Origin of the sequence: Synechococcus sp. 'PEA 65AY6A-5F PE A', assembly GCF_047462575.1 — a bacterium.
Lineage (GTDB): Bacteria > Cyanobacteriota > Cyanobacteriia > Thermostichales > Thermostichaceae > Thermostichus.
Window position 1 is genome coordinate 1 of the sequence record NZ_JAOALE010000017.1, and the last position, 55,932, is coordinate 55,932.

Sequence of the window (55,932 nt, forward strand, 5' to 3'; positions counted from 1 at the left end):
CCAGATTGTGAGACTCAGGGGCATTGAACCCCTTCGTCTCACCTCCTATCCCCCATCCCGCCAAGCTGCGCTGTGGCGGGAGTACCCCGGAGGTTCTGATGGAGCCGCCGAATCTCCCCGCGTCAGGATTACCGGTGAGAACTCTGTTCCGCTTGGGCGAGCAGCAGCGGCGCCTACCGTTGGGGTCTACGGCCCGCTAACCCAGGTGGGTCTCCCCAGTCGTTGGCTGGAGCACTCCGGGCCGAGTCATGCGAGGCCGAGTCAGTTCCCCTATGCCCCACGGTACTGGGCAGCTTCAAAGACCAAAACCTTGAACCTGCGTCTTTAGGGCCTACGGCCCGCCAAAGGCGAACCGCGCAGCGGTAGGACGGGGCTTTGGACCCATTTTTTGGGGTAACAAGCTGGAGAAACGGTTCTCAGGCCCGCGCTTTGGGAGTGACCTCTAGGATGGTGGGACGGGATCCCGTTTGGGCCGCCTCTTGAACATGGCTCGCCTTGGCCGTCCCATTGCTGCTAGGGCGGCTTTGCGAGGTGCGCTCCTTTTGGGATCCTGCCGACGGGACAGCTCCCTCAGCCTTCCTGGCCGTGGTGCTGGCTTTTGCCTGCGCCTTGCCGGTTGAGCGACCCTTCCCTTTGGCGGAGGAACCTTCTTTTTCCGCCAGCAACTCCAGCGCCATCTCCAGCGTCACGGCTTCCGGGGAGAGATCTTTGGGCAGTGAGGCGTTTACCTTGCCGTGCTTGACATACAGACCATAGGGGCCGTCGTGCAAGGTGACCGGCTCGCCATCCTCAGGATGGGATCCCAGCTCGCGCAGGGGCTTGGCCGAGCCGCGCCCACGGCCTTTTTTGGGCTGGGCCAGCAGCTCTAGCGCCCGCTCTAGGCTGATGGTCAGCACATCCTCATCGGCAGGCAGCGAGCGGAAATCCCCGTCGCAGACCACGTAGGGGCCGAAGCGGCCAATGCCGGCCTGCACCTTTTTCCCCGATTCCGGGTGCTCCCCCAACGTGCGGGGCAGGCTGAGCAGCCCCAGGGCAATCTCAGGGGTGACCTGCTCCGGCTTCAGCCCTTTGGGCAGGGAGGTGCGCTTGGGCTTTTTGTTCTCCTCCGACACCTCTCCCAACTGCACATAGGGGCCGTAGGGGCCCTGGGGAATTACGTAGACCGGCTCTTGGGTTTCCGGGTGGAAGGCGATGGGCTTGGGACCTTCCTGCTTGCGCCGGATGAGCTCCTCGATGTGTTCGGCGCTGAGATCGGCGGGGGGAATATCCTCCGGCAGGTTGGCGCGCACCTCTCCTGATTCAGTCTCTACCGACACATAGGGGCCGTAGGGGCCGATGCCGATCTTGACGGGCAGGTTCTCCAGGTAAATGGAGCGGGCCAGGCCGGAGTCGATTTCCAACTCGCGCGCCTTCACCTGGCCTTCTAGGCCCTGCTCGCCCAGGAAGAAATGGCGCAAGTAGGGCAACCAGTCTGCCTGGCCAGAAGCGATGTCATCGAGGGTTTGCTCCATCTCGGCAGTGAAGCGGGTGTTCACCAGGTTGGGAAAGTATTTTTCCAGCAGCTCGGTCACCGCAAAGGCGGTGTAGGTGGGCACGAGGGCGTTCCCCATCGACCTGACGTAGCCGCGGCTCATGATGGTGTTCAGGATGGTGGCGTAGGTGCTGGGGCGGCCAATGCCCTCGCTTTCCAACACCTTGACCAAGGATGCTTCCGTATAGCGAGGCGGCGGCTGGGTTTCGTGGCCCACCGGCTCCAACTGCAGGCAGCTCAAGGGATCCCCCTGCCGCAACAGGGGCAGATGCACTTCCCGATCTTCCAAAGCCGCCTCTGGGTCGTCGGATCCCTCCACATAGGCGCGGAAGAAGCCGGGAAAGTCAATGCGCTTGCCGCTGGCCCGAAACACCGCATCGTCCACCGCGATGAGCACGATGGTGTGGGTCTGCCGCGCCTCGGCCATTTGGCTGGCGACAGTGCGCTTCCAGATCAGGTCGTAGAGGGCCAGCTCCTGCCCTGTGAGGGGGGTTTGGCTGGGCAGGCGAAACTCCGAGCCGGCGGGACGAATGGCCTCGTGGGCTTCTTGCGCCCCTTTGGTTTTGGTGGTGTACTGCCGAGGTTCGGGGCTGAGGTACTCCTTGCCGTACATCGACTCCACGCAGGCGCGGGCGGCGCGGATGGCCTGTTCCGACAGGTGTACCGAGTCGGTGCGCATGTAGGTGATGTAGCCCTCTTCGTAGAGCTTTTGGGCGATGCGCATCGTCTGCTGAGCCGACAGGCGCAGCTTGCGGTTGGCCTCCTGTTGCAGCGTGGAAGTGGTGAAGGGAGGGGCAGGCTTGCGGGTGGAGGGGCGTTCTTCGACCGAGCTGACGACCCAAGCTTTCCCCAGCAGGCGATCCCGTAGGGCCTCGGCCTGGGCTTGATCCAACAGCACCACATCCCGTCCGGCTATGAGCTGCCCGGTGCTGGGATCGAAGTCTTGCCCGCTGGCCAGACGTTTGCCGCCCAGGCTCACCAGCTCTGCCGGGAAAGAGGCCGCTTGGCTTGCTGTCCTCGGTTGCAAATCCGCTTTCAGATCCCAGTAGGTGGCTTTTTTAAAGGCGCGACGCTCCCGCTCCCGATCCACCAAGAGCTTCACCGCCACCGACTGCACCCGACCTGCCGAGAGTTTGGGGGCAATTTTTTTCCACAGCAGCGGCGACAGAGTGTAACCCACCAGGCGATCCAAGATGCGGCGCGTCTCTTGGGCCCGCACCAGTTGCTCGTCCACCTCACGGCAATTTTGCAGCGCCTCCTGAATGGCCTCGCGGGTGATCTCGTGGAACACCATGCGGCGGGTGGGCACCTTGGGCTGCAGCACCTGTTGCAGGTGCCAACTGATACTTTCCCCCTCCCGGTCTTCGTCAGTGGCCAGAATTAGCTCGTCGGCTTTCTTAAGCGCCTCCTTCAGCTGTTTGACTACCTTTCTTTTGTCCTTGGGGATCACGTAGAGAGGCTCGAAGTTGGCGTGGACATTGACCCCGAGACGGCTCCACTCTTCTCCCTTCACCTCTTCGGGAATGTCAGAGGCCGACTCCGGCAGATCGCGTACATGTCCCATCGAGGCTTGCACCTCATAGCCGGCGGGCAAGAAGCCGCGGATGGTACGGGCTTTGGTGGGAGATTCGACAATGACCAGCTTGGGCATGATGATGTTGACTAGAAGGAATCGACTGAAGGTGGTGAGCCTCCCGACCCAGGGGTGCGGCGGATCGGCGCCCACAATCGGGTCTACCTATGGATCTATCGCTACTTCTTCTGGAGCCTAGCAAGTCTGCTTGTGCTTGGCTAGCGATCCTGGGCGGTTGACCTGGGCAGTCTGCTCCTATTCGACCTCTTAGCACAACCATGAAGCTGCATCACTTTTCCATTCGCACCGCCGATATTTTTCGCTCCATCGCCTTTTACGAGGGTCTGGGCTTTGTGGTGGAAGAACGGTTTACCGCTGGGATCACCTTAGCCTGCTGGATGCTCAGCCCCTGGGGTCGCCTGGAGCTGATGCAGGTGCCGCAGCCCCATCCTGCGCCGGATCCTTTCGGGGATCCCCACTATGTGGGCTACTACCATCCCTCTTTGGAGATCGGCCCTGAATGGGGATCCCTGGCCGACTATCTACAGCATCTGGAGGCACAGGTGCCCCTTACCTTGCTGTTGCCGCCGCAGTGCCAGCAAATTGGCGGCCAAGTCTATGAGGTGGCGTTCATCGCCGATCCCGATGGCCTGCCGATCGAACTCATCCGCCCCCAGGGATGCCCAGGATCAGAATAAGGTTTGCCCCGACGCAGGGATCCAGGAGATATCTCCTCAATTGACGGAACGGGTGGAGGCGGTCGCTCTCTCTAGCTGGGCTGGCCCTTAAGGATCCCAGCGCTAGAGGCGTTCCTTGATGGGCCAGCCAAAGTGGCAGGGGCAGAACCAGCGCCCAGTCCGGCGCCTGCGCCGAGAAGCGGATCAGATCATGGGGCCCAAGGGTCAAGACAATCCCAAAGTAACGCCTAGAAAGGTAGCTCCTCCTCTGCGGGGGCTAGGGGGGACTGGGTTGCCGGCGGGCCGTAGGCTTCACCCAGATCCGGGGATCCCTCTGCTTCCAGGCTCTCGAGAGCGGACAGTTCTGCCGTCGCCTCCTCGGGCGAGGCCAGGATCCCTTGCAAATCTATCAGGCTGCCGTTGAAATGGTCGGCAAAGCGGCGGGCCACCTCCGCCAGCTCGTGGGCAAGGTGGTAGGAGGGAGGCTTTGCCGCTTGCGCTGGCGGGATGGAGTTCTCGCCAGGGGTCTCTGGCTCAGCAGGAGGAGGTTGCCCGACTCTACCGTAGCTTTGGGATCCCGCCTTGGGAGATGGCGATAAGTCTTTGGGGAGGTTGTCGCCCCTGGGGGTTCGGCTCTGCAACTTTGCAGGGGCGAGGGGTGGAGCCTTTTCGCGACCTGAGGTTTCGCCAGCACTCCCCTCACGATGGCGGGACGAAGGTCCCTGCTGCACCACCAAATTTAGCCGCACCGGGCGCTGCAGCAGGTTGTGGAGCGCAGAGCAGAGCTCGGCTTCTTTGCTGCGCACCTTGTCCACTAAGCCCTTATTGGGAAAAGCAAGGGTAATCTCTAAGGTCTCCGTCCCGTCAGAGCCAACGAGAGACTCCTGCTGCAAATAGCCGGATGCCAATAGGCCTCTGGTGATGGGGCGAAGGTTTTCAAGAAACTCCTCCCACCGGGGCCGCAGCAGCTTGAGGGGATGCGGATCTTTCGCTTTTTCCGGGCTGGCCGGCTTCTCCCGACTTGGCTTTGCCGTTTGCGACGGCGGGAGGGATCCCCCTGTTGCAGCAGGGGAAGGGGCTGGGGTCTCTGGAAGGGTTGTCGTAGGAGCTGTCAGCTCCTCGCTGGCTGGGACGGTGGGGCTAGGGGTCTTTCCGACCGTTGGCGGGCCGACGGCTGGGAGCGGCTCTCCGCCTTTGGCCTCTATTGACGGCAGCGGGACGGCACTCTGGCGAAGCTGGCCCAGCAGATCCAGCAGGGCGATCTCCAACCAAAGCTGGGGTTGCCCGCTCTGGCGAATTTGCGGCTCGCACTGGCGCAGGTGGCTCTGGGCCGCCAGCAGCATCTCCACCGAGTAGCGAGGAGCCCGCTGCTGCAGAGCTGCCCAGGTGGGATCCGTTACGGCCGCCAACTGCCGCTGTTGGGGGGCCGTCTTGGCCAGCAGCAGATCCCGGTAAAAAACCACCAGGCTCTGCAGCACCACCAGGGGCTCTCTGCCCCGCTCCAGCAATTGTCGCGTCTGGGCCAGCACCGCCTGCACATCCTGAGCCAGCAACGCATCGGTCAAATCCAAAAGCTGCCGCTCCGGGATCCCGCCCACCAAGTCCCATACGGCTTCTGGGGTGATGGATCCCTCCAGCAAGCTGAGCTGATCCAACAGGCGCTCGGCGTCCCGCAGCCCGCCCTGGGCCAGTTGGGCCACCAGGTGCAAGGCTTCTGGTGCAATGGGGATCCCTTCCTGGGCGGCGATCTGGCCCAGGTGGGCCACCATGTCGTCGAGGGGGATGCGGCGGAAGTCAAACCGCTGACAGCGGGAAACGATGGTGGGCAGAACCCGCTGTGGGTCGGTGGTGGCCAGCACAAACACCACGCGAGGAGGCGGCTCTTCCAGCGTCTTCAGCAACGCGTTGAAGGCGGCATTGCTGAGCATGTGGCACTCGTCGATGACATAGACCTTGTAGCGGCTATTTACCGGCGCAAATTGGGCCCGCTCGATCAGCTCGCGGATGTTGTCCACGCCGGTGTTGCTGGCCGCGTCGATCTCAATCACGTCCAAAGAAGAGCCGGCGGTGATGGCGCGGCACTGGCTGCATACCTGACAGGGATCCGGCGTTGGCCCCTGCTCGCAATTTAAAGACTTGGCCAAGATGCGGGCGCTGGAGGTTTTTCCGGTGCCCCGCGGCCCACAGAACAAGTAGGCCGGCGCCACCCGCCCCAGCCGGATGGCATTGGCCAAAGTCTGCACGACTGCCCCTTGGCCCACCACCTCGGCAAAGCGCTGCGGGCGGTATTTCAAATGAAGGGGTTCGTACTTGCCAGCAACGGCCATTTTTTCGAGCTCTCCAGTCGCCTTGCAAGCGCGCCCCCGCCGAAACCGCTCTTGCTGGGCAATGCTGAGGCATCCCAGGGGGGCTCCCCTATTCTGGCTTCTCCCTTTGTCCCTCAAGAGCGATACTGGGCCTGGGAGGAGATGTCGCTCCCTGGGCGGGCAGAGCTTTGGGATCCCGGCGGCGCAGCGGAGGGATCTGCGGCAATTGCACCTTCCAGCCGGGGGCATCCAGTTGATCCACGTGCTGCAGCCGGTAGCTGAGCTGGTACAGTTCCCTCTTGAGCCGGCGATTTTCTGCCTGCATGGCGGCGATGCGCTCGCGGATGGGCTGCAGGCGGGCCTGAAGTTTGCGCCGGTAGAGCTCCGGCAGCTCCTGGAGCATCTGCTCCAACACCTGCCTTTTCTTGGTAGAGCTGCTCGATCTCGGCCTCGTAGCTGCGAATTTGCCGCTGTTGCTTTTCTTGGCGCAGCTCCAACAGGTCGATCTGGCTCTGCAGCAGGCGGTTGCGCTCCCGCAAAAGCTGGATCTCCCGCTCCCGCGCCGCCAGCGCTGAGGTCCACAAAGACTCTCTCCCGCTGCCACAAAGTGCTTCCTGCATCGCCTCTTTCTCGATCCATCCAGACATAGCTGCAAAGAAAGGGATCCCTCCCCCGTCACTCTATCCGGCTCGGCGGGGTGGGGCAAATGGCCCCTCCTTCTCTGGGGTGAGCCCCCAGGGCTTGCCTAACCTGGGCTTCCAGCTGCGCCAGGGATCCGGAATTGTCCAGCACTACATGGGCGCGACGGGCCTTTTCTTCTAGGGGCCACTGGCTGGCCAGGCGCGCCTCGATTTCTGCCGCCGTCAGCAGATCCCGCTGCGCCAGCCGCTGCCGCTGCTGCTCCGGGGTACAGGTCACCACCCAGATCTCGCTGGCCCAGTTTTCCATGTGGGCCTCAAACAGGAGCGGGATCATCAGGCAAACGGTGGGATGGCCTTCCCCGTGAGGACATTGGCAACTGGGTCGAGCCTCAGTCGCTTCCTCAGGCGGCGCAGATGCCCCGTGGGCCTCGAGAAACTCCCGCAGCCGCGCTTTGACAAAAGGATGGATCTGGGCTTCCAGCCAGGCCCGCTCGGCGGCATCGGCAAAGACAATCCGCCCCAACTGGCGGCGATCCAGCGCTCCAGAGGGATCCTGGATGGCCCGGCCGTAGCGCTGCAGCACCCGCTCGCGGATGGGGGATCCCACCGCTAGGGCTTGCCGCGCCATCTGATCTGCATCGGCCACCGGGATCCCGTGCCGTTCCAAGATGCGGGCCACCGTGGATTTGCCTGTGGCTATGCCGCCCGTCAGGCCGATGATTCTCATGGGAGCTGGGTGATTTCAAATGAGTTGGAGACAGGCCCAAGCGCTCCGCGCCGGCCCTCACCCCCAGCCCCTCTCCCAGAGGGAGAGGGGAGATCCCCTTCAAGGCGAGGCCCTTTGGGCAGAGGGTGGGGAAAGGCAAGGTTCTGTTAAGAGACTATACTCAAAGCCTTCCACCAAGGCCCGGCAGGAGGCTTCGATGATGTTGGTGGAAACTCCCACCGTGGTCCAACGGCGGTGGCCGTCGCTAAACTCCACCAGCACCCGCGTCTTGGCCGAGGTGCCGGCCCGCCCGTCCAAGATGCGCACCTTGTAGTCGGCCAGGTGAATGGCCTCCAGTTGCGGGTAAAACTCCAGCAAGGCTTTGCGCAGCGCCCCATCCAAAGCCGCCACCGGCCCATTGCCTTCCGCTGCCGTCACCCGCGTCTGCCCCCGCACCGCAATCTTCACCGCCGCCAAGGACTGCACCTCCGTTGCCTCGCCGCTGGGATCCCAGTCTTTGCTGCTCCAGTCGGAGCGGGTGGTGGCGCTGACATGGAAGCTGAGCACCTCAAACGGATGCGAGCGCTGCCCCAACAGCTCCCGCACCAAGAGCTCAAAGCTGGCCTCAGCGGCCTCAAACTGGTAGCCCTGCAGCTCCAAGGTCTTCAGCCGCTCTAGGATCAAGCGGGCCTGGGGATCCGACTTGTCCAGCCGGATCCCGAACTCGGCCACCTTGCTGAGGATATTGCTCAGCCCCGCCTGTTCCGAGACGACGATGCGCCGGCAGTTGCCCACCTGCTCCGGGGCGATGTGCTCGTAGGTGAGGGGGTTTTTTTGGACGGCGCTGACGTGGATCCCGCCCTTGTGGGCAAAGGCCGACCGGCCCACAAACGGCGCGTGGTCATCTGGGGCCAGGTTGACCACCTCGCTGATGGCGCGGGAGATCTCTGTCAGGTGTTGCAGCTTCCCCTCCGGCAGACAGCGGTAGCCCAGCTTCAGTTGCAAGTTGGGGATAACGCTGCACAGGTCGGCATTGCCACAGCGCTCCCCGTAGCCGTTGATGGTGCCCTGCACCATGCGCGCCCCCGACTGTACTGCCGCCAGGGCATTGGCCACAGCAGTGCCAGAGTCGTTGTGGGTGTGGATCCCCAAGGGCAAATGCCCCAGGTGATGGGATTCGGCCAAGACGGCTGCCGTGATGGCGGCGATCTCGTGGGGCAGGGATCCGCCGTTGGTATCGCAGAGAACCAGCCACTCCGCCCCTGCCTCGGCAGCCGCCACGAGGGTTTGCAGGGCGTAGTCGGGGTTGTGGCGGTAGGCGTCGAACCAGTGCTCGGCATCGTAGATCACCCGCCGCCCTTGGGAGCGCAAATAGGCGATGGTGTCGCGGATCATGGCCAGGTTTTCCTGCAGCGTGGTGCCCAGCCCCTCCGTAACATGCAGATCCCAAGACTTGCCAAAAACCGTCACGTAGCGGGTTCCCGCCGCCAAGATGGCCTGCAGCAGGGGGTCATCGGCTGCCCGCCGCCCCGGCTTGCGGGTGGAGCAAAAGGCCACCAGCTCCGCCTGCTCCAGCGGCTCTTCCCGCAGTTGCCAGAAAAATTGTCCATCTTTGGGATTGGCCCCCGGCCAGCCCCCCTCAATAAAGGGGATCCCCAGCCGATCCAGCAGCTTGGCAATCTGCACCTTATCTGGCACCGACAGCGACAGCCCCTCCCGCTGCGCCCCATCCCGCAGCGTGGTGTCGTAGAGGGTGATGGCGACCGGAGAATCTGCTTCAGTCTTCATACCGCATCAACTTTTTGTAAAAGGCGGTGGTGAAATCCGGCGGCTGCCCCCGCTGCACCAGCGCTACCAGGTCGATGAGGTAGTCCACAAACTCGTAGTTGGCGATGGAGAGCTGGTAAGTGAGCTCGGCATCCTGATCGAAGACCACCTGCACCACGGTCAGATCTGCGGGCAACAGCGACGTGTGCCAACTGGCCAGGAAACGCACGGGCTTGTCTCCCTCGATGGCCCTCTGTCCTTCCAGGCTGCCTTTTTTGTAAAGGCCCACGGCCAGGGGCAGGTACTGCCGGCGGGCAACCGCGTAATAGGGCTGATAGATGGACACTTCCGACGGGCCGGCGGGTTCGAGCTGCAGAGCCATGGCGTGTCAAGGGAAGAAAACGGTTAAGGACGGCAACAACCCCAACTGCAATCCAGCCTACCGCCTCGACGACTTGCTGGTCTAAGGGTTAGGGGCTCTAGGAGGGATCCGGCACCTTCTTTGGGAGAAAAGCGTTGGAAAGTCGAGAAGCTCTGCGGAAGAATAGGAGAAGTAAAGAGGGGATCCCCCCAAGCGACTCCCTCTTCGGCATGTCCTGGACCCATGGACACCAACCAAGACAGGAACATCCCTTCCCCCGCCCCAGCTCTGGCGACGGAGTGGGATCCCGTGCTGCAGCAAAAGTTTGAGCAGCTTGCCCAGATCTTGGCCAAGATGGGGCGGGTCTTGGTGGCCTACTCAGGCGGGGTGGATAGCAGCCTGGTGGCCAAGCTGGCCTGGGATCAGTTGGGGGAGGGGGCCCTGGCCGTCACTGCCGCCTCCCCTGCCCTTTTGCCCGAAGATCTGGAGGAGGCCATCTGGCAAGCCCAATCCATCGGCATCCGCCACCAGATCGTCGAGACCCAGGAGCTGCAGGATCCCCGCTACGCCGCCAACCCCGCTAACCGCTGCTACTTCTGCAAAAGCCACTTGCATGACCTGCTGTGCCGGCTGGCGCAAGCCCAAGGATACGACTACGTGGTGGATGGCCTCAACGCCGACGATCTGGCCGACTACCGGCCGGGAGTGCAGGCAGCTCGAGAGCGGGGCGTGCGTTCCCCCCTGGCGGAGGTGGGGATGAGCAAGCTGGAGGTGCGGCAACTGTCTCGCCATCTGGGCCTGCCCTGGTGGGATAAGCCGGCTCAGCCCTGCCTCAGCTCCCGCTTTCCCTATGGCGAGGCCATCACTGCCGAGAAGCTGCGCCGAGTGGGGGCGGCAGAGCGCTATTTGCGCAGCTTGGGCTGGCACCAGGTGCGGGTGCGCTCCGAGAAAGATACTGCTCGCATCGAACTGCCCCCTCACCAGATCCGAGAGTTTGTGCAAAAAACCGATCTGGAAGCGCTGGTCAGGGCTCTGCAATCCTTCGGCTACCTCTACGTCAGTCTCGATTTGGAGGGCTACCGCAGCGGCAAGCTCAACCGCGCCCTCAACCCGCCCCCGCCGACAACGGGCTGAGCCAGCCCGGGGGCTTGGGCTGAAGTTTTGCGCAGGTTTGGGGGAGTATGAAAGGGTTTTGGTGGCTCTGGCTTTGCTTGGGGGTGTTTGGCCTGGCAACGGCTGCTCCTGCCTCAGCCCAGAAAGACCAGGTGGCAGCCGCTCAGCCTGGGGATACGAGTGCCCCCGATACCCTTGCGGATCGCACGTTACGGCTGCGCTCCGACCGCCAAACCTTCGACCAACGGGCGCAGGTTTTCCAGGCGGAAGGAAATGTGGAGATGCGGCTGGGCCGCTCTGTGCTGCGGGCAGACCGCCTGCGCATCGAGCTGCAACAGCGGCGAGCCGTGGCCGAGGGCAATGTCTCGGTGGAGCTGCATCGGCAGCGCATCCAGGGATCCCGCCTGGAATACGACTTTGAGCGGGAGCAGGGAGTTTTGGAAGAGGCCTTCGGGCAGGTGGATATCGGCCAGTTGCAGGCCGCCGGATCCCCGGCAGCGGCCCTCTCGCCGCAGCGGCTGGTGCGCTTTCGCGCCGTCCGCATCCGCTTCGCTGCCAACAACTGGGAAGGAGAGCAAGTGCAGTTGACCAACGACCCGCTAGATCCGCCAGAGCTGGAGATCCGCAGCCCGCGAGTGACCTCCGCCCTGCAGCCGGATGGTTCCAGCCTGCTGATGGCCGAGGCGGGGCAACTGGTTTTCGACCAGGTCTTTTTTTTGCCCCTGCCCATTCGGCTGCGTCTTGACTCCTTCAACCGTCAGCCTCCGGTCAGCCTTTTTTACGATGACTTCGACCGGGAAGAACTGCGGCGCGGCCTGATCCTGCAAGCCAACATCGAGCTGCTGCAGGATCCCAACCTCAGCTTGGTGCTCTCCCCCCAACTGTATCCGCAGCGCCTCTGGGGGAGCCTCCAAGGGATCCGCGATGGGGTTGGGCTGCGGACGGATTTTCGTTGGCGGCAACCGGAAGCCAATGCCCAAACCTCGCTGTTTGCCGAGCTGCGCGGGATCGTCTTCGAGGAATTTGCTCGGCGCTTGCGGGCGCAGGTCGAACACCGCGTTACCACCGGCGACGGCGGCCAAGTCACCTACACCTATGCTTATCGGGAGCGTTTTTTCAGCGGGCGGCTGGGGTTTCAGATCGTGGAAAATCGCTTCGGTGTCAGCTACAACTCGCCCACCCTCCTTCTCGGCGACACCGGCTTGAATTTCAGCTACCGCATAGCCGCCGACTCCATCGACGCCCTAGGACAACTCGGCGACATCGACACCGATCCCGATCTAGCCCTGGCCAAGACCACCGACCGCATCCAGCTCACCCGACTGCAACTGGGGGCAACCGTGAGCCGCTCCTTTCCCATTTGGCGGCCCCCCAAGACGGCAGCAGATCCCCCACCCCGCTTTTCCGCTTTGCCCATCGAACAGGGAATCTGGCTCAACACCGGCCTCAGCAGCAGCCAGTCGTTCTACTCCAATGGCCGTGCCCAAAGCTATACTGCCGGCAGCATTGGCCTCGACGCGGTAATCGGGGCTTTCGTGGCCGATACCTTCGACTACACCAACCTGAGGGTGACCTACTCCAATGGCTTTTTGGCGGGGGCCTCGCCGTTTTTGTTCGACCGCATCACCACGCGGGAGCAGCTTGTTCTGGGCTTTTTACAGCAACTGTACGGCCCGCTGCGGGTGGGGGCCGAAACCACACTGGATCTCCAATCCGGCCAGCAGGTGGATACCACCTATCGCCTGGGTTACGACCGCCGCACCTATGGATTTAGCTTGCAATACAATCCGGTGCGTCAGTCGGGGGCGCTGGAGCTGCGGGTGGAGGGCCTGAACTGGGATCCCCGCCAGTCCTCGCCGAAGCCGACGACCGGAGCGAGCCTCCACGAGCCGTGATCCCCAAACTCCCAAGGGGACTCAAAATGTAATCTTAACTACTGCTCTGCGGAGATTCTCTGTGAGAAATTGCCTCGCCGCAGGGAGAAATTTCAATCCAAATCCCTCCTGATTTGAAGGGCCATTCTGAAAAATCAAAACGGTAAGATAAAATACAGAAATTACTTTTCCAGGATTCATTTTTGCTGGTTGGGATCGCCGTATCAAAGGCTACTGCAGCGATCCCCAGGCGGTGTTAGGGTAGATAGTAGGCTGAGCAGAGTGGGCTGGTGATCTAATTATGCAAACACTTGATGCGATCCCCGACAAAAAACGAGTAGAGCGAATAACCTGTAGCTACATCAACGCGACCAGCTCCGTTCAGGTGGTTCGCATCACAAATATCGAGAACTGGTACTTTGAGCGGGTGGTCTTCCCAGGGCAGCGGCTGCTGTTTGAGGCAGTGCTGGGAGCCAAACTGGAGATCCACACGGGCATGATGGCCAGCTCCATCCTGACGGATATCATCCCTTGCGAAAAGCTGCGCGTGCGAGAGACGGAGCCGGTGACGGTGGGCGCCTAGATGCCCCGAGGCCAGCGGTGTGGACTAGGTCTCGCGACCTTGCTCCTTTCTCTCCTCTCTTTCCGGGCTAGGGGAAGGTTGGGGTGAGGGGCGAGGCTTGGGCGGCAGTGGGATCTCAAGGAAACGGGCGCTCAACCGCACCGGGCTGATCTCGCGCCGTTGCGGCGGCCACGGGATCCCCAGCCAACGGGCCGTGAGCTCCAGCAGGCTGGGGGGCGGTGTGGGAGTAGGGGTGGGCGTTGGTGGTGGGGTGGGGTACAGATCCAAGCGCGGCGGACGGGGGGTGCTGACCCGAAAAGCATCGGGGGGAGGTTGGGTCAGCGGCACATTGGGATCCCCGCACCCCAGCAGGCCCAGCCCCAGCAGGATGTACAGCGTTGCGGTGCCTCTGCTTCTCATGAACAAGCTGCCGAGCATCGACACCAGACTATCACCGGGATCCCAGGGCTCTGAGCTGGGTTTGCAGATCTGCTTCCAGGGCAGATAGCTCGCGAGCTATGGCTGCGTAGCGGTTGGCAGTCAAGTTTTTGGCGATAAATTGCTCCAGCAGTTGCTGATCCCGGGCAACCATCTGGTTAAAGTACTGCTCTACGGGAACCCGTGGGTCTTCGATCAAGGCTCTGCACATCTGCAAAGCCGTGATCAACTGGGCCCGCACCTGCAAAAAGAGCGACTGGATATACCGCTGCTCGGCCTCGCTCAGTTGGCGAAAATCTCGCCAATACTGGCCCCCCTCCAGCGATTGTTGGAGCTCTTGCACCCAGCGGTTGTACTCTTTTACCTTGCGGGCGAGATCGCTGGCAAACTCCATGATCTTGGGAGGGCTATTTAGGAGGTGGGCCTCCTGCCAGCGCTGGCGAATGCGGCGCAGGCTCTGCTGCAGCTCCAAGCTGGCCCAGAGGAGCCCCAGCAAAACCACCGCCAGCAACACGACGGCCACTGTATACAGTAGCCAATAGCCGGGATCCCGCATCCCCAAAAAGATCACCAGGGCAACCACCAACAGGCAGAGGGCCAGCATAACCCAGAAGCGCAGTTGTTGTTGTTGCAGACGCAGGTACCCTTCCCTCAGGCCAAATGCTTCACAGCAAGCCTCCAGATCCGCATCCATGATCTGGCGAAACTCCTCTAGAGAGATTGGTTCGGCAGTGATCATCGAAGACCCTCGCAACGCAATCTGGGTTGAAGTCCAGGCCGTTAGGATTTGCCCTGCCAATTCCGCGCGGCTTCCGTACTCTCCTCCAGCGGCTCCAGCACCTCGCTGGCTGGAACCACCATCAACCCATAGCCCCCTTCGCGACAAAAATCGACGATCTCCTGAGTATCAAAGCGCTCGGCCAGCGGCTTGGGCAGCCCCTGCTGGGCCAGCCTCTGGGCATATTTTTTCGCCCCAAAGGCGCTCTCAAACGCAATGACAATGTCCTGCCCCCCGATCTGGCGTGTGCAGATCCCCTCTTGGCCATTGGCTTGGTAAAGCAGCACGATGACCTGGGAAGGCAAGTCTTCCGGGCTAGCCCAAGCCAACTCCTTCTCAGCCTGGGATCCGCCGCCGAGCAACACATCCCGCGCCTCGTTGAGCCGTGCCAGTTGCGCCTCCAGCAAGGGCCTTTGCCGTTCGTCCTCCAGCTCCAAGAGGGCGGCACTGAGGGTTTGATATTCTCGAAACCACTTCCTCCGGATCTCCCGTTCGCTGGCATCCGGCGGCAGGTTGAGAACTTGGAGGGCCTCGGCGGTGTCCATCGACAGCCTCTGCTCGGATTGAGAGGAACGTCACTGTCCACAGTCTAGACTAACCGCTCTGGGAGCTTTGAGAGGGGGACTCTTCCAGGGATCCCCGCTCCTTGGCGCTGTCAGCCGGTCGTTGGGTAGGAAGCCGAACTGCTGAGCAATTCCCCTTGCACCACGTTCGAGATGCCGCCAGCGGGGTGGGCAGATATCGGGCTTGGCCAACTGGATAGGCAAATCGGGCAGAGCAGCAAAGGATGGTGTGGCACAGCAAGTGGGGGTTGCCTGCCAGCAGCTACTGCAAGTTGTGAAAGAATCGCCGCTCTCCCCCTGCGTGGGAGCAAGCCGGCAGGGCTGCGGACAACGTCAAGGTTAATTCTCAGTTAAGAAAAAAGCCGTTGCGGGGTGTAATCCCGCTGCATCTATGAGAAGATGGTAAAGCTGTGCTTTTTGTTCGCACGGCTTCGGTAGTCTATCTGGCCAATTAGGGGATAGTATGCTGCACACACTATCTGGCCAATTAGGGGATAGGTCTCTGGCTCTGATCGGGATCCACTGCATCCTAGAGCTTTACGACTGCCCGGCCAAACTTCTGGATGATGTTTCCCTGGTGCAACAGGCCTTGCGGGAGGCAGCAAGACGCTCCAACTCCACCCTCTTGGGCGAGCTTTGCCATCCGTTTGAGCCACAGGGGATCACGGCTCTGGCCCTTTTGGGAGAATCCCATATCTCCATTCACACTTGGCCCGAAGCGGGCTATGCAGCAGTGGATGTGTTCACCTGTGGTCGCCACACGCGGCCCGAAGCAGCCTGTGAATACTTGATCCAGGTGTTTCAAGCGCGGCGGTATTCGCTGCGCAAGCTACCTCGCCGAACCACGGATGCGGCACCCATTGAAGAGATGGCGGATTTTCCCGAAGCGCTAAGCTGTGAAACGGCCGGACGAAGGCGCTGAGATCCCGCCACTTTTTGTCAGGTGTCCTATGAACACCCCAAAGAGCTTCTTCTGGGCGCAGGAGTACTTCACCCCCTGGGACTACACTGCCCGTGCCATCACGCGCATTCTGGCCTACCGAAAAACCCGTTTTCAGGAGATGCTGATCGCCGAGACGGGAGCCTATGGCAAGGGCCTGATGCTGGATGGCCACTGGCAGTCCACCACGGCGGACGAATTCCTGTACCACGAGGCTCTGGTTCATCCGGCCCTGGTGCAGGTCGTCCAGGCGGGTGGGATCCCGCGGCGAGTGTTGATATTGGGTGGTGCGGAAGGGGCGACGCTGCGGGAGGTGCTGCGCTGGCGCTCGGTGGAGCAAGTGGTGATGGTGGATATCGACGGGGAGGTGGTGGAAGCCTGTCGAGAGCATCTGCCGGAAATGCACCAAGGATCCTTTGCGGATCCGCGGGCAGAGGTGGTGATCGCCGACGCCTTGGACTTTCTTGGCCAGACGGAGCCGATCTGGGACGCGATCCTTTCCGATCTGTCGGATCCCGTTGAGGCCGGCCCGGCCTACCGCCTCTTTACCCAGGAGTTTTTCCGCCAGGTTCGCTCCAAGTTGCAGACCGCTGGGGCTTTTGTCATCCAAGCTGGGCCGACGGGTCCAGTGGAGTTGTGGCAGCACACTCGCATCGTTCACACCTTGAAAACGGTGTTTGCTGCTGTGCAGCCCTACGCTATCTACGCCCCCACCTACGGCGGGCCGCTGGGGTTTGCCCTGGCAGCCCAGGATCCCATCTCTTCCAGGCCGGAGCCCGAACAGGTCGACCAGATCCTGGCCCAACACCTGGATCCCGACCGCGGAGCGCTGCGCTTCATCGATGGCATCACCCTCCTGGGACTCTACCAGGTTCCCGCCCACCTGCGCCGTGCCATTGCTGCTGAGACCACCGTCTACACCCTGGCCAACCCTCCTCAGGTCGAGTAATCTGGCGGCCCAATCCGCGATTAAAAGTGGGATCCCAGGGTATTTGTCTTCGGTGCCATAACTTGGTAGATTCGTGAGCAGCCGAATTTTGCTTCCCCGATGAAAGTCCTGGTTATTGGTGGTGACGGATACTGCGGCTGGGCAACGGCCCTACACCTGTCCAACAGGGGCTATGAGGTGGCCATTCTCGATTCCTACGTGCGCCGCCTCTGGGATCTGCAGCTAGGGGTTTCTACCCTGACGCCCATTGCCCAGCTCGAGCAGCGGGTGGATCGCTGGAAGGGGCTGACCGGCAAGGATATTCCCATTTTCGTTTGCGACGTCACCAACTACGAGGCCCTCATTTCTTGCATGCGTCGCTTTGAGCCGGAGGCCATCGTCCACTTTGGCGAGCAGCGCTCTGCTCCCTACTCGATGATTAGCCGCGAACATGCGGTGATGACCCAGGTCAACAACGTGGTGGGCACCCTGAACATCCTCTACGCCATCAAGGAGGAGTTTCCCGACTGCCACCTGGTGAAGCTGGGCACCATGGGCGAGTATGGCACCCCCAACATCGACATCGAGGAGGGGTACATCACCATCGAGCACAACGGCCGCAAGGATACCCTGCCCTATCCCAAACAGCCGGGTTCCATGTATCACCTCTCCAAGGTGCACGACAGCCACAACATCCACTTCGCCTGCCGCGTCTGGGGCCTGCGGGCTACCGACCTCAATCAAGGGGTGGTGTACGGCGTGTTAACAGAAGAAACCGGCATGGATGAGGTGCTGATCAACCGCCTCGACTACGATGGCGTGTTCGGCACGGCCCTGAACCGCTTTTGCGTTCAAGCCGCAGTGGGCCACCCCCTGACGGTGTACGGCAAGGGGGGCCAAACCCGTGGCTTCCTGGATATCCGCGATACGGTGCGCTGTGTGGAGCTGGCCATCGCCAATCCTCCTGAGCCAGGTCAGTTCCGGGTGATGAACCAGTTCACCGAGCAATTTAGCGTGGAGCAACTGGCGCTGATGGTGCAAAAGGCCGGAGCCGCCATGGGCCTGAAGGTGGAAATCAACTACTTGGAAAACCCCCGTGTCGAGCTGGAGGAGCACTACTACAACGCCAAAAATACCAAGCTCCTAGACCTGGGCCTACAACCCCACTACCTATCTGACTCGCTTTTGGACTCGCTGCTCAACTTCGCCCTCAAGTACAAAGACCGCGTGGATGTGCGGCAGATCCTGCCCAAGGTGAAGTGGAAGGGCTAGCTCTCCAGGCAAGCTTGGGCCAGGCTCAGCCAGCCGCGGGCCAGATTCTCCAGGTCATAGCCCCCTTCTAACCCGAAGACGGTCTTGCGGGTCACCTCCTCCAGGCAGAGGTGGGCCATGCGGCCAAAGTCTTCCGGCTCCAGCAGCATACTGGCCAAGGGATCCCCTTTGGCACAGTCAAAGCCGGCGCTCACCAGCAGCAAATCCGGTTGGAAGGCCCGCAAAAACGGCAAGACCTTCTCATCGAGAGCTTTTTTGTAGACCGACCAGTCTGACCTGGCAGGCAGAGGCACGTTGCAGAGGTTGCCGTGGATCCCGGTTTCCTCGGCCAAGCCCGTGCCAGGGTAGAGGGGAAACTGATGGATAGAGGCATAGGCCAGTTGGGGGTGACGCTCCACCACCGCCTGCGTGCCGTTGCCGTGGTGCACATCCCAATCGAAAATGGCTACCCGCCTCACCCCCGGCTGATCCAGGGCCCAGAGGGCGGCAATGGCGGCGTTACTGAAGAGACAAAACCCCATTGCCCGTTCCGGCTCCGCGTGATGCCCCGGCGGGCGACACAGCACCAAAGCAGGCTGAGCCGCGGCCAAAGCCGAGGCCGAAGCAGCAATCCAGGCTCCAACTGCCTGCCGCGCCGCCTCAAAGCTCGCTGGGGAAACGGCGGTATCGGCATCGAGGCGACCCCCTCCTGCCGCAGCCAACTCGGCCACCCGTTGAATGTGCCAGCGCGGGTGTACCCGCTCCAGTTGTGCAAGATCGGCCAAGGGGGGATCCCGCCATTCCAGATGCTCGGCGAAAGAGGCACCGCGCAGCGCCTTGACAATGGCCTGCAGGCGAGCCGGACGCTCGGGGTGAAACGGCCCGGCGTCGTGGCGGAGAAAAGTCTCAGAATAGTAAACGGGCAACATACCAGGGCAAGGTAGCGTTCTTGCAGTCTAGCCTAAGCCCATCTTCCCTCTACCCGTAGAAGGCTTCCGACATGGATCCCGCATAGGGATCAACGCCAAAAGAAGCTTGTTGCAGCTTTTGATTGACCACCTCCCGCACTACCGAGCGGAGCAATTCCAGCTCAGAAGGGTTGAGCTGATCGCGGCTGGGACACTCATCGGCAGCCAGCCACATATAAACAGCAGGAACCCGGTTTAAGATCTGCTGCATCAGCGCTTCCCGCTCCCTGGCATCGTGGAAAACCTGCTGATGGGGGTGCTCAGTACAGAGGACATTTTCCAGTTCTCCCAAAGCCAGGTACTCAACGATATTAACCAACATCTTTTCCATTTGTCCCTCCTAAAAATCCCCGTCGCTCTTAAAACAGGCATTAAACAAAAAGTGTAACTTTCTCCTTTCCTCCTTCGCCGCTCTTTGCCTCGGACTCTTGCCTACAGGCCGGATAGCTGAGCCGGCGGCAGATCCAGTCCACCAGCGGGAAGAGGTTGTGGATTTGTCTGCTAAGATCTCCCCTGTGGCCAATCCTTAGCCCCCTCTATTTGCCCCGTTTGCCCTCCCCTCTGCCGCTGAAAGCAGCCAACAATCAGCAGCCGGAAAATCTCTTCGCTGGTATCCGGTACCAACGAAAAATTATCGGCTTTTTGAGAAGGACAGGGTAGGCCATTTAACAAAGACTATAGAAACTCAACCGCAAGAGAGAAGAAGATCTTACCCAGCTACTCCTCCTCCAATACGCTAACACGTAACTATGTAGGAAGTTATGGGACTATTAAGAAGTTTACACATTTCTTGACGATCGGCTAACACTTTCGTTTGGCAAAGACACCCACTTGAAGAGCTAAGCGGAGCAACTCTTCGCCTGGCTACAAGCTCTGAAAAGCTGCCAAGATCTAAGGATCTAAAACTATGTCTAGCCTGCTATTGGCAAATCGACTCGCTGAGCCTGGATCCAGAAAGATTCCAGGTCGTAATAGTCTCTTTCCTCCTGCATGAACACATGGACGATGAGATCGGCATAGTCGATCAGTATCCAAGAGCCTGACTCTTGACCTTCGATGCGGCGCGGACTCTGTTGCCACTCCTCCCAAACCTTTTCCTCGATTGCTCGGGCAATGGCCCGTACTTGCGTAAGCGAGTAGCCACTGATCAAAAGGAAGTAATCCGCCAACGTGGAAATTTGGGATACATCCAGCAGGACAATGTCGCCGCCTTTTTTTTCTTCTGCTGCGCGAGCTGCGCTCAACGCCATGCGATAGATGGGATCCCTGGCACGGACAGGCATGGACTGTAGCAACTAAAACCCTCCTGAAACGACTGAATTGACTGGAGACACAATCTCCTCCGAACCTTTTTTACCCAAAGGATGCAGCAGAAAATGATTCCGAGTCATGAGTGTGCGTGGATGGATCACCTGATACCGGTTTAGCAGAAATCTCAGGCTGAGATCGCAAACCCCCACCACAGCTTTAGATAAATCTACAAAAGCTAGTCGTCGCAGATGTTCTAGCTCCGGACTGTTGCCGCGGTTGGGTTCCAGAGCATCGGCTACAAAAACCACACAACTGAGCGGATCCATGCCGGGCCGTCCCAGGGTGTGGTTGGCGATGGCTGCCAAGATCTCCGCATCCTGCACCTGAAATCGCTCCCGTGCCAGCAGGGATCCCACCTCGGCATGGAGAAGGTGGGGCTCGGCCCGCTCGATCTCGTCCAACTCCCGCTCCTGAGCGACGCTCTGCAGCAGTTGCTCCGGGGGGAAGGACTTGGCCAAGTCGTGCATCAGCCCTGCCCAAGCAGCTTTTTGCTCATCCAGCCCATAGTGAGCTGCCAGTTGCCGGGCCATCGCCTCTACCCCCAAGATGTGGCGAAGGCGAGGGGGGGGCACCTGCTCCTGGAGCCAGGCCAACACCTCTTCCCGCCGTAAGACCGGGCTAGTCATTTTGCAACTTCAGCACCGCCATAAACGCCTCTTGGGGCACCTCGACGGTTCCCACCGCCTTCATGCGCTTTTTCCCCTCCTTTTGTTTTTCCAACAGCTTGCGCTTGCGGGTCACATCCCCCCCATAGCACTTGGCCAGGACATTTTTGCGCAGGGCAGGAATAGTTTCGCGGGCTATCACCCGAGAGCCAATTGCTGCTTGAATGGGCACCTCAAACTGGTGGCGTGGGATCAGCTCGCGCAGCTTGGCTACCAAAGACCGGCCCACATAAAAGGCTTTGTCCCGATGCACAATGGTGGACAGAGAATCCACCACGTCGCCGTTGATGAGGATGTCCAAGCGCACCAGGTCGTCGGCGCGGTAACCCACCATTTGGTAATCCATACTGGCGTAGCCGCGGGTGCGAGATTTCAGTTGATCGAAAAAGTCGGTGACCACTTCTGCCAGCGGTAGCTCATACACGAGCGTAGTTCGACCCTGCGCCAGGTATTTCATGTCCTTAAAGGTGCCGCGTTTGGTCTCGCACAGCTCCATCACGGTACCGACAAATTCCTCAGGAAGAATCACCTCTACCCTCACAATCGGCTCCTCAATGCTGGTGCGCTCGTTGGGGGGAGGCAGCTTGCTGGGATTGTCTACCCGAATCACAGAGCCATCGTTGAGGGTAACCTGATACACCACCGTCGGAGCGGTGATCACCAAATCCAGGTTGTATTCCCGCTCCAGGCGTTCCTGCACCACCTCCATGTGCAGCAGGCCCAAGAAACCACAGCGGAAGCCAAAGCCCATCGCAGGGGAAACTTCCGGCTCAAAGTAGAGGGCGGCATCGTTGAGCTTCAGTTTTTCCAGAGCTTCTTTGAGTTCGGCGTATTGATCGGAGTTGCTGGGGAAGAGGCCGCAGAAGACCATCGGCTTGGCTTCTTTGTAGCCGGGCAGAGGCTCAGAGGCCTTGCGATGGACAAGTGTGATGGTATCCCCGACACGGGCGTGCTCGACACTTTTAATGGCGGCGGCAATGTAGCCCACTTCCCCAGCATGGAGAGACGCAACGGACTCTTGATGAGGGCGCATCACCCCCAGCTCGGTAATTTCGTATTCCCGACCGGAGGCCATGAAGCAGATCTTATCTCCCGTCTTCACCTCCCCATCCATGATGCGCACATAGACAATCACGCCGCGGTAGGAGTCGTAGTAGCTATCGAAAATTAGGGCCCGCAAGGGATCCGCCACTGTATCCCGCGGCGGGGGCACCCGCTGCACAATGGCCTCTAGGATCTCTGGGATGCCGATGCCCATTTTGGCAGAGGCCAAGATCGCTCCGCTGCAATCGAGGCCGATGACCTGCTCGATCTCGGCGATCACCCGCTCCGGCTCCGCCCCCGGCAGGTCGATTTTGTTAATGACCGGGATGATCTCCAGGTTGTTCTCCAGGGCCAGATAGACGTTGGCCAGGGTCTGCGCCTCCACACCTTGAGAGGCATCCACCACCAGCAGCGCCCCTTCGCAGGCGGCCAGGGAGCGGGAGACTTCGTAGGTAAAGTCCACATGCCCCGGCGTATCGATGAGGTTGAGGACATAGTCTTGGCCGTCTTGGGCGCGGTAGTTCATGCGGGCCGCCTGCAGCTTGATGGTGATGCCCCGCTCCCGTTCCAGTTCCATGTTGTCCAACAGTTGCGGCTTCATCTCGCGGGCTGAAACGGTGCCGGTCGCCTCCAGCAGCCGGTCGGCCAGGGTGGATTTACCGTGGTCGATGTGGGCGATGATGGAAAAGTTGCGAATGCGGGAGACGGGAACGTCGGTCATAAAAACCTGGTTGGGGCAAAGATTTTTTACAATGCTAGCCTCTTTGGCCCTCTGCCTGGGCCAAGGTTGCCCAGAAGTTAAAGTGGCTGGGACAGCTTTTCCCGGCAACGCCGACGATGGCCGGTGTAACAGATGGGTCGCTTGCGTGGCAGCAATTTTACCAAGCAGACTTTCTCTCAAGGCGGAGAAACCCGAAGGACCTCAGGTGGGTTGTGACAACTCCGCCGGGGAGCTGTGGGGCCAGCTCGAGAGTAGAGGGATCAGCCCTACTTATCCAGCTTCTCGATGTAGGGGCGAATGTCGTTGAGGTCGATGTAGCGATCGGTGGCATTGCGCAGCTCGCGGGCGATCATTCCTTCAGTGGAGACGACTGTAATCAAAGTGTTTTTGGAGCGCAACAGCTCAACGGCCCGCTCAAAATCGCCATCGCCGCTAAACAAGATGATCCTGTCGTATTGCCCAACCGTGTTGAACATATCGATGACGATCTCGATATCCAGGTTGGCCTTCTGGGAGTAGCGGCCAGAGTCTTCGTCTCGATACTCTTTAAGGATCTTGGTGCGCACCGTAAAACCCAAGCTGATCAGAGCATCTCGAAAGGCCCTTTGATCGTTGGGATCCTTGATGCCGGTGTACCAAAATGCGTTGACTAGCTCGACGTTGGGCTGTGACCTGACAAAATAATCCAAGACTCGGCGCGGGTCGAAAAACCAGCCATTTTTTTGTTGAGCATAAAACATATTGTTCCCATCGATAAAGATGGAAACCCGCGTGACGGGATGGCGAAACATAAAGATTTTTCTCGGAATAAAGGTGGACTGGTCAGGAAAAGAGGGTGAAAACGAGAGTGTCGATTATCCTAAGGTAAGGGTGGCCACGGCAGGCCAGCGCCTGCTGATACCAATCACCCATCATAGCGAAAACAGGGATCTTTTTCCCTAGCCATTAGCCCAGGCGCCTTTGGAGATCAGGGTGGGTTCCGGCTGCCGCAGGGCATAGCTGGATCCAGGGCGGTCGGCTTGGCTAACGTACAGCTCTGCCAATTGTCGGGCCAGGTTGCGGATGCGCCCAATGTAGAGGGTGCGCTCGGCTACGGCAATGACGCCGCGGGCATCGAGCAGGTTGAAGGTGTGGGAGCACTTGAGCACATAGTCGTAGGCGGGCAGGAGCAGCGACACCGCCAGCCGATCGGGAAGCACCTGTTTTTGCAGCTTCTGCTGTGTGGTTTCGATCAGGCGCTTGGCTTCAGCTTCGTAGAGGCGGAACAGCTCCAGCAGCATCTCGGGATCCGAATACTCGAAGTTGTAGTAGGACTGCTCCACCTCGTTTTGGAAATAGATTTGCCCATAGGTAATCCGGCCTAGGGAAGGGTGCTCACCCCAGCAGAGGTCGAAAACCGAGTCCACCCCCTGTAGGTACATGGCCAGGCGCTCTAGGCCGTAGGTAATCTCCACAGAAACGGGGCGACAATCCAGCCCGCCCACTTGCTGGAAGTAGGTGAATTGGGTTATTTCCATGCCATCTAGCCACACTTCCCAGCCCACACCCCAAGCCCCCAAGGTGGGAGATTCCCAGTCATCTTCCACAAAGCGAACATCGTGTTCTGCCGGGTTCACGCCCAAAGCTTGCAGGCTATTTAGGTACACATCTTGAATGTCATCGGGGGAGGGCTTGATCAACACTTGGTATTGAAAATAGTGCTGCAGGCGATTGGGGTTTTGACCGTAGCGTCCATCGGTGGGGCGGCGACAGGGTTCGACATAGGCCACTCGCCAGGGATCCGGCCCTAAGGCGCGCAAAAACGTGTGGGGGCTCATGGTGCCGGCGCCTTTTTCCAGGTCGTAGGGTTGCAGGATGAGGCAGCCTTGCTCCCCCCAAAACTGCTGCAGGCGAAAGATCAAGTCCTGAAAGGTGTGGGCTGACATACCAAGGGCTGAGCAGGGATACCTTATCCTACCAATCTCCCCCCCTCAGTCGATCAGCTCTTCTTGATCGGCATCCGCTGGGTCTGAGTGGTTCCACTCGATGGGCGGCATTTGGTCGAAGGCTTGTTTGAGGGCGCTCTCCCACAGTTTGCGCATCTTGGCCAGGTAGGGATCCCTGGTGCGCAGGCGCAGACGGTGGGTGACCTTGAACTGATCCGCTTGCACCATCACCAAATCGATGGGGGGGCCGACGGAGATGTTGGATTTCATGGTGGAGTCAATGGAGAGGAGAGCGCATTTGGCCGCATCTGCTAGCGAGGTTTCGTAGGAGAGGATGCGATCCAGGATGGGTTTGCCGTATTTGGTTTCCCCCATCTGCAAAAAAGGGGTTTCCGGGGTGGCCTGGATGCAGTTGCCCTGGCTGTAGATCAAAAAGAGGGCCGGCTCTTCGCCTCGGATCTGTCCCCCCAGCAACAGGCTGCACTGGGCGTCGATACCGTCCTTTTCCAGCCAGGGTCGGTCTTGCTCCTGGATGTACCGAATTTTGGATCCCAGGTAGCGGGCCACGTCGTAGAGATGGGGGAAGGTGTGGAGATTGGAACTTTCCGGTTGGCGCAGATCCCGCTGCACTTCGGTCAAAACGCCCTGGGTGATGGACAGGTTGCCGGAGGTGCAGATCAAGATCACCCGCTCTTCGGGCACGGAAAAATCGAACAGCTTTTGGTAGGTGGAGACGTAGTCCACCCCGGCGTGGGTGCGGGAATCTGCCGCCATCACCAAGCCAAAGCGGGTGATGATGCCAAGGCAGTAGGTCATGCGAACGATGCGGCTCGGCTCTCTGATTGTAGAGGGATTGTAGAGGCGATTGTAGAGGTTCAGGGGAAAGCAAATCCGATTTTGTGGCGGATTTCCTCCCGCAGGCGGGCGGTGATCGAGGCTTCGTCCAAATCGGCCAAAATCTGGGCTATGGCGGCTTTGGGGCCCTCTGGCCCCCAACTGGCTCCCTGGGCCAGGTAGTGGCGGGCGGACTCGCCGATGGCATAGCAGGAAAACCCGGCCAACACCGCCTGCGTCAGGGCCACGGAACCGTAGGCCCCCAGAGAGAATCCTCCCAGCAAGGTTTTCAGGGATCCCAGGCCCAACAGCGCCACCCACTCGCCGGCGCCCAGGCTGAGCATGCTGAGGATGATCTTCTGCAGCAGTTGTGTGGCTCCTGCAGTGCTCATGGGCCAGCCGTACAGGCGGGCCAGGCGCAGGATCAGGGTGACATCGATGGCCAGCCCTCCCAAGGTATCGAGCAGGGTGATGGGGTTGAGGGCAACCGCCAGCGCTTTGGTGCGGGCGGCTGAGGCGATGAGGTCTTGGGCTTGCTGGGCACGGGTTTGCAGCTTGCGCTCGATCACCTGCTGGTTAACCCGATCGGCAAACAGGAGGGCATTCAAGGCCAGCAGCGAACGCCCCTCCCGATGCAGGACTTCCAGGATTTTCAGGCGCAGCTCATCCACCTGCGGGGATCCCACTTCCATCTGGGCAGCAAAGCTCCCATCCGGCCTTTGCACCAGGCGGGGTACGCGAGGGGAGGCCGCCACCATGACGATCTCGTCGGGGGAAAGGAGCTGCCGCACCCGTTCGTTGCGGATCTTGTCGTAGATGGCCTGGCGATCCGCCTCCGGGTACTGGTCGATCTTGTTGAACACCAGCAGCATGGGCTTGCCCGCCTCCCGCAGGGCCGCCAGGGCCTCAAACTCCACCCGCGTCAGATCCCCGCAGACCACAAAGAGGATCAGATCGGCCCGCTGCGCCACCTCCTGGGCCAGCCGTGCCCGCTCCTCGCCGTCCACTTCATCCAGGCCGGGCGTGTCGATCAGCTCCAGACGGGATCCCTGCCAGTGACTAACCTGAACCGACTGCACCGAGGCAGGGGGCAGACGGGATCCCTGCAGGGCTGCTGCAGAGAAGGGGGATTGGGGGCGGGTTTCCCAACTGATGTTCCAAGCTGCCGCTTGCTGGGTGCGGGTAATGCCGTGGGTGGGCCCCGTCTGGAAGATCGGCTCCCCCAGCAAAGCATTGAGCAGAGAAGATTTGCCCCGCCCCACCAGGCCAAAGGCAGCGATGTGGATCACCTCGGTTTCCAGCTTGTCCAGCAGCGTCTGCAGGCTCTCCAGCTCCCCTTCCAAACCCGCCATCTCCTGGGGGCTTAGATCCAGTTGAGCCACCCACTGGCGCAGGCTGCGCTTGGCTTGCTGGTAGTTGAGGTCATCTTCTAGGGTGTTGCGGCGAGCCATGGCAGTGACGCTCAATAGCAGTGGAGAACAGCCCGGCAGGGGCGGGTGTCAACCCTCAACGACAACGATGACGATAAGCAGAAACGCTAATCTCAAAGAAAGGCAGTTGGCCTTGCCGGGATCTGCAACTTTAAAAATAACGTTGAGAACTGGGAGTTTGCGACAGGAGGTTTTTCATGCCGAGGGCCATCTGGAACGGGGTGGTTGTGGCGGAGACCGACCGCTACGAAACCGTGGAAGGCAACATCTATTTTCCGCCGGAATCCCTGCGCTGGGAATACTTCCAGCCCAGCTCCACCCACACCACCTGCCCCTGGAAAGGACAAGCCAGCTACTACACCCTGGTGGTCAACGGCCAGGAGAACAAAGACGCCGCCTGGTACTACCCGGATCCCAAGCCGGCTGCAGCCAACATCCGCGGCTACGTGGCCTTCTGGAAGGGCGTCGAGGTAGAACTCTAGCCGAGCCGAGTTGCCAACTGAGTATGATGGAGAAGAATTGGAGGGGCAATGCGATGCTGACCGATGGCCAGATTCCACGCAGCCCAACCCGCTGGGCAAGCAGGTGGTGTTGGGCCGGCTTGAGCCTCCTGTTGCTCGGTTGTGGCCCGGCAGGGTTTCGCACGCCGCGCCCCACGCTGGCCGGCAGCGGCCTCAACAGTATCTTCCCCGATGGGGAGCCTTCCTTCAGCGGGGATGGTCGCTACCTGGTGTTTTCCTCCGCCCGCGGCGGCAGCCAGGATATTTTTCTCTACGACACGGTGGAACAGCGGCTGGTGGACTTGCCCGGCCTGAATTCCAGCGACGTGGCCGCCACCTCGCCCGACATTAGCGCCGACGGCCGCTACATCGTTTACGTGTCCAATGCGCTGGGCAAATCGGAGATTTTTCTCTACGACCGCCAAACCCGCCGCGTTGAGAATATCAGCAGCCGGGTACCGGGAGATGTGCGCAACCCCACCATCAGCGGCGATGGCCGCTTTATCGCCTTTGAGAGCAACGGTCGCGGCCAGTGGAACATCGAGATCTTCGACCGTGGCCCGGCAGCGGCCACACGGCCCTCTGCCCCCAGCTCTTCTAATGCCGGCAGCAATCCCTAAGGGGATTCAGGAATAGCCAACCTGGACTTGTCGCATGCTCGCTGCCTTCGCCCAACGACTGGAGCCGCTGCACTCCAATGTCTTTGACCAGCTAGACCAGGCCAAGTGGGAGGCGCGCCGGTCGGGCTTGGATGTCATCGACCTTTCTTTGGGCTCCTCAGACCTGCCCCCGCCCCCGGAAGCGCTGGCAGCCATTCAGAGGGCCCTGGCAGATCCCTCCACCTATGGCTACACCCTGTTCCACGATACGGCCGAGTTTCGCGCCGCCTGCGCCCAATGGTATCTCAGGAAGTTCGGCCTGGAGATCGACCCAGAAACTGAGGTGCTGCCGCTGATCGGATCCCAGCAGGGAACGGCTCTCCTACCGCTGGCCCTGCTCAATCCCGGGGATGTTGCTTTGATCACCGACCCGGGCTACCCCTCCCATGGGGGCGGGATCCATCTGGCGGGCGGGATCCCCTACTATCTGCCCCTGCGGGCGGAAAACCGCTTCCTGCCCCAGTGGGATGAGATCCCGGCGGAGATCTGCTGTCGGGCGCGGCTGTTGGTGCTGAGCTATCCCCACAACCCCACCACCGCCACCGTCACCCCAGAGTTTTGGCAGGAGACGCTGCAATTTTGTCAGCAGCACGATATCTTCCTGGCCCATGACTTTCCCTATGTGGACTGGCGTTTCGACGGCCAGGTGGCTCCCTCGGCGCTGCTGGCGGATCCCGGCAAGACCCGCACCATCGAGTTCTTTTCCCTCTCCAAGTCTTACCACATGGGGGGGTTCCGGGTGGCCTATGCCATCGGCAGCCGCGAGCTGATCCGAGCTTTGCGCCTGGTGAAGTCCACCATCGACTTCCACCCCTACCAGGGCATCCTGCGGGGGGCGGCGGCGGCCTTGGCAGCTCCCGACAGCTTTTTGGATCACTGGCGGCAAGTGTACCGCGAGCGACGGGATATAGCTGTGGCGGCTCTACACCGCATCGGTTGGCCTGTGCCTTTGCCGGAGGCCACCATGTACCTGTGGGCGCCTTTGCCGGAGTCGTACCGCGGTTCCTCGGCCCAGTTTTGTCTAGACTTGGTGCGGGCCACCGGCGTTGCCCTGTCTCCAGGCTCTGGCTTTGGCCCCAGTGGGGAAGGCTATGTCCGCTTTGCTTTGGTGGTCGAGGGATCCCGTCTGGAGGAGGCAGTGGGACGGATCGAGGCGTTTTTGTCCCGGTGCATTTCCTAAATCCCAAACATCAATCCCAAACATCGAGCATCCAGCTCTCGGTTGGTTGTGCTCGCCCACCCTCGGGCAATCTAAGTCAGGATAAGAGTAAGACTGTTATCCAAGTTGAGTGGGCATGGAGAAGGAAACGCTCGACAGTTTTTTGTCCATCCGTGGGGTGATGGGGGTGGCGCTCTTGAGTCGGGCAGGTCGCCCTTTCTTCTACCGCTCTTTTCAGGATTTGGATAGCCGACAGCAGCAAGCCCTTACCGAAGGGCTGTTTCAAGTTTTGCAGACCATGCCCCCAGGACTTGACTATTTTGACTTTCAGTTTGCCAAGCAGCGGGTTTTCGTTTACCCCCTTGGGCCGGAATGGGCGCTGCTGGTGGCGGTGAATGACGAGCTGGTGATGCCGGTTTACACCTTGGCCGTGAACCGCCTGCGAGCCGAGCTGCAACGGGATACGCCGAAGGGCCTGGCCACCTTGCGCCTGTTGACCAGCCAGGCGGAGACGGGTCGGAACCTTACCCAACCCAGCTCCACCCTAGCAGAAGGCAAGCCCACACCAAGGGAGGAGGCGACCCAGCCGGCAGCGACAGGCAGCCGCATGGAGATGGATGTCTTCGTGCAATCTCTCAATCGTCTTTGCCAGATCACAAGCGGCTATTTGGGCAAGGCGGTGATCGTCAACTATTGGAAGGCGACGCGGCAGGAAGTGGTGGAACGCCAGGGATCCTCAGCCGAGTGGCTCCATCAGTTCGAGATCGAGCGCAGCGGACAAATCCACTACAAGGGCACCCTCAAGGAGCTGGACGAATCTCAACAAAAGGTGCTGCGGGACTGGGTGCTAGCTTTTTTCCGCCGCTGCGAAGAGGTGATCCACGATTTTCGCAATTTAATCAAATCGGCGGAATTGCGCTTTTGACATGCTCCCTAAGGCCACAACACCCCCGCCCCGCAAAGGCTGGGCGGCTCTTGGCCGCGGAAAATCCAGGCTAAGCTATGACCATAGCCACCGTGGATCACGCTAGGTGCAGACGGGATCCCTGACCGAGGGTAGCTCCTCTGGTCACTGCGAACCGGTGCAGCGAGGATCTGCTTTGCTACCGCGATGCCACCGGATCCCTCGCTACCATCTGCTTACGGCACGCTAAGCGAAGGAGTTGCCATGCTGAGAATCGTCACCCAGCTAGCTGAGGCTGAAGCCGAGCTTAGACGGATCTCGGAGCGCACTCAGGCTGACCAGAACTTGCACCGCGAGGCAACCGTGCGGGAGATCCTACAAGCGGTACGCCGCCAGGGGGATCGCGCTCTCCTGGCCTACACGGCGGAGTTCGACCAGGTGGAGCTGAGCGTAGCCGAGCTAAAGGTGTCGGGGGCTGAGCTGGAGGCAGCCTACCAGGCGGTATCTCCGCAACTGCTATCGGCCCTGCGCTTGGCCAAACAGCGCATCGAAGCCTTTCACCGGCAGCGGGTGCCCAGCAGTTGGGTGAGCTTTCCCGGCCCCGAGATCGTCTTGGGCAAGCAGTACCGCCCGGTGGATCGCGCTGGCCTCTACATTCCAGGAGGGCGGGCCGCCTATCCCAGCACGGTGTTGATGAACGCCATTCCGGCCAAGGTGGCGGGGGTGCCCGAGATTGTCATGGTGACCCCGCCGGGATCCGACGGGCTGGGGGGCAAGGGGATCAGCCCAGCTATTTTGGTGGCCGCCCAAGAAGTGGGCATCCACACCATCTATCGCGTCGGCGGGGCCCAGGCTATTGGGGCCTTGGCCTATGGCACCGAGACCATCCCCAAGGTGGACGTGATCACCGGCCCCGGCAACATCTATGTGACGCTGGCCAAGAAGCTGGTCTACGGCACGGTGGGGATCGACTCGCTGGCGGGGCCTTCCGAGGTGTTGATCATCGCCGACGAGAGCGCCAATCCCCTCTACGTGGCTGCCGATCTGCTGGCCCAAGCGGAGCACGATCCCTTAGCAGCCGCGATCCTCCTGACCCCCGATCCCAAGCTGGCCCAACAGGTGCAGCAGGCTGTAACCACCCAGATGGAAGCCCACCCCAACCGTCTGCTGGTGGAGAAGGCGGTGGCCAACTACGGCCTGATCGCGGTGGTGCCGGATCTGGCCACAGCGGTCAACTTGTCCAACCAGTTTGCGCCGGAACACCTGGAGCTGCAGGTGGCGGATCCCTGGGCTCTGCTGGATCCCATTCGCCACGCGGGGGCGATCTTCCTGGGACACTACACCCCAGAAGCGGTGGGAGACTACCTGGCCGGCCCCAACCACACCTTGCCCACAGCGGGGGCGGCCCGCTACGCCTCAGCGCTGGGAGTGGAGACCTTCCTGAAGCACTCCAGCCTAATCCAGTACGGCTCGGCAGCCCTGCAGGAGGTGGCCGGCGCGATCCAAGCTCTGGCGCAAGCCGAGGGGCTGCCCGCCCATGGCCAGTCGGTACAGGTACGGCTGGCGGAGGAGCACTAACCTAGCCTAGACAGGGCTTGAACCGCAGTGAAGACGGAAGGTGGAGCAGATGGGGAGCCGGCTCAGGCAAAACTGGCTGGGGCAACTGGGGGGAGCCCTTGTGGCGGTTTGGATCGTCTGGGCGGAGGGGAGCGCCGCCTGGCCGAAGGACATAAAAGACATAATGTCGGCTGCCCCCGAAGCAATCTCTTCTCCTGCCTTGCCCATCCCGTGGGAGTGGGTATACGACTTGCAGGAGCAGGCGCGGCAACGGCAGTGTACGCTGGTGGGCCTGTTGCGCAGCCGGCCCCTGCCGGCCCCGGATCCCCAGTGGCAGGTGTACACTCGTCTGGATTTGGTTGCCACGCCTCAGACCAGTCGGTTGACCAGTGTGTTGTTTGCCAAGAACACTCGTACCCAAGCCTTGCAAGTGATCTATCAAGCTGCGGCGTCTGTGTACGACCCCGTTGAGCCATTGGATTTTGCCATGATCCTGCCTCTGGCCTGGCAGGACAACACCCTGCTGGCGCGGGAGTACGCAGGCTGGTTCCAGACCGACTTGAGCTGGGATCGGGCGGTGATCTGGCCCTTGCCCGCCGACTCGAACAGGATCCCACCGGTACAGGTTTGGGAGCCACCGCCGGCCCTGGGGTATGCCGAGCTGCTGGACTGGGATCCCCAGGCGCGAGGGCGGGTGCTGTTTGCCGTGGCCGATAGCCTGGAGGAGGTGCCGCGGCTGGTGAGCGTTGGCCCTGGTCAAGACTTGCTGTTGCGAGGGACGGCACCGCTGCCAACCTCCGAGCCTCCTCTCCCGCAAAAGGGCTGGACCAGCGCTACCCTCGCAGGGTCGGTACCCATTTGTCATGCCAACAACTTTGGGCTAAACATCAGGTAGTTCCTCCCCAGGGTTTTGGAGCTGCCGCCGATCTTTGGGGTGCTTAGGAGCCGAGGGGAGGATCTAGAGCAGCCCCTAGCGGGAGAGGGAGTAAGCATGCCTAGACCCCAAGTACGACGCGGCTGGCCTCTAGAGGCCTTTGTGGGCGATGTTATTGTCTGTACGCTGGAGGGATCCCATCTGGATCAGGTGACGGAGATCCGGATCAGCCCGGCGGGCAAGGGGATCCGGGTTAGCTTCGGGGATCCCTTGGGGCGCTCCCAAGAGCCGGTGCAGGCCACTGCCGAGGCGCTGACTGTGACTTTTGAGATCGATCCCAGCACCTACCCCGGCGAAAAGCGCATCGAGCTGATCTCGCCGGCAGGGCCCAGCGATCCCCTGCCGTTTTTGGTGATGATGTAGAGGCGCGCAGAGGGGAAGTGAGTCATGGCGTTGGCAACTGCCTCGACCGACTTGGGCGCGCTGCTGCTGGGAGTGGGCCTGTTGCTCCTGGTGGGAGGCTGGGCCTGGCGGCTGCGGCGACAGCAGCGAGCTGCTCCCCCAGACTCGACAACTGTTTTGCCGGCAACGGCGATTGACCTCTCTGCCCTTACGGCGGAACAGGCGGCCCAACTGCAGCCCTTCGAGCAGGCGGTGGGAGATCGGCCGCGGGATCCCATTGCCTGGTACAACCGCGCCACCACCCTCGACCAAATGGGGCAGGCCCAAGCCGCCCTGGCCAGCTACGACCGGGCCCTGCAGCTGAAGCCGGATTTTCCCGAAGCCTGGAACAACCGCGGCTCTCTGCTGGACGATCTCGGCCGTCACCAGGAGGCGCTAGCCAGCTACGAGCGGGCTTTGCAACTGAGGCCGGATTTTTTCGAGGCCCGCTTTAACCAGGCCAACACGCTGCGGCAACTGGGCCGCTACCAAGAAGCGCTACGCGCCTACGAGCAGGTTCTCACCTTCCGCCCCGACAGCGGGGAAGCCTGGCATCTGCACGGGCTGACCTTGGCCTCCTTAGAGCGGTGGCAGGAGGCGGTGAACAGCTACGACAAGGCCCTGGCCATCAATTCCAGCGATCCCCGGGTTTGGCAAAGTCGCGGGCTGGCCCTGGTGCACCTGGAGCGCTACGCCGAGGCTCTGGCCAGCTATGAACGGGCTCTGCAACTGGGATTGGAGTCGGCCTCTCTCTGGGCCGGCCACGCCCTCGCCCACCACCGCCTGGGCAACTGGATGGAAGCTCTCAACAGCTACGACCGCGCCCTGCAGCAGGATCCCCGGCGTTCTCAGATCTGGGTGCAGCGCGGCCTGGTGCTGATGGACTTGAACCTCTACGGGCTGGCCATCCAGAGTTTTGACCGAGCCCTGCAGATGGATCCCGACGATGCCGAGGCCCACTACGCCAAAGCCTGCTGCTGCGCCTGGGAAGGCCAGGTGCCCCAGGCCCTGCAAGCCTTGGAGCAAGCCCTGCGCCTGCAGCCGGAACGCTACCGCCCCTTGCTCGCCTCTGAGCCCTATTTCGACCTCATTCGCGAGGAGCCGAGTTTTGCATCCTTTTTGGCAGCCCTTGCCGGCACGGATCCCCCCAAGAACCCCCCGCCGCTGTCACGAACAGCCTCTTGACGTTCTCACCTCCCAGAAGGAGAGGAGAGGCTGGAATGCACAGGCTGTTTCACCGCCAACCTGACCCAATCACCAATAACCACGAGAGCACGCCAACAACAGAAATCCGGCAATTTCGTTGGGTCTTACGGGAAAATTGCGCTCTTTTGCCGATGAAACCCGCCGATTTTCCGTAGAGATGCTGTTGCTTGGGTCAAGAAACCTGGTCAAACTAAGAACGTTCCAGCTCTTGGCAAATCTCAACAGTGTCCGGTTGTGCTTCTAACGCCATCCCTGTAGCCCTGTAGCACCTGCTTGCGCAGGGTCTGGCTGGGCAAAAGCGTCTCTTGACTGGATGGGTGTTGGTTATGGGTGGGATCCTCAACCTTTGAATGGTTTTCGAGTTCCTTGAGTGCTGGTTCTACAGTTATTTTCGGCAAATCGGTAAAGTGGTTGTCTATGATAACGGCCCCTCGCCTGACCTCTCCCAAGAACTCCGTCTCCCTGAGGCGACCGGCGGCCCCCCCTCCATTGCCTTTGGCCAAGACCGGATTCCCAGCCGCATGTGGATCTATGGCATCTAGTGAGGATGTTAAAGCCCGAACTGCCGAACTGTTGCGGCTGTACCACCAGAATCGCGATCCAGCCCTGCGCAACCGGCTGGTGGAAATGAACTTGGGCTTGGTGCGCAAAGAGGCCCACCACTGGCGCAACCAATGCAATGAGGGGTACGACGACCTGGTGCAAGTTGGCTGTTTGGGTTTGATTCAAGCTATCGAACGCTTTGACATCAGCCGAGGCCTGGCTTTTAGCTCCTTTGCCCTGCCCTACATTCGCGGAGAAATTCAACACTACCTGCGGGACAAAAGCCCCACCATGCGGATCCCACGCCGCTGGACGACCCTGCAAAGACAAGCCAAGAAGGTGATTGCCCGTCTGCGGCAAGAGTTGGGCCGTTCTCCCTCTGAGGCCGAGGTGAGGGAAGCCCTGCAACTGACGGAGCAGGAATGGCGAGAGCTGGAGCTGGCCCAACAAAACAGCCTTTTGCTCAGCCTAGATGCTCCCGTACAAGTTGAAGAAGACAGCGTTGCTTTGGGGGATACCATTCCCGATCAGCGCTACCGCAGCTTTCAACTGGCCGAAGAAGATCGCATTCGCCTGCAAAATGCCTTGGCCAAGCTGGAGGAGCGCACCCGCCAGATTTTGGAATTTGTCTTCTTCTACGACTTCACCCAAAAAGAGACGGCAGAGCGGCTGGGAATTAGCGCCGTTACCGTTTCCCGACAGGTTAAAAAGGGCCTGGAGCGCTTGGCTAAGCTGCTGAGTCAGGACATTTTTTAGGGCGTTGCCGAGAAGGAAGATCCCTGGGCTTCGCGACAGTCTCCAGCGCTTTTCCAGGCAGATCTGAACCCTCTCCCAAAGTGGAGATCAAGGCGACAAAGAGCCTCACAACGACTTTCCCGTAGTCCAAGGCTTTGGTTACTTCAATATCAGTGCAGTATCCTGGTCGAAATAGCTGTAACTTGTGTCTTCGCTTTAATCTTTTTTGTCTCGAGCTTTGTCTGAAGCTTGATCTTTGTCTTGGGAACAATTTGCTCCCCGGTTCTGCAGTTGGCTTAGTTGGGAGCGCACCTGCAAGGCAATTTGCAAAGCAGCATCCAAAAGCTGCGACTGTTCGCTGGCCTGTTCTCTTAGCTGGAGCGCAGTCAGAGCTGCCAGCTCGTCGCCGAAGAACTCCCTTTGCTGCTCAATAAAGTCTTTGTTCTGCCGCAAGATCCGTTCAGTTTTCAAGGCGCGGATTAGGTCGCTGCGAGTCAGCTTCAGAGCCTCGATGATCTGATCCCGCTGGGGCAGCTTGGCCTCAGGATTGCCCGCCTCTACCAATTCATCGTTGATGTGAATGGCTTGAATGAGCCGATTGTAGCGATCTACTTCTTCTAGCAAGTTCAGCAAGAGCGGCATGCGGCGGCTGCGGAAAATCCAATAGGCTTGGCCCAAAGCGGCAATGGCTGTCAGGATTCCCCATTCCACCAGCCAACTTTCCCAACTGCTGCGCAGGCCAGGGATCAAAATTCGCCCCACCAAGGTCAGCAGGGATCCCCCTGACCAAAAGGTCAAGAAACGGCAGAACAAATCCAGCACCAACAGCAGGCCCAGCAGATCCCAAAAGGCGGAGAACTGGCGCAGCCAGTCTTTCCAGCGACGGATAGGCCGAGGTCGGTACAGCCAGGCTATGGGTACCCCAGAAAGGTTTTCCACCAGAAAAGGGGAAATGACCAGCTCTTGTAAATCCCGCCGCATGGCCATGGACTCTGCCAAGGGCTAAGTTTTCCACCCAATTCTACTGCCGGCACCTGAGATCCTGCTGAGATCCCTTCTCAGGGGTAAAAGCTGGCCAAAGAGGAGACAAGCAGGGTGAGTAGCCCAACTACGCCAACTGAAGGCACCTCTGGTTGAAGCGGAAAACTTTGCGGTCAAGTCGCGATTTTTGTGGGTTTCTCTTCCGCGGCCCAAAGCGGGTCCATGTCCAGGTAACGCCGGAAAGCCCAGTCCTCCGTGGCCCTCAGCATCACCACCGTGGCCAGATTCACCAGGCTCCCCTCGCCGGGGAAACTCCGCCGCTTCACCTCACGGATAAGCCGCTCCAGCACATTCGTGCTCTTGATGTGCCTCTGGTGGCCGCTGGGAAAGTCCAGGTAGGTCAGGGCCTCCCCCAGACCCTGGGCAAACACCTCCACCGCCCGCTTAAACCCGTACACAAACGCTTACACATAGCATACTGTCAGCGAAGTATTCGCTAACTGTATCGTTGCATACTGTCAGCTTGGCTAATGCAACTTTATTTTATGCTTTCCACCAGGGTCGGACCTGAAGTCCGACTCGGAAGGAGGAACACATGGGAAAAGGCTGGAGGTTACTAGGGGTACTGCTAGGGGTACTGGGGGTGGTTAGCTTGGTGGGTCTGAGCCTCGCCCAAGGCCTTGCCCAAGGCGAGGTCAAGGTGGGCGTACTCCACTCCCTTACCGGCTTGGTGGAGCAGAAACTAGAGTTCGCCTGGAACTTCGCCCAAAGATTTTACATAATGGACCGGGGACGTGTGATCCTGGAGGGTCGGACCTCGGAGGCCAGTCCGGAGACGGTGGGTCGGCTGATCAGCTTGTAGGAGAGGCCATGCGGTTGACCGAACGCGAGATCGATAAGCTCCTGATTTTCCTGGCGGCCGAAGTCGCCCGACGCCGCCTTGCTCGGGGACTCAAGTTGAACCACCCCGAGGCGGTGGCCTTGATCACGGCGGAGGTACTGGAGGGTATTCGCGAGGGTAAAAGCGTGGCTGAGCTAATGGACCTGGGAGCCCAGGTATTGAAACGGGAGGACGTAATGGACGGAGTGGCGGACATGATAGAAGAGGTTCAAGTAGAAGGCACCTTTCCCGACGGGACCAAGTTGGTAACGATCCACAAGCCTATTCGCTAGGGGGTAAAAATGCGGCCGCGGCCCTTTTTGCCTTGCTGGCCTCAGGGAGGCTTTTTTGGGAGATCTTGGTGCGAGGTGAATCGTGATTCCCGGAGAAATCTTCACCGAGTCAGGGGAAGTGGAACTCAACCCCGGCCGCCGCACGGTCCGCCTCGAGGTGGCCAATACTGGGGACCGTCCTGTTCAGGTGGGCTCCCACGCCCATTTCTTTGAGGTCAACCGCGCCCTTCGCTTTGATCGAGAAAAGGCCTATGGGTTCCGCCTCAACATCCCCGCTGGAACGGCTGTGCGATTCGAGCCTGGGGAGACCAAGGTGGTGGAACTCGTAGAGATAGCGGGTCTTAGGAGGGTTTACGGTATGAATGCCTTGGTCATGGGCTCCTTGGAAGAGAAGCGGGCGGAGGCGCTCCGTGCAGCTCGGGAAAGGGGGTTCCTATGAGGCTTTCCCGGGAAGCCCGTGCTCGCCTTTATGGACCCACAGTAGGGGATCGGATCCGCCTGGCCGATACCAATCTGATCCTGGAGGTGGAAGAGGATTGGACCCTGCCCCCAGGAGAGGAGGCGGTCTTCGGCGGAGGAAAGACTGTCCGGGACGGCATGGCCCAGTCTCAGAGGAGCCGGTCGGAGGGAGCCCCCGATCTGGTGATTACCAATGCGGTGGTCCTGGACTGGTGGGGTGTTGTCAAGGCAGATGTGGGTGTCCGGGATGGGCGCATTGTGGCCTTGGGTAAGGCGGGCAATCCGGACATCATGGACGGCGTTACGCCGGGCTTGGAAATCGGTCCAGGAACAGAGGTCATCTCTGGCCAAGGTCGGATCCTCACCCCCGGAGGTATTGATGTCCATATCCACTTCATCGCTCCCCAGCAAGCTTGGGAGGCCCTCTTTAGTGGCATAACCACCATGACCGGGGGAGGTACCGGACCGTCCGAAGGAACCAAGGCCACCACCTGTACCCCGGGCCCTTGGTATATCCACCGGATGTTGGAGGCCCTCGAGGGGCTACCCCTTAACTTCGGTTTGCTGGGGAAAGGGAACGCCTCCTCGCCCCAGGCGCTGGAGGAACAGATCCTGGCCGGTGCTATCGGGCTCAAGATTCACGAGGATTGGGGGGCTACCCCCGCCGTTATCGACACCGCTCTGACCGTGGCCGAGGCCTACGATGTCCAGGTGGCCATTCACACGGATACTTTGAACGAGAGCGGTTTTGTAGAGGATACGCTGGCGGCCTTCAAGGGGCGAACCATCCACACCTTTCACTCGGAGGGGGCCGGGGGAGGCCATGCCCCGGACATTCTCAGGGTAGTGGGGTACCCCAACGTGCTCCCCTCTAGCACCAATCCCACCATGCCTTACACGGTGAACACCCTTGACGAGCACCTGGACATGCTAATGGTGTGCCACCATCTAAGCCCCAATATCCCCGAAGACGTGGCCTTTGCGGAGTCCCGCATCCGACCCGAGACGATGGCAGCGGAGGATGTTCTCCATGATCTCGGAGCCATTAGCATGATGACCAGCGATTCCCAGGCCATGGGACGCGTGGGGGAGGTGATCCTAAGGACATGGCAGACAGCCCATAAAATGAAAGAGGAGCGGGGTCCACTACCGCAAGACAGCACGAGGAACGACAACTTCCGCATCCGGCGATACCTGGCTAAATACACCATCAACCCGGCCATCGCCCACGGGATCGCTGAGTATGTGGGGTCCATAGAGCCCGGAAAGTACGCGGACTTGGTCCTGTGGCATCCGGCTTTCTTCGGCGTCAAGCCCGATCTAGTTCTCAAAGCTGGCTTTATCGTTGCTGCGCCTATGGGAGATCCCAACGCCTCCATTCCCACCCCTGAGCCCGTCCGTTATCGCCCCATGTTTGCTGCTTTTGGCAAAGCGCTGACGCGAGTCTCGTTTACCTTTGTCTCCCAAGCCGCCCTGGAGAGGGGGGGGCTTCCGGCCGGGCTAAACCGTACTCTGCTTCCGGTACGGAAAACCCGGGGGCTCACTAAGAAGGATATGCGACTTAACGATGCCTTGCCCCAGGTAGAGGTGGACCCGGAGACCTATAGGGTTTTGGTGGATGGGGAGGAAATAACCAGCAAGCCTGCCGAGATCCTGCCTTTGGCCCAGAGGTACTTCCTTTTCTAGGAGACTTATGATCAAGACCTACGTGGTGACCCATCTTAGAAAGATGGAGGAGGGCATCCCTGAGGGGTTACAAGTGGTAGACTTACCCATGACCTCGGAGGAGCGTACCCAGGTGCGCCGGCGCTTGGAAACGCCAAGCGGCCTTGTCCTGAACCTGGCCCTGCCTACAGGAACTGTGCTTCAGCCAGGGCAGATTCTCTGTGTGGTAGAGGGTGTGGCCTACCGGGTAGTAGCAGCTCCGGAGGAGGTTCTCGTCATTTATCCCAGAAGTCTCAAGGAAGCGGCTCAAGTGGGCCACCTCATCGGCAATCTTCACCGCCCCATAGACCTTTCAGGGGAGGTGATTGCGATCCTCTACGATGCCGCTTTGGAAGAGCGGTTACGGAACCTTGGTTTGGTAGTGGTTAGGGAAATGCGCTCTTTCGCCAAGACCCCTCTGCCTGGGCATAGCCACTAGCGCTCCATGAAGGAAGTAGCCCTCCTCAGGCTTTTCCAACTCGCTGATACGGCCTTCCCGGTAGGAAGCTTTGTGCACTCCTACGGCTTGGAATCCTACGCGGCCGTTGGATTGGATCCTGGAAGGATACCCGATCTGATCCTCGCTGACCTTCGGCTTGGGCAGCTTCGTTTGGACCTAGCCGCCTTGGTGCTGGCCTTTGAAAAGAGTCCCGACCTCGAGGCCCTGCAACGGCTTAACGCCCTGCTTACCGCATGGAAGCCGGTACGGGGGGCCAGAGAGGCCAGCCTGCAGGTAGGAAGACGCGTTCTGGCGCTTCTAGGCCGTCTATATCCCAACCTGCCTTGGCCACCCTTACGGGAAGGGCATCAAGCAGTAGCCTGGGGTATTGCGGGAAAAATGCTGGGGCTTGAGCGGGAACCTCTGGCCCTGGCCTTCCTGCACACTTCCGTACAAGCTTTGCTTTTGGCCGGAACCCGGGTGTTCGCGTTGGGAGCTGAGCGTGCCCAACACATGCTTTGCTCCCTTCACTCTTCCATGGCCAAAACGGTGCAAGAGGTACTCCGCAACCCTGATGAGGCGTTGTTTGCCGCTACGCCTGCCTGGGACCTGAGAGCGCATCAACAGGACTTCCTATGGACCAGGCTGTTTCAGAGCTAAGGAGGGGGATTGTGAAACCGGTAAAAATCGGTGTGGCCGGGCCTGTCGGCTCAGGGAAAACCGCCCTTATAGATCGGCTGGCCAAAGCCATGCGGGATCGCTACAACCTTGCGGTGATCACCAACGACGTCTACACCTATGAGGACGCCGAATTCCTTGTGCGCTCGGGGGCTCTTCCCCCCGAGCGGATCGCAGGGGTGAGGACGGGAGGATGCCCTCATACGGCCATTCGCGAAGACCCTGCAGCCAACCAGGAGGCGGTGGAAGCCATGCTGGCCCGCTTCCTCGATCTGGACATCCTTTTTTTGGAATCAGGGGGGGATAATCTCGCTGCTTCCTTTAGCCCAGAACTGGTGGACGTGTGGATCTATGTGATCGATGTGGCTGCGGGAGACAAGATTCCCCGCAAGGGGGGCCCAGGCATTGAAAAAAGCCATCTCCTGGTGATCAATAAGATCGATCTTGCCCCTTTGGTTGGGGCCGACCTTGGGGTCATGGAACGGGATACGCGGCTCAAACGGGGTTCACGTCCTTGGGTGTTTACCAACCTCAAGACGGGGGAAGGGCTGGATAGCGTGGTGGAGTGGATCCGACGGGAGGTCCTCTTTGAGGGAGACTGAGGCGTCCCCACCAGCTTTGGTTAGCCAATTTTTGGTTAGCCAATTGGAATTGGAGTTCATCGCTATCGGCGGCCGGACCCACCTGCGTAGGGCTTACAGCCGCGGTGCCCTCAAAGTGCTAAGGCCCTTTCCCTATGGGGAAGGCCTGGTGTTGCAGCTTTTGACCCTTGGCCCTGGCCTTATGGGAGGGGACCAGGTGGAGATCCGGGTTCATGTTGCTCCGGGGGCCAAGGTAATCCTCCTCAACCAATCGGCGACCAAGGTTCTCCCTGCCCGGGGGTATCGACCGGTGGTTCAGAGGCTCCTTTTTCGGGTGGAAGGCTTTTTGGAGTACTACCCCGGCCTCACCATTCCCCACCCCGCCTCGGCCTTGGACCAAAGGATGGAGGTGAGTTTGGGAACGGAAGCGTCTTTTAGCTGGATGGAAATGTATGCCCTAGGGAGATTAGCTAGAGGAGAAGTGGGAAAGTTTAAGTGGATTCGCGCCCGAACGGCGATTTTCGGCCAGGTTCCCTTTTATATGGACGCTTTGGAGCTCCTTCCTGAGGAGCTGGGTCCAAACCACCCAGGGGTTCTAGAGGGTCACCCCTACCTTGTGTGCGGTTTCTGGAACTGGGAAAGTCACCCCTTCTTTGAGGAAACGGAAAACGGGCTTCTAGGAGTGGGGCTTACCGCGTTCAGGCACTCTTTTCTTAGGGGGATTGGGAACAAGGAGGTGACCCAGAGGGCCCTAAAGATTTGGAGTCAGGAAAGAGCCTTAAGGGGGCTTCCAGCCGTAGACGTAATGCGCTATAGCAGCGCCCTTTAAAGGGCGCTGCCTGGCCGCTTGATCGTGTAAGAGGCTGTCGTAAAAGTCCTCCACAGGTCAAGTCGCGATTTTTGTGGGTTTCTCTTCCGCGGCCCAAAGCGGGTCCATGTCCAGGTAACGCCGGAAAGCCCAGTCCTCCGTGGCCCTCAGCATCACCACCGTGGCCAGATTCACCAGGCTCCCCTCGCCGGGGAAACTCCGCCGCTTCACCTCACGGATAAGCCGCTCCAGCACATTGGTGCTCTTGATGTGCCGCTGGTGGACCCCGGGAAAGTCCAGGTAGGTCAGGGCCTCCTCACCGTGTTTCCCTGACGGGAAAGCAGCCAGACCCTGGGCAAACACCTCCACCGCCCGCCGGTACCGGTAGCGCTCAACGAACCCCCGGGCCAGAGATTCCGCCGTGCCCCGCCGCCGCGCCACAAACACCTCCTGGAGCTCCTCGGCCACCACGCCCCGCTCCGCTTGGGGGATGGAAGGGTGGTCGTCGGAAATGACCAGCCTCACCCCCCGAAGCCCCCGCTCCACCAGGCCCTTCAGCAGGTTCCTCCAGGCCTCCTTCCGCTCCCCGCCCGCCGGCTCCACCACCAGCACCTCCCGGTAGCCTTCTTCGTTCACCCCCACCGCCACCAGAAGGGCCAGGTCCACCACCCGCCCGCCCCAGTTCACCTTGAAGTAGGCCGCGTCCAGGTAGAGGTAGGGGTAGGCCAGCTCCAAAGGCCGGCCGCGCCAGGCGGAGAGTTCCTCCTCCAGGCGCTGGGCTACCCTGGAGACCGCGTCCTTACCGATGCGCACCCGGGACACGCCCTCCGTGATGGCCGCCGCCTTGCGGGTGGAGACCCCTTGGAGGTACATCTCCAGCACCGCCTCTTCTACCTCCCCGGTCATCCGCTTGTACCGCTCAAAGACCTCGGTCAGGAAAGTCCCCTCCCGGTCCCGGGGTACCCGGAGCTGGGCGATCCTGCCCGCCGGCGTGATGAGGTCCCGGGTGGAGTAGCCGTTCCGCTCCCCGCGGCGGCTTGGGGTGCGCTCACGGTAACCCGCAGCCAGGTGCTCGGCCATCTCTTCTTCCAACACCTGCTCGTTCGCGTAAGCGGTGCGGAGCACTATGACGGCCTTGACCCCTTCCCGAATGCGCCGGCTGATCTCCTCCTTGGTCAACCTCTTGAGCTCCTCTCGGTCCATTCCGCCCTCCATGCTTAACCCACAAAATACGCAACACTACCAACTTTGCCCCTTACGGGCAGGCGATCTGCCCTGCTCCCGACGACAAGCCTTTCGACAGCTCAGATGCCCAGTTGTTTTTGAATCAGGGCCAGCCCCGCTTTTACCTCATGCGCTTGCTCCGTCCTGGCCTCAAGTTCAGCCAAATAACCCGCCACACCCGTTGCACCCAGTGCCTGGGATCCCTGCACGGCAAGGAGTGGTTTATCGCCGTCGCGCCGCCCGCCGACGAGCTGCAAGTGGACGAGATTCAGGCTTTTCGGGTGCCCGGCGATCGCTTTATCAAACTGGAGATGGGCACCTGGCATGCCGGCCCCTACTTCGACCACGAGGAGTTCATCGATTTCTATAATCTGGAGCTGGCCGACACCAACCTCACCGACCACGAGACGATCAACCTGCTCCAGACCTACAACCTGGAGTTTCAGATCGTCCCCTGAAGGCGGATCCCTGCAGTCTCGGCAAAAAAATCGATGTAGTCTTTACGCTTGAGCGCGGAAAGAGGTGCGGGGATCCGCAGCTACGCTATAGGAAGGGGCAGAGGCTGAACTCAGGTTCTAGCCCTAGAGGATCCGGCTGAGTTGGGTGAGCATTTCTTGACTGGGGTTCGAGTTCTGCCCTTGCCGACAGAAGTCTCGGCACAGCAACTTGTTGGGCCAGGTGATAGAACAGGGTCAAACCTGGCAGCGTTTTGGAGGTTTGTTGCGATGGCCGCACTCCAACTCAACAAGGTGAGCCGCCAGCTCTTGGGGGCTCTGGCCCTGTTCCTGTGCCTGGGACTGTTGTCTGCCTGCGACGAGGGTAGCAGCAGCACCGTCAGTCCCCCCAGCCTCACGCCCACTCCCACCCCCGCTGGTCGGTAAGCCCACAGGATCTTGCATGCCTTGGCAGCGGCTGCCCAGTTTGCAGCAAGTCTGGGCAGGGATGGTTTTGAGTCTGCTCTGCCTTTTTCTGTTGGCAGCCTGCGGCGGTGGGGAGGGATCCCTTACTGCGGTGGGGCCCCCTCCGGCAGGGGAGCTGCCCATCGCCGGTTTCTTGTGCCAGTTGGATCGCCAGACCCGCAGCTTTGCCGGCCCCATCTATGCCGAGCAGCCTCAGGCTGCCACCTGCAATCCCGGTCGCCTCACCCCGGCAGCAGCCCAAAAGATGATGGATCGGCTCAACTTTCTGCGGCTGTTGCACGAGTTGCCGCCGGTGAAGCTCAATCCCGAATTCTTGGAGGCCGCTCAGCAGGCGGCCCTGATGCAGGTGGCCAATGGCGCCCTCAGCCACCAGCCGCCCCCCTCTTGGCGCTGCTTTACCCCTGCTGGGGAGGCGGGATCCCGCTTCAGCAACCTGGCGGTTGGGCCCATCCTAGAGCTGAACGGCCCCGATCCAGGCCGGGTGTTGGCGCGGCAGGTGGACATCTATTTTGCCGAGCCAGGTCGAGAAAACTTTGTGGATGTGGGGCATCGCCGCTGGAACCTGTATCCTCAGTACGCCCAGGGGGCCTACGGCATTGTCTTTGACCCACGGGCTGGACGGGTGACCCAGGCCAACGCCAACTGGATCTTCGGTTTTGACGAGTCGGTGCCAGATCCAGAGTTCATCGCCTTCCCGGAGAAAGACGGCTACCTCTACCGCCTAGAAGGGTTTTCCGGCCAGCCCTTGTCTGCCTACCGCTGGTCTTTCTCGGTGCCCAGCCGCGGCGGCCTGTCTGACCTCAGCCAAGCCCAAATCCGCATCACCGATGCCGTCACAGGTGAGCCGGTGCCCGTTGGAGATATCCGGGTTGGGGATCCCGCCTTTGGCCTGGAAACTTTGACCTACTCCGTGGGTTCGATCCAGCCCAATCGCAACTACACCTTTGAAATTAGCGGCATTCGCCTCAACGGTGGCCCCCCCCGCAGCTACCGCTACACCACCGCTCTCTACGACTGCGATCCCCAAACTTCCCAACGGCCCGCACCCCTCACTGAAGGGCTGGGGATCCCGCCCCGTCTGCTCTGGCAGATGGAGCCTTTCAACTCTTTCAACCCTCTCAACTAGCTTTTCCTCACCCCCAGCCCCTTTCCCAAAGGGGAAAGAGGGGTCTGCTGCTCCTGGAAGCCTGACTTTATGCATAAAGCGCAATTCGAGAATGACAAAACTGCATAACCTGTTACAAAGTGTAACTGCCAATACCAAAGTTAACGGTTCGTCATCGCTAGGGTAGCCAGTGTTCACCCCACGGCAGCGATCATGGCGAACCAATTTGAACGCCTCAAAAGCGAAAAGGATGGGCTGGCGGTCAAGGCCGAGCTGGAGGCGTTTGCCCGGATGGGTTGGGAGAACATTCCTGAAGACGACCGGGATCACCGCCTCAAGTGGCTGGGGATCTTCTTTCGCAAGCGCACCCCAGGTCAGTTCATGCTGCGGCTGCGCCTGCCCAATGGGATCCTAACCAGCGGCCAAATGCGGATGTTGGGCGCAATCATCCACCCCTATGGAGAACAGGGCGTAGCCGACATCACCACCCGGCAGAACCTGCAACTGCGGGGCATCCCCATCGAGGAAATGCCCCAGATCCTGGGCTACCTGAAAGAGGTAGGCCTGACCAGCATCCAGTCGGGCATGGACAACGTGCGCAACATCACGGGATCCCCTCTGGCCGGTATTGACCCGGACGAGCTGATCGATGTGCGCGGCCTCACTCGCAAGGTGCAGGACATGATCACCAACAACGGCGAGGGCAACCCTTCCTTCAGCAACCTGCCGCGCAAGTTCAACATCGCCATCTGCGGTTGTCGCGACAACTCGGTGCATGCCGAGATCAACGACCTGGCCTTTGTGCCCGCCTTCAAAAATGGCCGCCTGGGCTTCAACGTCCTGGTGGGCGGCTTTTTCTCGGCTCGCCGCTGCGCCGAGGCAATTGGCCTAGATGTCTGGGTGGATCCCCGCGATGTAGTTCCCCTGTGCGAGGCGGTGCTGCTGGTCTACCGGGATCACGGCCTGCGGGCCAACCGGCAAAAGGCGCGGTTGATGTGGCTCATTGACGAGTGGGGCCTAGAGAAGTTCCGGGCGGCTGTGGAGCGCCAGATAGGCCACCCTCTGCCCAGGGCAGCGGAAAAAGACGAGGTGGTCTGGCACAAGCGGGATCTGCTGGGGGTGCATGCCCAGAAGCAGCCGGGCCTCAACTTTGTCGGCCTGCATGTGCCGGTGGGGCGGCTCAACGCCCTGGAGATGATGGAGCTGGCCCGCTTGGCGGAGGTGTACGGCTCCGGGGAGCTGCGGCTGACAGTGGAGCAGAACGTGCTCATCCCCAATGTGCCCGACTCCCGAGTGGCCCCGCTCCTCAAAGAGCCGCTCTTGAAGAAGTTCTCCCCCAACCCAGGGCCCTTGCAGCGGGGGTTGGTGTCGTGTACGGGCAACCAGTTCTGCAACTTTGCCCTTATCGAGACCAAAAACCGGGCTGTGGCCTTGATGGAGGAGCTGGAGGCGGAGCTGGAGATCCCCCAAACGGTGCGCATCCACTGGACGGGCTGCCCCAACTCCTGCGGCCAACCCCAAGTAGCCGATATCGGCCTTATGGGCACCACTGCTCGCAAGGACGGCAGGGTGGTGGAGGCCGTGGACATCTACATGGGGGGAGAGGTGGGCAAAGACGCCAAGCTGGGCGAATGCGTGCGCAAAGGGATCCCTTGCGAAGACCTCAAGCCGGTCTTGGTGGAGCTGCTCATTGAACACTTTGGGGCCAAGCCGCGTCAGCATCCGTCCGCCGCCCAGGCTTCTGTTTTGGTAACCCGCTAGCGGTTCTGTTGCCGTCCTGAAAGTTTTTCTTTCTTCGTCGTTGTAAATCTTGGAGGTTTCGATGTCTAAGCTGTTCAGCACTTCCTCTCCCGTCTCCCGTCGGCAATTTTTGGCCGGGGTGGCTGCTCTCACGGCTGGGGCGGCCACGGCTGGGATCCCGCGCGCCCAATCGCAATCCTTGGGGCAGGGCTACTGGGTGGCGCAGGCCGATACTCCCGAAACCACCAGCGCCAAGCTGGGGTTCATCGCTCTAACCGACGCTGCCCCCCTCATCATTGCCAAAGAGAAGGGGTTTTTTGCCAAGTACGGCATGAAGGACGTAGAGGTGGTCAAGCAGGCCTCTTGGGGCACCACCCGCGACAACTTGGTGCTGGGATCCGCCGCCGGTGGCATCGATGGGGCACACATCCTCACCCCCATGCCCTACCTCATCACCACGGGCAAAGTTACCGATGGCAAGCCGGTGCCTATGTACATTTTGGCCCGTCTCAATCTGGACGGTCAGTGCATTAGCATTTCCAACCAATATCGGGATTTGCAAATCGGCCTGGATAGTTCCCCCCTCAAGGCCAAGTTTGCCGAGCTTCGAGCTGCCGGCAAAGATCCCAAATGTGCGATGACCTTCCCCGGCGGTACCCACGACATGTGGATGCGCTACTGGCTGGCCGCAGGCGGGATCGATCCCACTAGCGACGTCTCCATCATTGTGGTGCCGCCGCCGCAGATGGTGGCCAATATGAAATCCAGAACCATGGAAGCCTTCTGTGTGGGCGAGCCTTGGAATGCCCAGCTGGTGAACCAAAAAGAGGGGTATACTGCCCTCACCACCGGCGAGCTGTGGAACGGCCACCCGGAAAAGGCCTTTGCCCTGCGGGCCGACTGGGTGGATGCGCACCCGAAAGCCACCCTTGCCCTGTTGAAAGCGGTGCTAGAAGCCCAGATCTGGTGCGACCAGATGGAAAACAAAGAGGAGATGTGTCGCATCATCGGCGACCGCCGCTGGCTGGGGGTGCCTGTGCCCGATATCTTGGGCCGTTCTCGGGGCACTTTTGACTACGGCACCGGCAAGGTCGTTGAAAACAGCCCCCACCTGATGAAGTTCTGGCAGAACTACGCTTCCTACCCCTTCAAGAGCCACGATCTCTGGTTCTTGACCGAAAACATCCGCTGGGGCTATCTGCCTGCCGACACCGATACCAAAGCCTTGGTGGAGCGGGTGAATCGGGAAGAACTCTGGCGAGAAGCTGCCAAAGCCATTGGTCAGGGGGCAGCCATTCCCCCCAGCACCTCTCGAGGAGTGGAAACCTTCTTCGACGGGGTGCAGTTCGATCCCGAAAATCCTGCCGCCTACCTGGAGAAATTGGCGATTAAGAAGCTGGCCTAATTTCCCAACTTTCCCCAGCAAGTTAGCTGCAAACCCTCTGTCCAGGAGAGAAGGGATCCCCGAATCCCCACAAAGAGTGTTCAACTTAAACCCCTTCTCTCTTGGGATCCTCTTAAGTTGACTTCAACCTTACTCCCAGCAAGCCATGAGGATTTTCCACTCTGCCCTACAGTTGGGCTACCACCTCTTTCGGATCCTGCTTCCCCTACTGGTTGGCCTAGGCCACTGGCTGCTGAAAACCGGCCAAGGTTCTGTTCTTCAGTCCAGTACCGGAATCGGTTCTCCCGCCAGTTCTGCACCTTCTTCTGCTTGGCGGCAAAGAGTCCAAATCCACAAAGCGCTGCGTCGCATTCTGTTGCCCGCTACGGCCATTTTGCTCGTCCTGATTCTCTGGCAAATCATTTACAGCCGTCCCGGAGCCAATTTGCCCACGCCTCTCCAAGTTTGGCAGGACACCTGGGATCCCCTCATTAAAGATCCCTTTTTTGACTATGGCGGCAATGCCAAAGGGCTGTTCTGGCAAATTTGGGCCAGCTTGCGGCGGGTGTTCATTGGGTTTGCCCTGGCCGGCTTGGTGGGGGTTGTGGGCGGCATGATCATCGGGGTCAATCGCTGGCTGTACGAGGCTTTGGATCCCATTTTTCAGGTGCTGCGCACGGTGCCGCCTTTGGCCTGGCTGCCGATTTCTTTGGCTGCCTTTCGAGATGCCAACCCTTCCGCCATTTTCGTAATCTTCATTACGGCCCTCTGGCCCATTTTGATCAACACCGTTGTCGGCGTACAGCAGATCCCTCAGGACTACCGCAACGTGGCCAGAATTGTGCGCATGTCCGGCTGGAAGTACTTTTTCAAAATCGTTTTCCCGGCAACTGTGCCCTACATTTTTACCGGCTTGCGCATTGGGGTGGGCTTGTCTTGGCTGGCCATTGTGGCAGCGGAAATGTTGATTGGCGGTGTGGGCATTGGATTTTTCATCTGGGATGCCTGGAATAGCTCCCGCATCAGCGAAATCATTCTGGCTTTGATCTATGTCGGGATGGTGGGTCTTCTGCTGGATCGGATCACGGCTTGGATTGGCTCGCTGGTGGTGGCTGAGGATCGCTAAATGAGCTTGGCCGAGTTTTAGATTGGTTGCTGACAATTTCTCCATGCTCTCAGAAATCATCTCAGAGGAATCATGAAGACCCAGCCTTACATTGAAGTGGATCATGTCGACAAGGAATTTCTCCTCGACAACGGAGAGATCTACCCTGTCCTGAAAGACATCCACCTGGAGATCCAAAAAGGGGAATTTGTCTCGTTGATCGGCCACTCTGGCTGTGGCAAATCGACCCTGCTCAACATCATTGCTGGCCTGGAAAAGCCTTCCCGAGGGGGCATTCTCCTGGAGGGCCGACAGGTTACGGATCCCGGCCCGGATCGCATGGTGGTGTTTCAGAACTATTCCCTGCTGCCCTGGCTGACCGTGCGGGAGAACGTTGCCCTGGCCGTGGACGAGGTGCTGGGATCCCTTCCCAAAGCGGAGCGGGACCGGATTGTGGCAGAACACATTCGCCGTGTGGGGTTGCAGGGGGCAGCCGACAAGCGACCGGCCCATCTGTCAGGAGGGATGAAACAGCGGGTAGCCATTGCCCGGGCTTTGGCCATCCGTCCGCGGGTGCTGCTGTTGGATGAGCCCTTTGGCGCTCTGGATGCCTTGACGCGCGGCAACCTGCAGGAGCAACTGATGGAGATTGCCCAGGCGGAGCAGCTCACCTGTGTCATGGTTACCCACGATGTGGATGAGGCCCTCTTGCTTTCGGATCGGGTGGTGATGATGACCAATGGCCCGGAGGCCCGCATTGGCCAGATTTTGCGGATCCCTTTTCCTCGACCCCGCCATCGTTTGGAAGTGGTGCGTCACCCCGATTACTACAGCCTGCGGGGAGAGATGATCTACTTTCTCAACCAGCAAAAGCGGGCTCGCCAAAAAACGCCTGTTCGCGTGGCCATTGCCAAACACGGCCTGGAGAAGGTCAATTTGGAGATTGGCTTTGTGCCCCTCAACGACTGCGCGCCTCTGGTGGTGGCCCAGCAAAAGGGCCTGTTTCAAAAGTACGGCCTGGAGCAGGTCACCCTGGTGCGGGAGCCAGGCTGGAAGACCATCTGGGAAGGGATCCGCTCCGGTCGGCTGGACGCGGCTATGGTGGTGGCCGGGATCCCGTTGGCTTCCACCTTGGGAGTAGGGGGAGTTCCGGTGCCTTTGATTACCGCGCTAACCCTCTCCCGCGGCGGCAACGCCATTACCTTTGGGCGCAGACTTTGCCTGCAGGGTGTTCTCAGTCCCTGGGATCTGCGCCAACACCTCCGGCAAACTCCTGACGTGGTTCATACCCTAGGGGTGGTGCACCCGGCCTCAATGCAAAACTTCTTGCTGCGCCATTGGCTGGCTAGCGCGGGGGTGGATCCGGATCGGGATGTCACGTTAACCGTGATCCCGCCGCCGCAGATGGTGGCCCACCTCAAGGCCGGCAACATCGATGGCTACTGCGTGGGCGAGCCCTGGAACTCCCGCGCCGTGCGGGAACAGTTGGGATTTATCGTCACCACCACTCCCGAAATCTTGCCCAGCCACATTGAAAAAGTGCTGACAGTGCGCCAGGATTGGGCGCAAAACTACCCCCGCACCCATGTAGCTCTGGTCAAGGCACTACTGGAAGCTTGCCAATACTGCGATCAGCCGCAGCACCGTTCTGAGATCTTGGAGTGGCTGGCTCAGCCCCAGTATGTGGGCGTGGCCCTGGAGGATCTGCAGCCGGGGTGGACGGGTATTCTGCAGCGGGGAATTGCCGATGAATCCCAAGCCCTCACCGGTTTTCACCAGTTTGCCAACGGGCGCAACACCTGTCCCGAAAGATTGGAACACCTCTGGATCTTGACGCAAATGGCTCGCTGGGGACTCTGCGCTTTTCCCCGCAATTGGGTTTCGGTTCTCGACCAAGTTCTGGACAGCAAAACCTACGCCCTAGCCGCTAGAGAACTGGGCCTGCCGGATCGGGCCCATGACCGCGGAGCTTTGCTCTTTGCCGATGGATCCCGCTTCGACGGAGAGGATCCCGTTGCTTACCTGGAGTCGGTGGCCATCCGGCAGGATCTGAAGCTGCAGGAGTACCGGCTCAGCGAAGTTTAGCTTTTGTTACCTTAAACTCTCGATTGGAAAACACCATGATGACCAGCTCCCGCACGTTCTCCTCACCGCTATCTTCTGCTTCTCCGGTTGCAGGACTGCCCCTTCTTTGTCTTCAGAATGTGGGCAAGACCTACTTCACCTCAGCAGGGCCCTTCGTTGCGCTGGAAAATATCAATCTGGAAGTGGCCGCCGGTGAGTTTGTTTGCATTATTGGCCACTCCGGTTGCGGCAAATCCACCTTGATCAACATGGTGGCGGGTTTTTCGACTCCCACTTCGGGATCCATCGCCCTCAAGGGCCAGCCCATCACCTCCCCAGGGCCAGATCGGATGATGGTGTTTCAACATTATTCCCTTTTGCCCTGGCTGACTGCCTTTGAAAATATTTATCTGGTGGTGGATCAGGTTTACCCAAACAAATCCCGGCGGGAGAAAAGGGAAATTGTTCAAGAACATCTGGAATTGGTAGGTTTAGCAGAGGCAGCCCACAAGCGGCCCAAGCAGCTTTCTGGAGGCATGAAGCAAAGGGTAGCCATTGCCCGCGCTCTTGCCGTTCGTCCAGAAGTTTTGCTGTTGGATGAGCCTTTTGGGGCCTTGGATGCCATTACCAAGGAAGATCTACAAGATGAGCTGCTGGCCATTTGGCGGGATCACCGCTGCACAGTTTTGATGATTACCCACGACATCGACGAGGCTCTCTACTTGTCAGACCGTGTGGTGATGATGACCAACGGCCCCGCTGCCCATATTGGTGAGATCTTGACCATTCCCTTTGAGCGACCGCGCATCCGCTCCCGCATTATGGAAATGCCTGAGTTCTACGAATTGCGTAACCGCGCCCTTGACTTCCTCTATCGCCGCTTTGCCCATAGGGAGGATTAAGCTACGAATCAAAACGCTTGGGGAGGGAAGTTGATGGCCACTGCTCCGGTTCAGGTAGTTCCAACCGATCTCCCAATGGAGGGGCGGGTCTTGCCCTGCCCAAAACCCTTGCCGACTATCTGGCCAATCCAGTTGCCCAAACCAAATGGGTAGATGGCTACATTGTGGAGAAAGTGGGGCAAACCTTAGGGCATGCAAAGATCCAAACCCGACTTCTCTTCCGTTGGCTCGGTTATGTTGAATGTCAGCCATTGGGGGGTATGGTTTTGGTGAAGGCTCCCGGCCAAACGAAAGGCGGAGTCAGAAGACCTGATGCTGCCTACTCATCTCCAGATTTAATCCAGCAATTTGGAGAGGATATTGCCACTTTGCCGCAGAGCTATCCCCTCACTGGAGAGATCCTCTCCCCAACCGACTCTGGAGAGGACATTTTCTTGAAAGCCCAGGAGTATCTCAGCTCCGGTGCGCTGGAAGTCTGGCTGGTTTTTCCCAAAAGCAAATTTATTTTTATCCAGACTCAGGATCGCCACCTTTGGCTAACCGAACAAGAGACTGCCAAAAGCCAGGTTGTATTGCCCGGATTTGAGATCCAAGTGGCCGATCTCCTCGGCTAAGAGATCCTTAACCTGATGGCCTATCGGGATCCAAAATGCAAGACACTTATCCATCCTGACAGGGATCCCCACTCATGGTGACCGCGATGGAGTCGGAAAAAGCTGTCATCAAAACCCTATGTCCCTATTGCGGTGTGGGATGTGGATTGGAGGCGGTTTCGACAGCCTCAGGTGACTGGAAAATGAGAGGCGACCGGGAGCATCCTTCCAGCTTGGGGATGGTCTGTGTAAAGGGAGCTACGGTTCTGGAGGCAGTTGGTCGAGATCGGCTGCTCTATCCCCTGTTTCGGGAGAGCTTGGGCCAGCCCTTTCGCCGCATTTCTTGGGATCAGGCTTTTGAGGAGATGGTTTCTCGGCTGCGCTGCCTCAAAGACAACCCTCACTCCATGGCTATGTATGGATCGGGGCAGTTGCTCACTGAAGACTATTACGTTGCTCAAAAGCTCATTAAGGGCTGCCTGGGCACCAATAATTTTGACACCAACTCGCGCCTGTGCATGTCCTCAGCCGTCTCGGCCTACACCCAATCCCTGGGATCCGACGGCCCCCCCTGCTGCTATGAGGATCTCGATCTCTGCAATCTGGCTTTTCTGGTGGGCACCAACACCGCCGAGTGCCACCCCATTCTTTTTAATCGCCTGAAGAAGCGGCACAAGCCCGGATCCCCCCTCAAAATGGTGGTCGTGGATCCCCGGCGCACTCAGACAGCAGAAGCTGCCGATCTCCACTTAAAAATTCGCCCCGGTACGGATATCGATCTTTTCAATGGGATTGCCCATTTGCTGTTGAAGTGGGGATCAATGGCTACCGATTTTATCGAGGGCTGCACCCAAGGTTTTGCCGAATATGCAGCTTTGCTGGCCGATTATGAGCCGCAGATTGTAGCCCAGCGCTGTGGAATTGCAACTGAGGACTTGATTGAAGCGGCCAAGCTCTGGCAGGGATCCCAGAGAGTTCTATCCCTTTGGTCAATGGGCCTAAACCAGTCCAGTGAGGGCACCGCCAAGATCACCAGCTTAATCAACCTGCATCTCCTGACCGGGCAAATTGGCCGACCGGGGACGGGCCCCTTTTCCTTGACCGGCCAGCCCAATGCCATGGGTGGTCGAGAGGCGGGGGGGTTATCTCATCTGCTGCCGGGATATCGGCTGGTGAGCCAGCCCCAGCATCGGGCAGAGGTGGAGCAGGCTTGGGGTTTGCCCAGCGGTTCCCTCTCTCCCTGCCCAGGGCTGAGGGCTACCGAGATGATTGCCGCTCTGGAAACCGGATCCCTGCAGTTCTTCTGGATTGTGGCCACCAATCCTTTGGTGAGCTTTCCGGATCTGGAACGGGTCAAAAAAGCCCTGAAAAAGTCTCCCTTTACCGTTTACCAAGAGGCTTATTACCCTACAGAAACGGCAGAATATGCCCATTTGCTTTTGCCCGCCTGCCAGTGGAGCGAGAAAACCGGGGTGATGACCAACTCCGAGCGCAGGGTTACCCTTTGTCAAGCCTTTCGAGATCCCCCTGGCGAAGCCCGACCCGATTGGGAGATCTTTGCTGAAGTGGGGCGCAGGTTGGGCTTTGAAGCGCAATTTTCCTTCCAAACCGCGGCAGAGGTTTATGCAGAATTTGCCGCCCTTACCGCAAATCGCCTCTGCGATCACTCCGGCCTCAGCCATGCCCTTTTGGCAGAACAAGGCCCTCAGCAATGGCCTTATCCCAAAGAAAGAACCTCGGCCCCTAAGTCCACTCGCCTCTACACAGATTGGCGTTTCCCGACCCCCGATGGCCGCGCCCGCTTTATCCCCCACCATTCCCGTGGCCTAGCAGAGCCGCCGGATCCCCAGTTTCCCTACGTATTAACCACGGGCAGGCTTTACGGCCATTGGCACACCCAAACCCGCACCGGCAGGATTGAAAAAATCAAGCAAATGCACCCCCAACCCTTTATGGAGATCCATCCTCGCGATGCGGAAAAACTGGGCATCCAAGATGGAGATTGGGTTCAAGTGCGTTCTGCCCGCGGACGGGCCTATTTCCCGGCCAAGATAACTGCCAACATTGCCCCTGGAACAGTGTTTGTGCCCATGCACTGGGGATCCCTCTGGGCAGAACAAGCCGAGTGTAATGCCCTTACCCATGACATCAGTTGTCCCGATTCCGGCCAGCCGGAATTAAAAGCCTGTGCCGTTGCTCTTGAGAAAGCCGACCCACCGCTCAAGCAATCCCCTCAACTCTAGATTTGGTTCCTAATCGAGGTTCCCATGACTCTGTTTCAGTTTGAGCAAGATTTTGCCGACTCTCTGCGATGCATTCCCATGAGCTTACGCCTGAAGCTGGATTTGTGCGGGATCAAGCTCAAGCTCCATCAATGGGCCAAGTTTTCCTTAGAAGAGCGGCGGAAGTGTGTTGATTGGCCCTCTGAATCTCCACAGGATCTAGAAGAACTCCGCAACCATCTGCGCCATTTGGTTCGCTCCATCTGCCACGAAGAGGCGCAAGAGATTCCCATTGACCCCCAGCCTGAATGGCAAAATCCCAACCAGATCCCAATGGCTGTCCAACAAAAAGCTCAAGACCTGGG

57 protein-coding genes and 1 pseudogene (1 of these 58 only partly in view) are annotated in these 55,932 nt (G+C 59.9%); 37 read left to right on the forward strand and 21 right to left on the reverse strand.

Going from position 1 to position 55,932, the window contains the following annotated elements; all coding sequences use genetic code 11:
* Positions 1–416: 416 nt before the first annotated feature.
* Positions 417–3,182: a type I DNA topoisomerase gene (topA, locus tag GG26_RS07260; protein WP_414389659.1), complete on the reverse strand. Its 2,766-nt coding sequence runs from the start codon at positions 3,180–3,182 to the stop codon at positions 417–419.
* 200 nt (positions 3,183–3,382) lie between these two features.
* Between topA and GG26_RS07265 the strand changes: the two genes are divergently transcribed.
* Entirely contained in the window at positions 3,383–3,802 is a 420-nt protein-coding gene (locus GG26_RS07265) for a VOC family protein (RefSeq protein ID WP_011429465.1), read from the forward strand.
* Positions 3,803–4,029: 227 nt separating this feature from the next.
* Here GG26_RS07265 and GG26_RS07270 read toward each other — a convergent pair whose 3' ends face one another.
* From GG26_RS07270 to ebsA, 5 genes are all read right to left on the reverse strand, one after another.
* Positions 4,030–6,108 carry a DNA polymerase III subunit gamma/tau gene (locus tag GG26_RS07270; RefSeq protein WP_011429466.1) on the reverse strand — a complete coding sequence of 693 codons (2,079 nt, stop codon included), beginning with the start codon at positions 6,106–6,108 and terminating at the stop codon, positions 4,030–4,032.
* A gap of 88 nt (positions 6,109–6,196) precedes the next feature.
* Positions 6,197–6,502, reverse strand: coding sequence for a hypothetical protein (locus GG26_RS07275; RefSeq protein ID WP_414389662.1), 306 nt, complete (start codon positions 6,500–6,502; stop codon positions 6,197–6,199).
* Between the two features lie 260 nt (positions 6,503–6,762).
* Positions 6,763–7,455 carry a dephospho-CoA kinase gene (gene coaE, locus GG26_RS07280; RefSeq protein ID WP_011429468.1) on the reverse strand — a complete coding sequence of 231 codons (693 nt, stop codon included), beginning with the start codon at positions 7,453–7,455 and terminating at the stop codon, positions 6,763–6,765.
* Between the two features lie 99 nt (positions 7,456–7,554).
* Positions 7,555–9,222, reverse strand: a complete 1,668-nt coding sequence (gene cimA / locus GG26_RS07285) for a citramalate synthase (protein WP_414389665.1) — start codon at positions 9,220–9,222, stop codon at positions 7,555–7,557.
* The gene (gene ebsA / locus GG26_RS07290) at positions 9,212–9,583 is read right to left on the reverse strand and encodes a type IV pilus biogenesis protein EbsA (protein WP_414389668.1); all 372 of its coding nucleotides are present in this window, start codon (positions 9,581–9,583) and stop codon (positions 9,212–9,214) included. Before ebsA ends, cimA begins: the two co-directional genes overlap by 11 nt.
* 288 nt (positions 9,584–9,871) lie before the next feature.
* Between ebsA and larE the strand changes: the two genes are divergently transcribed.
* From larE to GG26_RS07305, 3 genes are all read left to right on the forward strand, one after another.
* Positions 9,872–10,696, forward strand: a complete 825-nt coding sequence (larE, locus tag GG26_RS07295; protein WP_011429471.1) for an ATP-dependent sacrificial sulfur transferase LarE — start codon at positions 9,872–9,874, stop codon at positions 10,694–10,696.
* 47 nt (positions 10,697–10,743) lie between these two features.
* Positions 10,744–12,570, forward strand: coding sequence for a DUF3769 domain-containing protein (locus GG26_RS07300; protein ID WP_011429472.1), 1,827 nt, complete (start codon positions 10,744–10,746; stop codon positions 12,568–12,570).
* 280 nt (positions 12,571–12,850) lie between these two features.
* Entirely contained in the window at positions 12,851–13,132 is a 282-nt protein-coding gene (locus GG26_RS07305; protein ID WP_011429473.1) for a DUF1830 domain-containing protein, read from the forward strand.
* Positions 13,133–13,156: 24 nt separating this feature from the next.
* On the opposite strand, the gene GG26_RS07310 is transcribed toward GG26_RS07305, so the two are convergent.
* The 3 genes from GG26_RS07310 to GG26_RS07320 are packed head-to-tail and all read right to left on the reverse strand — an operon-like array spanning position 13,157 to position 14,872.
* Positions 13,157–13,531, reverse strand: coding sequence for a hypothetical protein (locus GG26_RS07310; protein ID WP_011429474.1), 375 nt, complete (start codon positions 13,529–13,531; stop codon positions 13,157–13,159).
* Between the two features lie 31 nt (positions 13,532–13,562).
* A complete protein-coding gene (locus GG26_RS07315) occupies positions 13,563–14,288 on the reverse strand; it encodes a hypothetical protein (RefSeq protein WP_041438088.1) in 726 nt (241 codons plus the stop codon).
* 41 nt (positions 14,289–14,329) lie between these two features.
* Positions 14,330–14,872 (reverse strand): DUF3110 domain-containing protein, encoded by a 543-nt coding sequence (locus GG26_RS07320; protein ID WP_011429476.1) that lies wholly within the window; start codon positions 14,870–14,872, stop codon positions 14,330–14,332.
* A 481-nt stretch (positions 14,873–15,353) separates the two neighbouring features.
* On the opposite strand from GG26_RS07320, the gene speD reads away from it, so the two are divergent.
* From speD to GG26_RS07335, 3 genes are all read left to right on the forward strand, one after another.
* A complete protein-coding gene (speD, locus tag GG26_RS07325; protein WP_099812417.1) occupies positions 15,354–15,812 on the forward strand; it encodes an adenosylmethionine decarboxylase in 459 nt (152 codons plus the stop codon).
* A 28-nt stretch (positions 15,813–15,840) separates the two neighbouring features.
* Complete coding sequence (locus GG26_RS07330) at positions 15,841–16,779, forward strand: polyamine aminopropyltransferase (protein ID WP_011429478.1); 939 nt, start codon at positions 15,841–15,843, stop codon at positions 16,777–16,779.
* Positions 16,780–16,878: 99 nt separating this feature from the next.
* The gene (locus GG26_RS07335) at positions 16,879–18,030 is read left to right on the forward strand and encodes an NAD-dependent epimerase/dehydratase family protein (protein ID WP_011429479.1); all 1,152 of its coding nucleotides are present in this window, start codon (positions 16,879–16,881) and stop codon (positions 18,028–18,030) included.
* Here the strand turns inward: GG26_RS07335 and GG26_RS07340 are convergent.
* From GG26_RS07340 to GG26_RS07365, 6 genes are all read right to left on the reverse strand, one after another.
* A complete protein-coding gene (locus GG26_RS07340; RefSeq protein WP_414389675.1) occupies positions 18,027–18,938 on the reverse strand; it encodes a histone deacetylase in 912 nt (303 codons plus the stop codon). The genes GG26_RS07335 and GG26_RS07340 overlap by 4 nt on opposite strands.
* A gap of 49 nt (positions 18,939–18,987) precedes the next feature.
* Positions 18,988–19,308: a hypothetical protein gene (locus GG26_RS07345; protein ID WP_011429481.1), complete on the reverse strand. Its 321-nt coding sequence runs from the start codon at positions 19,306–19,308 to the stop codon at positions 18,988–18,990.
* A 580-nt stretch (positions 19,309–19,888) separates the two neighbouring features.
* Positions 19,889–20,260: a ribosome silencing factor gene (gene rsfS / locus GG26_RS07350; RefSeq protein WP_041438093.1), complete on the reverse strand. Its 372-nt coding sequence runs from the start codon at positions 20,258–20,260 to the stop codon at positions 19,889–19,891.
* A gap of 12 nt (positions 20,261–20,272) precedes the next feature.
* Positions 20,273–20,914: a bis(5'-nucleosyl)-tetraphosphatase (symmetrical) YqeK gene (gene yqeK / locus GG26_RS07355; RefSeq protein WP_011429484.1), complete on the reverse strand. Its 642-nt coding sequence runs from the start codon at positions 20,912–20,914 to the stop codon at positions 20,273–20,275.
* Positions 20,907–22,718, reverse strand: a complete 1,812-nt coding sequence (lepA, locus tag GG26_RS07360) for a translation elongation factor 4 (RefSeq protein ID WP_011429485.1) — start codon at positions 22,716–22,718, stop codon at positions 20,907–20,909. Before lepA ends, yqeK begins: the two co-directional genes overlap by 8 nt.
* 266 nt (positions 22,719–22,984) lie before the next feature.
* Complete coding sequence (locus GG26_RS07365) at positions 22,985–23,458, reverse strand: NYN domain-containing protein (protein ID WP_346426099.1); 474 nt, start codon at positions 23,456–23,458, stop codon at positions 22,985–22,987.
* Positions 23,459–23,477: 19 nt separating this feature from the next.
* Here GG26_RS07365 and GG26_RS07370 point away from each other — a divergent pair, with 19 nt between their 5' ends.
* Entirely contained in the window at positions 23,478–23,660 is a 183-nt protein-coding gene (locus GG26_RS07370) for a hypothetical protein (RefSeq protein WP_168175270.1), read from the forward strand.
* Here the strand turns inward: GG26_RS07370 and glyQ are convergent.
* From glyQ to GG26_RS07385, 3 genes are read right to left on the reverse strand one after another with little or no spacing between them, the layout of a single operon-like run.
* Entirely contained in the window at positions 23,657–24,643 is a 987-nt protein-coding gene (gene glyQ, locus GG26_RS07375) for a glycine--tRNA ligase subunit alpha (RefSeq protein ID WP_414389682.1), read from the reverse strand. The two genes, GG26_RS07370 and glyQ, sit on opposite strands and share 4 nt — an antisense overlap.
* Before the next feature lie 45 nt (positions 24,644–24,688).
* Positions 24,689–25,459, reverse strand: a complete 771-nt coding sequence (locus tag GG26_RS07380) for a proteasome-type protease (RefSeq protein WP_011429488.1) — start codon at positions 25,457–25,459, stop codon at positions 24,689–24,691.
* A 59-nt stretch (positions 25,460–25,518) separates the two neighbouring features.
* Entirely contained in the window at positions 25,519–26,928 is a 1,410-nt protein-coding gene (locus GG26_RS07385; RefSeq protein ID WP_414389685.1) for a DUF697 domain-containing protein, read from the reverse strand.
* 176 nt (positions 26,929–27,104) lie between these two features.
* Here GG26_RS07385 and GG26_RS07390 point away from each other — a divergent pair, with 176 nt between their 5' ends.
* The 10 genes from GG26_RS07390 (at position 27,105) to GG26_RS07435 (ending at position 35,506) form a co-directional block, all read left to right on the forward strand.
* Positions 27,105–27,389 (forward strand): DUF427 domain-containing protein, encoded by a 285-nt coding sequence (locus tag GG26_RS07390; RefSeq protein ID WP_011429490.1) that lies wholly within the window; start codon positions 27,105–27,107, stop codon positions 27,387–27,389.
* Positions 27,390–27,508: 119 nt separating this feature from the next.
* Complete coding sequence (locus GG26_RS07395) at positions 27,509–28,027, forward strand: TolB family protein (RefSeq protein ID WP_041438852.1); 519 nt, start codon at positions 27,509–27,511, stop codon at positions 28,025–28,027.
* Positions 28,028–28,061: 34 nt separating this feature from the next.
* The gene (locus tag GG26_RS07400) at positions 28,062–29,246 is read left to right on the forward strand and encodes an LL-diaminopimelate aminotransferase (RefSeq protein WP_414389688.1); all 1,185 of its coding nucleotides are present in this window, start codon (positions 28,062–28,064) and stop codon (positions 29,244–29,246) included.
* A 115-nt stretch (positions 29,247–29,361) separates the two neighbouring features.
* Positions 29,362–30,150: a roadblock/LC7 domain-containing protein gene (locus tag GG26_RS07405; protein ID WP_414389691.1), complete on the forward strand. Its 789-nt coding sequence runs from the start codon at positions 29,362–29,364 to the stop codon at positions 30,148–30,150.
* Positions 30,151–30,393: 243 nt separating this feature from the next.
* Positions 30,394–31,707 (forward strand): histidinol dehydrogenase, encoded by a 1,314-nt coding sequence (gene hisD / locus GG26_RS07410; RefSeq protein WP_011429494.1) that lies wholly within the window; start codon positions 30,394–30,396, stop codon positions 31,705–31,707.
* Between the two features lie 49 nt (positions 31,708–31,756).
* Positions 31,757–32,581 carry a hypothetical protein gene (locus tag GG26_RS07415; protein WP_041438096.1) on the forward strand — a complete coding sequence of 275 codons (825 nt, stop codon included), beginning with the start codon at positions 31,757–31,759 and terminating at the stop codon, positions 32,579–32,581.
* A gap of 96 nt (positions 32,582–32,677) precedes the next feature.
* Positions 32,678–32,983 (forward strand): hypothetical protein, encoded by a 306-nt coding sequence (locus GG26_RS07420; protein ID WP_011429496.1) that lies wholly within the window; start codon positions 32,678–32,680, stop codon positions 32,981–32,983.
* A gap of 24 nt (positions 32,984–33,007) precedes the next feature.
* Entirely contained in the window at positions 33,008–34,186 is a 1,179-nt protein-coding gene (locus GG26_RS07425; RefSeq protein WP_414389695.1) for a tetratricopeptide repeat protein, read from the forward strand.
* 428 nt (positions 34,187–34,614) lie between these two features.
* Positions 34,615–34,749 (forward strand): hypothetical protein, encoded by a 135-nt coding sequence (locus tag GG26_RS07430; protein ID WP_255344540.1) that lies wholly within the window; start codon positions 34,615–34,617, stop codon positions 34,747–34,749.
* Positions 34,739–35,506: an RNA polymerase sigma factor SigF gene (locus GG26_RS07435; RefSeq protein ID WP_414389699.1), complete on the forward strand. Its 768-nt coding sequence runs from the start codon at positions 34,739–34,741 to the stop codon at positions 35,504–35,506. The genes GG26_RS07430 and GG26_RS07435 overlap by 11 nt, the downstream gene beginning before the upstream one ends.
* Before the next feature lie 195 nt (positions 35,507–35,701).
* Here the strand turns inward: GG26_RS07435 and GG26_RS07440 are convergent, their stop codons facing one another.
* Positions 35,702–36,472 (reverse strand): hypothetical protein, encoded by a 771-nt coding sequence (locus GG26_RS07440; protein ID WP_011429501.1) that lies wholly within the window; start codon positions 36,470–36,472, stop codon positions 35,702–35,704.
* Positions 36,473–36,639: 167 nt separating this feature from the next.
* Positions 36,640–36,924, reverse strand: a complete 285-nt coding sequence (locus tag GG26_RS07445) for a transposase (RefSeq protein WP_071813498.1) — start codon at positions 36,922–36,924, stop codon at positions 36,640–36,642.
* Between the two features lie 137 nt (positions 36,925–37,061).
* On the opposite strand from GG26_RS07445, the gene GG26_RS07450 reads away from it, so the two are divergent.
* The 8 genes from GG26_RS07450 (at position 37,062) to GG26_RS07485 (ending at position 42,329) form a co-directional block, all read left to right on the forward strand.
* On the forward strand, positions 37,062–37,328 hold the full coding sequence (locus GG26_RS07450) for a hypothetical protein (protein WP_011429502.1): 267 nt from the start codon (positions 37,062–37,064) through the stop codon (positions 37,326–37,328).
* An 8-nt stretch (positions 37,329–37,336) separates the two neighbouring features.
* Positions 37,337–37,639 carry an urease subunit gamma gene (locus GG26_RS07455; RefSeq protein WP_041438099.1) on the forward strand — a complete coding sequence of 101 codons (303 nt, stop codon included), beginning with the start codon at positions 37,337–37,339 and terminating at the stop codon, positions 37,637–37,639.
* A gap of 82 nt (positions 37,640–37,721) precedes the next feature.
* On the forward strand, positions 37,722–38,078 hold the full coding sequence (locus tag GG26_RS07460) for an urease subunit beta (protein ID WP_041438100.1): 357 nt from the start codon (positions 37,722–37,724) through the stop codon (positions 38,076–38,078).
* The gene (locus tag GG26_RS07465) at positions 38,075–39,784 is read left to right on the forward strand and encodes an urease subunit alpha (protein WP_414389706.1); all 1,710 of its coding nucleotides are present in this window, start codon (positions 38,075–38,077) and stop codon (positions 39,782–39,784) included. The genes GG26_RS07460 and GG26_RS07465 overlap by 4 nt, the downstream gene beginning before the upstream one ends.
* 7 nt (positions 39,785–39,791) lie before the next feature.
* Positions 39,792–40,241: an urease accessory protein UreE gene (gene ureE / locus GG26_RS07470; RefSeq protein WP_011429504.1), complete on the forward strand. Its 450-nt coding sequence runs from the start codon at positions 39,792–39,794 to the stop codon at positions 40,239–40,241.
* A 6-nt stretch (positions 40,242–40,247) separates the two neighbouring features.
* Positions 40,248–40,901 carry an urease accessory protein UreF gene (locus tag GG26_RS07475; RefSeq protein ID WP_414347582.1) on the forward strand — a complete coding sequence of 218 codons (654 nt, stop codon included), beginning with the start codon at positions 40,248–40,250 and terminating at the stop codon, positions 40,899–40,901.
* Complete coding sequence (gene ureG / locus GG26_RS07480) at positions 40,877–41,521, forward strand: urease accessory protein UreG (protein ID WP_049749711.1); 645 nt, start codon at positions 40,877–40,879, stop codon at positions 41,519–41,521. The genes GG26_RS07475 and ureG overlap by 25 nt, the downstream gene beginning before the upstream one ends.
* A gap of 49 nt (positions 41,522–41,570) precedes the next feature.
* Positions 41,571–42,329: an urease accessory protein UreD gene (locus tag GG26_RS07485; RefSeq protein ID WP_143597337.1), complete on the forward strand. Its 759-nt coding sequence runs from the start codon at positions 41,571–41,573 to the stop codon at positions 42,327–42,329.
* 57 nt (positions 42,330–42,386) lie between these two features.
* Here the strand turns inward: GG26_RS07485 and GG26_RS07490 are convergent, their stop codons facing one another.
* Positions 42,387–43,487: a transposase gene (locus tag GG26_RS07490; RefSeq protein WP_414389711.1), complete on the reverse strand. Its 1,101-nt coding sequence runs from the start codon at positions 43,485–43,487 to the stop codon at positions 42,387–42,389.
* 173 nt (positions 43,488–43,660) lie between these two features.
* Here GG26_RS07490 and GG26_RS07495 point away from each other — a divergent pair, with 173 nt between their 5' ends.
* The 11 genes and pseudogenes from GG26_RS07495 to GG26_RS07545 all read left to right on the forward strand — a co-directional run.
* Positions 43,661–43,990, forward strand: a complete 330-nt coding sequence (locus GG26_RS07495) for an ureidoglycolate lyase (protein WP_414389714.1) — start codon at positions 43,661–43,663, stop codon at positions 43,988–43,990.
* Between the two features lie 267 nt (positions 43,991–44,257).
* The gene (locus tag GG26_RS07500) at positions 44,258–44,413 is read left to right on the forward strand and encodes a hypothetical protein (protein ID WP_168173315.1); all 156 of its coding nucleotides are present in this window, start codon (positions 44,258–44,260) and stop codon (positions 44,411–44,413) included.
* 16 nt (positions 44,414–44,429) lie between these two features.
* Positions 44,430–45,578 (forward strand): CAP domain-containing protein, encoded by a 1,149-nt coding sequence (locus GG26_RS07505; protein ID WP_414389717.1) that lies wholly within the window; start codon positions 44,430–44,432, stop codon positions 45,576–45,578.
* 192 nt (positions 45,579–45,770) lie between these two features.
* Positions 45,771–47,318: a ferredoxin--nitrite reductase gene (locus GG26_RS07510; RefSeq protein WP_414389720.1), complete on the forward strand. Its 1,548-nt coding sequence runs from the start codon at positions 45,771–45,773 to the stop codon at positions 47,316–47,318.
* A 61-nt stretch (positions 47,319–47,379) separates the two neighbouring features.
* A complete protein-coding gene (locus tag GG26_RS07515) occupies positions 47,380–48,702 on the forward strand; it encodes a CmpA/NrtA family ABC transporter substrate-binding protein (protein WP_414389723.1) in 1,323 nt (440 codons plus the stop codon).
* A gap of 145 nt (positions 48,703–48,847) precedes the next feature.
* The gene (gene ntrB / locus GG26_RS07520) at positions 48,848–49,807 is read left to right on the forward strand and encodes a nitrate ABC transporter permease (protein ID WP_011431708.1); all 960 of its coding nucleotides are present in this window, start codon (positions 48,848–48,850) and stop codon (positions 49,805–49,807) included.
* Between the two features lie 72 nt (positions 49,808–49,879).
* Entirely contained in the window at positions 49,880–51,871 is a 1,992-nt protein-coding gene (locus GG26_RS07525; protein ID WP_414389725.1) for a nitrate ABC transporter ATP-binding protein, read from the forward strand.
* Positions 51,872–51,909: 38 nt separating this feature from the next.
* Positions 51,910–52,752 (forward strand): ABC transporter ATP-binding protein, encoded by an 843-nt coding sequence (locus GG26_RS07530; RefSeq protein WP_414389732.1) that lies wholly within the window; start codon positions 51,910–51,912, stop codon positions 52,750–52,752.
* Between the two features lie 17 nt (positions 52,753–52,769).
* Positions 52,770–53,366, forward strand: a complete 597-nt coding sequence (locus GG26_RS07535; RefSeq protein ID WP_414389728.1) for a Uma2 family endonuclease — start codon at positions 52,770–52,772, stop codon at positions 53,364–53,366.
* An 86-nt stretch (positions 53,367–53,452) separates the two neighbouring features.
* The gene (locus GG26_RS07540) at positions 53,453–55,588 is read left to right on the forward strand and encodes a molybdopterin oxidoreductase family protein (RefSeq protein ID WP_414389735.1); all 2,136 of its coding nucleotides are present in this window, start codon (positions 53,453–53,455) and stop codon (positions 55,586–55,588) included.
* A gap of 24 nt (positions 55,589–55,612) precedes the next feature.
* Positions 55,613–55,932, forward strand: a pseudogene (locus GG26_RS07545) (nitrate reductase associated protein) (its annotated part continues 106 nt past the right edge of the window); the annotation flags it as partial.

Excerpts from the sequence above, each read along its gene's own strand:
- topA (WP_414389659.1), bottom strand. The coding sequence starts at position 3,182 with ATGCCCAAGCTGGTCATTGTCGAATCTCCCACCAAAGCCCGTACCATC.
- GG26_RS07265 (WP_011429465.1), top strand. The coding sequence starts at position 3,383 with ATGAAGCTGCATCACTTTTCCATTCGCACCGCCGATATTTTTCGCTCC.
- GG26_RS07270 (WP_011429466.1), bottom strand. The coding sequence starts at position 6,108 with ATGGCCGTTGCTGGCAAGTACGAACCCCTTCATTTGAAATACCGCCCG.
- coaE (WP_011429468.1), bottom strand. The coding sequence starts at position 7,455 with ATGAGAATCATCGGCCTGACGGGCGGCATAGCCACAGGCAAATCCACG.
- cimA (WP_414389665.1), bottom strand. The coding sequence starts at position 9,222 with ATGAAGACTGAAGCAGATTCTCCGGTCGCCATCACCCTCTACGACACC.
- ebsA (WP_414389668.1), bottom strand. The coding sequence starts at position 9,583 with ATGGCTCTGCAGCTCGAACCCGCCGGCCCGTCGGAAGTGTCCATCTAT.
- GG26_RS07300 (WP_011429472.1), top strand. The coding sequence starts at position 10,744 with ATGAAAGGGTTTTGGTGGCTCTGGCTTTGCTTGGGGGTGTTTGGCCTG.
- GG26_RS07305 (WP_011429473.1), top strand. The coding sequence starts at position 12,851 with ATGCAAACACTTGATGCGATCCCCGACAAAAAACGAGTAGAGCGAATA.
- GG26_RS07310 (WP_011429474.1), bottom strand. The coding sequence starts at position 13,531 with ATGAGAAGCAGAGGCACCGCAACGCTGTACATCCTGCTGGGGCTGGGC.
- GG26_RS07315 (WP_041438088.1), bottom strand. The coding sequence starts at position 14,288 with ATGATCACTGCCGAACCAATCTCTCTAGAGGAGTTTCGCCAGATCATG.
- GG26_RS07320 (WP_011429476.1), bottom strand. The coding sequence starts at position 14,872 with ATGGACACCGCCGAGGCCCTCCAAGTTCTCAACCTGCCGCCGGATGCC.
- speD (WP_099812417.1), top strand. The coding sequence starts at position 15,354 with ATGCTGCACACACTATCTGGCCAATTAGGGGATAGGTCTCTGGCTCTG.
- GG26_RS07330 (WP_011429478.1), top strand. The coding sequence starts at position 15,841 with ATGAACACCCCAAAGAGCTTCTTCTGGGCGCAGGAGTACTTCACCCCC.
- GG26_RS07335 (WP_011429479.1), top strand. The coding sequence starts at position 16,879 with ATGAAAGTCCTGGTTATTGGTGGTGACGGATACTGCGGCTGGGCAACG.
- GG26_RS07340 (WP_414389675.1), bottom strand. The coding sequence starts at position 18,938 with ATGTTGCCCGTTTACTATTCTGAGACTTTTCTCCGCCACGACGCCGGG.
- GG26_RS07345 (WP_011429481.1), bottom strand. The coding sequence starts at position 19,308 with ATGGAAAAGATGTTGGTTAATATCGTTGAGTACCTGGCTTTGGGAGAA.
- rsfS (WP_041438093.1), bottom strand. The coding sequence starts at position 20,260 with ATGCCTGTCCGTGCCAGGGATCCCATCTATCGCATGGCGTTGAGCGCA.
- yqeK (WP_011429484.1), bottom strand. The coding sequence starts at position 20,914 with ATGACTAGCCCGGTCTTACGGCGGGAAGAGGTGTTGGCCTGGCTCCAG.
- lepA (WP_011429485.1), bottom strand. The coding sequence starts at position 22,718 with ATGACCGACGTTCCCGTCTCCCGCATTCGCAACTTTTCCATCATCGCC.
- GG26_RS07365 (WP_346426099.1), bottom strand. The coding sequence starts at position 23,458 with ATGTTTTATGCTCAACAAAAAAATGGCTGGTTTTTCGACCCGCGCCGA.
- GG26_RS07370 (WP_168175270.1), top strand. The coding sequence starts at position 23,478 with ATGGAAACCCGCGTGACGGGATGGCGAAACATAAAGATTTTTCTCGGA.
- glyQ (WP_414389682.1), bottom strand. The coding sequence starts at position 24,643 with ATGTCAGCCCACACCTTTCAGGACTTGATCTTTCGCCTGCAGCAGTTT.
- GG26_RS07380 (WP_011429488.1), bottom strand. The coding sequence starts at position 25,459 with ATGACCTACTGCCTTGGCATCATCACCCGCTTTGGCTTGGTGATGGCG.
- GG26_RS07385 (WP_414389685.1), bottom strand. The coding sequence starts at position 26,928 with ATGGCTCGCCGCAACACCCTAGAAGATGACCTCAACTACCAGCAAGCC.
- GG26_RS07390 (WP_011429490.1), top strand. The coding sequence starts at position 27,105 with ATGCCGAGGGCCATCTGGAACGGGGTGGTTGTGGCGGAGACCGACCGC.
- GG26_RS07400 (WP_414389688.1), top strand. The coding sequence starts at position 28,062 with ATGCTCGCTGCCTTCGCCCAACGACTGGAGCCGCTGCACTCCAATGTC.
- GG26_RS07405 (WP_414389691.1), top strand. The coding sequence starts at position 29,362 with ATGGAGAAGGAAACGCTCGACAGTTTTTTGTCCATCCGTGGGGTGATG.
- hisD (WP_011429494.1), top strand. The coding sequence starts at position 30,394 with ATGCTGAGAATCGTCACCCAGCTAGCTGAGGCTGAAGCCGAGCTTAGA.
- GG26_RS07415 (WP_041438096.1), top strand. The coding sequence starts at position 31,757 with ATGGGGAGCCGGCTCAGGCAAAACTGGCTGGGGCAACTGGGGGGAGCC.
- GG26_RS07420 (WP_011429496.1), top strand. The coding sequence starts at position 32,678 with ATGCCTAGACCCCAAGTACGACGCGGCTGGCCTCTAGAGGCCTTTGTG.
- GG26_RS07425 (WP_414389695.1), top strand. The coding sequence starts at position 33,008 with ATGGCGTTGGCAACTGCCTCGACCGACTTGGGCGCGCTGCTGCTGGGA.
- GG26_RS07435 (WP_414389699.1), top strand. The coding sequence starts at position 34,739 with ATGGCATCTAGTGAGGATGTTAAAGCCCGAACTGCCGAACTGTTGCGG.
- GG26_RS07440 (WP_011429501.1), bottom strand. The coding sequence starts at position 36,472 with ATGGCCATGCGGCGGGATTTACAAGAGCTGGTCATTTCCCCTTTTCTG.
- GG26_RS07450 (WP_011429502.1), top strand. The coding sequence starts at position 37,062 with ATGGGAAAAGGCTGGAGGTTACTAGGGGTACTGCTAGGGGTACTGGGG.
- GG26_RS07455 (WP_041438099.1), top strand. The coding sequence starts at position 37,337 with ATGCGGTTGACCGAACGCGAGATCGATAAGCTCCTGATTTTCCTGGCG.
- GG26_RS07465 (WP_414389706.1), top strand. The coding sequence starts at position 38,075 with ATGAGGCTTTCCCGGGAAGCCCGTGCTCGCCTTTATGGACCCACAGTA.
- ureE (WP_011429504.1), top strand. The coding sequence starts at position 39,792 with ATGATCAAGACCTACGTGGTGACCCATCTTAGAAAGATGGAGGAGGGC.
- GG26_RS07475 (WP_414347582.1), top strand. The coding sequence starts at position 40,248 with ATGAAGGAAGTAGCCCTCCTCAGGCTTTTCCAACTCGCTGATACGGCC.
- ureG (WP_049749711.1), top strand. The coding sequence starts at position 40,877 with ATGGACCAGGCTGTTTCAGAGCTAAGGAGGGGGATTGTGAAACCGGTA.
- GG26_RS07495 (WP_414389714.1), top strand. The coding sequence starts at position 43,661 with ATGCGCTTGCTCCGTCCTGGCCTCAAGTTCAGCCAAATAACCCGCCAC.
- GG26_RS07500 (WP_168173315.1), top strand. The coding sequence starts at position 44,258 with ATGGCCGCACTCCAACTCAACAAGGTGAGCCGCCAGCTCTTGGGGGCT.
- GG26_RS07505 (WP_414389717.1), top strand. The coding sequence starts at position 44,430 with ATGCCTTGGCAGCGGCTGCCCAGTTTGCAGCAAGTCTGGGCAGGGATG.
- GG26_RS07510 (WP_414389720.1), top strand. The coding sequence starts at position 45,771 with ATGGCGAACCAATTTGAACGCCTCAAAAGCGAAAAGGATGGGCTGGCG.
- GG26_RS07515 (WP_414389723.1), top strand. The coding sequence starts at position 47,380 with ATGTCTAAGCTGTTCAGCACTTCCTCTCCCGTCTCCCGTCGGCAATTT.
- ntrB (WP_011431708.1), top strand. The coding sequence starts at position 48,848 with ATGAGGATTTTCCACTCTGCCCTACAGTTGGGCTACCACCTCTTTCGG.
- GG26_RS07525 (WP_414389725.1), top strand. The coding sequence starts at position 49,880 with ATGAAGACCCAGCCTTACATTGAAGTGGATCATGTCGACAAGGAATTT.
- GG26_RS07530 (WP_414389732.1), top strand. The coding sequence starts at position 51,910 with ATGACCAGCTCCCGCACGTTCTCCTCACCGCTATCTTCTGCTTCTCCG.
- GG26_RS07540 (WP_414389735.1), top strand. The coding sequence starts at position 53,453 with ATGGAGTCGGAAAAAGCTGTCATCAAAACCCTATGTCCCTATTGCGGT.